The sequence below is a fragment of the Halomonas cibimaris genome (assembly GCF_039537045.1).
Classification (GTDB): Bacteria; Pseudomonadota; Gammaproteobacteria; order Pseudomonadales; family Halomonadaceae; genus Vreelandella; species Vreelandella cibimaris.
Genome location: NZ_BAAAZT010000030.1, coordinates 280,956 through 336,586 on the forward strand (window position 1 = coordinate 280,956; position 55,631 = coordinate 336,586).

At 64.1% G+C, this 55,631-nt stretch carries 51 protein-coding genes and 4 tRNA genes (2 of these 55 cut by a window edge); 24 read left to right on the plus strand and 31 right to left on the minus strand.

The window, feature by feature from the left end:
* The 11 genes from nuoL to ndhC all read right to left on the minus strand — a co-directional run.
* Positions 1-114, minus strand: the 5' end (the start) of a protein-coding gene (gene nuoL, locus ABD654_RS05275) for an NADH-quinone oxidoreductase subunit L (RefSeq protein ID WP_344702970.1). It extends 1,785 nt beyond the left edge of the window; the window shows 114 of its 1,899 coding nt (coding positions 1-114); it begins with the start codon at positions 112-114; its stop codon lies beyond the left edge, outside the window.
* The gene (gene nuoK / locus ABD654_RS05280) at positions 111-419 is read right to left on the minus strand and encodes an NADH-quinone oxidoreductase subunit NuoK (RefSeq protein ID WP_344702972.1); all 309 of its coding nucleotides are present in this window, start codon (positions 417-419) and stop codon (positions 111-113) included. The genes nuoL and nuoK overlap by 4 nt, the downstream gene beginning before the upstream one ends.
* Complete coding sequence (nuoJ, locus tag ABD654_RS05285; RefSeq protein ID WP_344702974.1) at positions 416-979, minus strand: NADH-quinone oxidoreductase subunit J; 564 nt, start codon at positions 977-979, stop codon at positions 416-418. Before nuoJ ends, nuoK begins: the two co-directional genes overlap by 4 nt.
* Before the next feature lie 26 nt (positions 980-1,005).
* Positions 1,006-1,545 (minus strand): NADH-quinone oxidoreductase subunit NuoI, encoded by a 540-nt coding sequence (nuoI, locus tag ABD654_RS05290; protein ID WP_344702977.1) that lies wholly within the window; start codon positions 1,543-1,545, stop codon positions 1,006-1,008.
* A gap of 45 nt (positions 1,546-1,590) precedes the next feature.
* A complete protein-coding gene (nuoH, locus tag ABD654_RS05295; RefSeq protein WP_425552723.1) occupies positions 1,591-2,601 on the minus strand; it encodes an NADH-quinone oxidoreductase subunit NuoH in 1,011 nt (336 codons plus the stop codon).
* Entirely contained in the window at positions 2,601-5,366 is a 2,766-nt protein-coding gene (gene nuoG, locus ABD654_RS05300) for an NADH-quinone oxidoreductase subunit NuoG (protein ID WP_344702979.1), read from the minus strand. Before nuoG ends, nuoH begins: the two co-directional genes overlap by 1 nt.
* Positions 5,366-6,733, minus strand: coding sequence for an NADH-ubiquinone oxidoreductase-F iron-sulfur binding region domain-containing protein (locus tag ABD654_RS05305; protein ID WP_344702981.1), 1,368 nt, complete (start codon positions 6,731-6,733; stop codon positions 5,366-5,368). The genes nuoG and ABD654_RS05305 overlap by 1 nt, the downstream gene beginning before the upstream one ends.
* The gene (gene nuoE / locus ABD654_RS05310; RefSeq protein WP_344702983.1) at positions 6,730-7,260 is read right to left on the minus strand and encodes an NADH-quinone oxidoreductase subunit NuoE; all 531 of its coding nucleotides are present in this window, start codon (positions 7,258-7,260) and stop codon (positions 6,730-6,732) included. The genes ABD654_RS05305 and nuoE overlap by 4 nt, the downstream gene beginning before the upstream one ends.
* Before the next feature lie 16 nt (positions 7,261-7,276).
* Positions 7,277-9,028, minus strand: a complete 1,752-nt coding sequence (gene nuoC, locus ABD654_RS05315) for an NADH-quinone oxidoreductase subunit C/D (protein ID WP_344702985.1) — start codon at positions 9,026-9,028, stop codon at positions 7,277-7,279.
* 22 nt (positions 9,029-9,050) lie between these two features.
* A complete protein-coding gene (locus ABD654_RS05320) occupies positions 9,051-9,731 on the minus strand; it encodes an NADH-quinone oxidoreductase subunit B (RefSeq protein WP_344702987.1) in 681 nt (226 codons plus the stop codon).
* Positions 9,732-9,800: 69 nt separating this feature from the next.
* Entirely contained in the window at positions 9,801-10,226 is a 426-nt protein-coding gene (gene ndhC, locus ABD654_RS05325) for an NADH-quinone oxidoreductase subunit A (protein WP_344702989.1), read from the minus strand.
* A gap of 454 nt (positions 10,227-10,680) precedes the next feature.
* Here ndhC and ABD654_RS05330 point away from each other — a divergent pair, with 454 nt between their 5' ends.
* Genes ABD654_RS05330 through trpC form a run of 3 tightly spaced genes read left to right on the plus strand, consistent with a single transcriptional unit; the run spans position 10,681 to position 13,155 of the window.
* On the plus strand, positions 10,681-11,277 hold the full coding sequence (locus ABD654_RS05330) for an anthranilate synthase component II (RefSeq protein ID WP_344702991.1): 597 nt from the start codon (positions 10,681-10,683) through the stop codon (positions 11,275-11,277).
* A gap of 34 nt (positions 11,278-11,311) precedes the next feature.
* A complete protein-coding gene (gene trpD / locus ABD654_RS05335; RefSeq protein ID WP_344702993.1) occupies positions 11,312-12,343 on the plus strand; it encodes an anthranilate phosphoribosyltransferase in 1,032 nt (343 codons plus the stop codon).
* A gap of 8 nt (positions 12,344-12,351) precedes the next feature.
* A complete protein-coding gene (gene trpC, locus ABD654_RS05340; protein ID WP_344702995.1) occupies positions 12,352-13,155 on the plus strand; it encodes an indole-3-glycerol phosphate synthase TrpC in 804 nt (267 codons plus the stop codon).
* A gap of 99 nt (positions 13,156-13,254) precedes the next feature.
* Here the strand turns inward: trpC and ABD654_RS05345 are convergent, their stop codons facing one another.
* The 4 genes from ABD654_RS05345 to ABD654_RS05360 all read right to left on the minus strand — a co-directional run bounded on the left by ABD654_RS05345 (position 13,255) and on the right by ABD654_RS05360 (position 20,223).
* Complete coding sequence (locus tag ABD654_RS05345) at positions 13,255-14,697, minus strand: NAD(P)(+) transhydrogenase (Re/Si-specific) subunit beta (protein ID WP_344702997.1); 1,443 nt, start codon at positions 14,695-14,697, stop codon at positions 13,255-13,257.
* A 16-nt stretch (positions 14,698-14,713) separates the two neighbouring features.
* Positions 14,714-16,285 carry a Re/Si-specific NAD(P)(+) transhydrogenase subunit alpha gene (locus ABD654_RS05350; RefSeq protein WP_344702999.1) on the minus strand — a complete coding sequence of 524 codons (1,572 nt, stop codon included), beginning with the start codon at positions 16,283-16,285 and terminating at the stop codon, positions 14,714-14,716.
* Positions 16,286-16,419: 134 nt separating this feature from the next.
* Positions 16,420-19,521 (minus strand): D-2-hydroxyglutarate dehydrogenase YdiJ, encoded by a 3,102-nt coding sequence (gene ydiJ / locus ABD654_RS05355; protein WP_344703001.1) that lies wholly within the window; start codon positions 19,519-19,521, stop codon positions 16,420-16,422.
* Between the two features lie 99 nt (positions 19,522-19,620).
* Entirely contained in the window at positions 19,621-20,223 is a 603-nt protein-coding gene (locus ABD654_RS05360) for a DUF4202 domain-containing protein (protein ID WP_344703003.1), read from the minus strand.
* A gap of 151 nt (positions 20,224-20,374) precedes the next feature.
* Between ABD654_RS05360 and serS the strand changes: the two genes are divergently transcribed.
* The gene (gene serS / locus ABD654_RS05365; protein ID WP_344703005.1) at positions 20,375-21,652 is read left to right on the plus strand and encodes a serine--tRNA ligase; all 1,278 of its coding nucleotides are present in this window, start codon (positions 20,375-20,377) and stop codon (positions 21,650-21,652) included.
* On the opposite strand, the gene ABD654_RS05370 is transcribed toward serS, so the two are convergent.
* A complete protein-coding gene (locus tag ABD654_RS05370; protein WP_344703007.1) occupies positions 21,642-22,475 on the minus strand; it encodes an SIMPL domain-containing protein in 834 nt (277 codons plus the stop codon). The genes serS and ABD654_RS05370 overlap by 11 nt on opposite strands.
* Positions 22,476-22,709: 234 nt before the next feature.
* On the opposite strand from ABD654_RS05370, the gene ABD654_RS05375 reads away from it, so the two are divergent.
* Positions 22,710-23,834 (plus strand): AI-2E family transporter, encoded by a 1,125-nt coding sequence (locus tag ABD654_RS05375; RefSeq protein WP_344703009.1) that lies wholly within the window; start codon positions 22,710-22,712, stop codon positions 23,832-23,834.
* A gap of 49 nt (positions 23,835-23,883) precedes the next feature.
* Here the strand turns inward: ABD654_RS05375 and trxA are convergent, their stop codons facing one another.
* Positions 23,884-24,204 (minus strand): thioredoxin, encoded by a 321-nt coding sequence (gene trxA, locus ABD654_RS05380; RefSeq protein ID WP_344703011.1) that lies wholly within the window; start codon positions 24,202-24,204, stop codon positions 23,884-23,886.
* A gap of 311 nt (positions 24,205-24,515) precedes the next feature.
* Between trxA and cysB the strand changes: the two genes are divergently transcribed.
* The gene (gene cysB / locus ABD654_RS05385; protein ID WP_344703013.1) at positions 24,516-25,490 is read left to right on the plus strand and encodes an HTH-type transcriptional regulator CysB; all 975 of its coding nucleotides are present in this window, start codon (positions 24,516-24,518) and stop codon (positions 25,488-25,490) included.
* A gap of 24 nt (positions 25,491-25,514) precedes the next feature.
* Here the strand turns inward: cysB and pabB are convergent, their stop codons facing one another.
* Positions 25,515-26,891: an aminodeoxychorismate synthase component I gene (gene pabB / locus ABD654_RS05390; protein WP_344703015.1), complete on the minus strand. Its 1,377-nt coding sequence runs from the start codon at positions 26,889-26,891 to the stop codon at positions 25,515-25,517.
* Positions 26,892-27,082: 191 nt separating this feature from the next.
* Between pabB and prpB the strand changes: the two genes are divergently transcribed.
* The 3 genes from prpB to ABD654_RS05405 all read left to right on the plus strand — a co-directional run bounded on the left by prpB (position 27,083) and on the right by ABD654_RS05405 (position 30,722).
* Positions 27,083-27,973 carry a methylisocitrate lyase gene (gene prpB / locus ABD654_RS05395; protein ID WP_344703017.1) on the plus strand — a complete coding sequence of 297 codons (891 nt, stop codon included), beginning with the start codon at positions 27,083-27,085 and terminating at the stop codon, positions 27,971-27,973.
* Positions 27,974-28,035: 62 nt separating this feature from the next.
* On the plus strand, positions 28,036-29,166 hold the full coding sequence (prpC, locus tag ABD654_RS05400; RefSeq protein ID WP_344703019.1) for a bifunctional 2-methylcitrate synthase/citrate synthase: 1,131 nt from the start codon (positions 28,036-28,038) through the stop codon (positions 29,164-29,166).
* An 80-nt stretch (positions 29,167-29,246) separates the two neighbouring features.
* The gene (locus tag ABD654_RS05405) at positions 29,247-30,722 is read left to right on the plus strand and encodes a bifunctional 2-methylcitrate dehydratase/aconitate hydratase (protein WP_344703021.1); all 1,476 of its coding nucleotides are present in this window, start codon (positions 29,247-29,249) and stop codon (positions 30,720-30,722) included.
* 6 nt (positions 30,723-30,728) lie between these two features.
* Here ABD654_RS05405 and ABD654_RS05410 read toward each other — a convergent pair whose 3' ends face one another.
* Positions 30,729-31,007 carry a ComEA family DNA-binding protein gene (locus ABD654_RS05410; RefSeq protein WP_344703099.1) on the minus strand — a complete coding sequence of 93 codons (279 nt, stop codon included), beginning with the start codon at positions 31,005-31,007 and terminating at the stop codon, positions 30,729-30,731.
* A gap of 223 nt (positions 31,008-31,230) precedes the next feature.
* Here ABD654_RS05410 and pyrF point away from each other — a divergent pair, with 223 nt between their 5' ends.
* A complete protein-coding gene (pyrF, locus tag ABD654_RS05415) occupies positions 31,231-31,929 on the plus strand; it encodes an orotidine-5'-phosphate decarboxylase (protein WP_344703023.1) in 699 nt (232 codons plus the stop codon).
* A gap of 15 nt (positions 31,930-31,944) precedes the next feature.
* Here pyrF and lapB read toward each other — a convergent pair whose 3' ends face one another.
* The 3 genes from lapB to ABD654_RS05430 form a co-directional block, all read right to left on the minus strand.
* Positions 31,945-33,144, minus strand: coding sequence for a lipopolysaccharide assembly protein LapB (gene lapB, locus ABD654_RS05420; RefSeq protein ID WP_344703025.1), 1,200 nt, complete (start codon positions 33,142-33,144; stop codon positions 31,945-31,947).
* Positions 33,145-33,162: 18 nt separating this feature from the next.
* Positions 33,163-33,468 (minus strand): lipopolysaccharide assembly protein LapA domain-containing protein, encoded by a 306-nt coding sequence (locus tag ABD654_RS05425; RefSeq protein WP_344703027.1) that lies wholly within the window; start codon positions 33,466-33,468, stop codon positions 33,163-33,165.
* Positions 33,469-33,570: 102 nt separating this feature from the next.
* Complete coding sequence (locus ABD654_RS05430) at positions 33,571-33,867, minus strand: integration host factor subunit beta (RefSeq protein ID WP_344703029.1); 297 nt, start codon at positions 33,865-33,867, stop codon at positions 33,571-33,573.
* Between the two features lie 240 nt (positions 33,868-34,107).
* On the opposite strand from ABD654_RS05430, the gene ABD654_RS05435 reads away from it, so the two are divergent.
* Both ABD654_RS05435 and ABD654_RS05440 read left to right on the plus strand, forming a co-directional pair.
* Complete coding sequence (locus ABD654_RS05435; protein ID WP_344703031.1) at positions 34,108-34,401, plus strand: FAD assembly factor SdhE; 294 nt, start codon at positions 34,108-34,110, stop codon at positions 34,399-34,401.
* A complete protein-coding gene (locus ABD654_RS05440) occupies positions 34,361-34,783 on the plus strand; it encodes a hypothetical protein (RefSeq protein ID WP_344703033.1) in 423 nt (140 codons plus the stop codon). The genes ABD654_RS05435 and ABD654_RS05440 overlap by 41 nt, the downstream gene beginning before the upstream one ends.
* A 5-nt stretch (positions 34,784-34,788) precedes the next feature.
* On the opposite strand, the gene nadB is transcribed toward ABD654_RS05440, so the two are convergent.
* From nadB to ABD654_RS05475, 7 genes are all read right to left on the minus strand, one after another.
* The gene (gene nadB / locus ABD654_RS05445; RefSeq protein ID WP_344703035.1) at positions 34,789-36,387 is read right to left on the minus strand and encodes an L-aspartate oxidase; all 1,599 of its coding nucleotides are present in this window, start codon (positions 36,385-36,387) and stop codon (positions 34,789-34,791) included.
* Positions 36,388-36,491: 104 nt separating this feature from the next.
* A tRNA-Leu gene (locus ABD654_RS05450) sits at positions 36,492-36,576 on the minus strand.
* Positions 36,577-36,611: 35 nt separating this feature from the next.
* Positions 36,612-36,685, minus strand: a tRNA-Cys gene (locus ABD654_RS05455).
* Between the two features lie 9 nt (positions 36,686-36,694).
* Positions 36,695-36,769 (minus strand) — tRNA-Gly (locus ABD654_RS05460).
* Between the two features lie 67 nt (positions 36,770-36,836).
* Positions 36,837-37,385 (minus strand): CDP-diacylglycerol--glycerol-3-phosphate 3-phosphatidyltransferase, encoded by a 549-nt coding sequence (gene pgsA, locus ABD654_RS05465; protein WP_344703037.1) that lies wholly within the window; start codon positions 37,383-37,385, stop codon positions 36,837-36,839.
* 106 nt (positions 37,386-37,491) lie between these two features.
* Positions 37,492-39,306, minus strand: coding sequence for an excinuclease ABC subunit UvrC (gene uvrC / locus ABD654_RS05470; RefSeq protein ID WP_344703040.1), 1,815 nt, complete (start codon positions 39,304-39,306; stop codon positions 37,492-37,494).
* A gap of 71 nt (positions 39,307-39,377) precedes the next feature.
* Positions 39,378-40,028, minus strand: a complete 651-nt coding sequence (locus ABD654_RS05475; protein WP_344703041.1) for a response regulator — start codon at positions 40,026-40,028, stop codon at positions 39,378-39,380.
* A 169-nt stretch (positions 40,029-40,197) separates the two neighbouring features.
* Here ABD654_RS05475 and ABD654_RS05480 point away from each other — a divergent pair.
* Positions 40,198-40,273: transfer RNA gene (locus ABD654_RS05480), tRNA-Ala, on the plus strand.
* A gap of 220 nt (positions 40,274-40,493) precedes the next feature.
* Here the strand turns inward: ABD654_RS05480 and argF are convergent.
* On the minus strand, positions 40,494-41,408 hold the full coding sequence (gene argF / locus ABD654_RS05485; RefSeq protein WP_344703043.1) for an ornithine carbamoyltransferase: 915 nt from the start codon (positions 41,406-41,408) through the stop codon (positions 40,494-40,496).
* A gap of 217 nt (positions 41,409-41,625) precedes the next feature.
* Between argF and grxD the strand changes: the two genes are divergently transcribed.
* The 7 genes from grxD to ABD654_RS05520 all read left to right on the plus strand — a co-directional run bounded on the left by grxD (position 41,626) and on the right by ABD654_RS05520 (position 46,807).
* Positions 41,626-41,976 (plus strand): Grx4 family monothiol glutaredoxin, encoded by a 351-nt coding sequence (gene grxD / locus ABD654_RS05490; RefSeq protein WP_344703045.1) that lies wholly within the window; start codon positions 41,626-41,628, stop codon positions 41,974-41,976.
* Positions 41,977-42,080: 104 nt separating this feature from the next.
* The gene (dnaX, locus tag ABD654_RS05495) at positions 42,081-43,865 is read left to right on the plus strand and encodes a DNA polymerase III subunit gamma/tau (RefSeq protein WP_344703047.1); all 1,785 of its coding nucleotides are present in this window, start codon (positions 42,081-42,083) and stop codon (positions 43,863-43,865) included.
* A gap of 22 nt (positions 43,866-43,887) precedes the next feature.
* The gene (locus ABD654_RS05500; protein ID WP_344703049.1) at positions 43,888-44,214 is read left to right on the plus strand and encodes a YbaB/EbfC family nucleoid-associated protein; all 327 of its coding nucleotides are present in this window, start codon (positions 43,888-43,890) and stop codon (positions 44,212-44,214) included.
* A 3-nt stretch (positions 44,215-44,217) separates the two neighbouring features.
* On the plus strand, positions 44,218-44,823 hold the full coding sequence (recR, locus tag ABD654_RS05505) for a recombination mediator RecR (protein WP_344703052.1): 606 nt from the start codon (positions 44,218-44,220) through the stop codon (positions 44,821-44,823).
* Positions 44,824-44,908: 85 nt separating this feature from the next.
* Entirely contained in the window at positions 44,909-46,039 is a 1,131-nt protein-coding gene (gene rnd, locus ABD654_RS05510; protein WP_344703054.1) for a ribonuclease D, read from the plus strand.
* Positions 46,036-46,350 (plus strand): YcgL domain-containing protein, encoded by a 315-nt coding sequence (locus tag ABD654_RS05515; RefSeq protein ID WP_344703056.1) that lies wholly within the window; start codon positions 46,036-46,038, stop codon positions 46,348-46,350. The genes rnd and ABD654_RS05515 overlap by 4 nt, the downstream gene beginning before the upstream one ends.
* A 1-nt stretch (position 46,351) precedes the next feature.
* A complete protein-coding gene (locus ABD654_RS05520) occupies positions 46,352-46,807 on the plus strand; it encodes a YcgN family cysteine cluster protein (RefSeq protein ID WP_344703058.1) in 456 nt (151 codons plus the stop codon).
* Here ABD654_RS05520 and ABD654_RS05525 read toward each other — a convergent pair.
* A complete protein-coding gene (locus tag ABD654_RS05525; RefSeq protein WP_344703060.1) occupies positions 46,785-48,941 on the minus strand; it encodes a S9 family peptidase in 2,157 nt (718 codons plus the stop codon). The genes ABD654_RS05520 and ABD654_RS05525 overlap by 23 nt on opposite strands.
* Before the next feature lie 64 nt (positions 48,942-49,005).
* Between ABD654_RS05525 and ABD654_RS05530 the strand changes: the two genes are divergently transcribed.
* The 4 genes from ABD654_RS05530 to hrpA form a co-directional block, all read left to right on the plus strand.
* Positions 49,006-49,455, plus strand: coding sequence for a hypothetical protein (locus ABD654_RS05530; protein ID WP_344703062.1), 450 nt, complete (start codon positions 49,006-49,008; stop codon positions 49,453-49,455).
* Between the two features lie 30 nt (positions 49,456-49,485).
* Positions 49,486-50,289, plus strand: a complete 804-nt coding sequence (locus ABD654_RS05535) for a class II glutamine amidotransferase (RefSeq protein ID WP_344703064.1) — start codon at positions 49,486-49,488, stop codon at positions 50,287-50,289.
* A gap of 77 nt (positions 50,290-50,366) precedes the next feature.
* The gene (locus tag ABD654_RS05540) at positions 50,367-52,046 is read left to right on the plus strand and encodes an AMP-binding protein (protein WP_344703066.1); all 1,680 of its coding nucleotides are present in this window, start codon (positions 50,367-50,369) and stop codon (positions 52,044-52,046) included.
* A 197-nt stretch (positions 52,047-52,243) separates the two neighbouring features.
* On the plus strand, positions 52,244-55,631 hold the 5' portion of the coding sequence (gene hrpA / locus ABD654_RS05545; RefSeq protein WP_344703102.1) for an ATP-dependent RNA helicase HrpA. Its footprint extends 608 nt past the window's final position; 3,388 of the gene's 3,996 nt are visible here — the first part of the coding sequence; the start codon lies at positions 52,244-52,246; its stop codon lies off the right edge, out of view.

Here is a 55,631-nt window from a genome sequence, read left to right on the forward strand (position 1 = left end):
CCGCCCCCGGGAGAACGCCAGAATCAGCGTGCCCGCAAGGGGCAGCAAAAACGTCAGCGGCAAAAGCATCGCCGTCGGCTGGACGGTTGAGATATCAGTCAAGGGTTCCATCATCCGCGCATCCTGCTGGCCACGTCGAGGTTGAGAGTCTTGAAGCGGTGATACAGCTGAATCAGCAGGGCAAGGCCTACGCTTGCCTCGGCTGCCGCCAGGGTAATGACCAGCAGAAACATGACCTGACCTTCCGGCTGCTGCCAGCCGGTGCCGGCCACGATAAACGCAAGCCCCGCGGCGTTGAGCATCACTTCCAGGCTCATCAGCACAAAGATCATGTTGCGGCGAAACATCAGCCCGCCAAGCCCGAGGGTAAACAGCACACCGGCCAGCACCAGGCCGTGTTCCATGGGGATACCGTTCATGTGTCCTCCCTGGGTGTGCCGGTTGCTGAAGTGGGCCTGTCACGCGGTGCCGGAGACGGCGCGGCCACCGGGCTTAGCCGCCCGACGTGAGACGCTGTGACCAGCGCGGCAAGCAGCAGCAGCGCGCCGAGCTCCACCAGCAAAAGCCAGGGCCCGTAGAGCAGCGTGCCCGCACCCTTGGCGGTGAGCCCGCCGCCGGTGATGACAGCCTGCGTATCGCCTTGCCATAAAAGGCTGACCAGGGTGAACAGCAGCACGGCTGCCAGCACTGACGGCCCCAGCCAAGTGCGCGGCTTGAGCCATTCACGTTCCTGTTCGATGCCGGCATGGCCCAGATTGAGCATCATCACCACGAAAACAAACAGCACCATGATCGCCCCGGCGTAGACGATGATTTCAAGCGCCCCGGCAAAGGGCGCGCCGAGGGCGAAAAACACCAGTGCCACGGCAAGCAGCGATACCACCAGATACAGTACGGCATGTACCGGGTTGGGGTTGACAATAACGCCCAGCGTTGCAAGCACGGCTGCTAATGCGCTGAGATAAAAGGCAAGCTCCATGATTTCTCCCCTTGATACCGGTGCCTTCAGGGCAGCAGCGTGGTGACCTTGATGGGTTCGGCCTCGTCTTTGCCCTGGCCTTTGTCCTTGCCGCCCACGGCAAGCCCGGCCACTTTATAGAAGTGGTAGTCGTGATCCTTGCCGGGGCCGTTGATCAGCAGGTCCTCTTTTTCGTACACCAGCTCCTGGCGGCGGTATTCTGCCATCTCAAAGTCCGGCGTGAGCTGAATCGCCGAGGTCGGGCAGGCCTCTTCGCACATGCCGCAGTAAATGCACCGGGAAAAGTTGATGCGGAAAAATTCCGGATACCAGCGGCCGTCGTCTTTCTCGCCCTTTTGCAGCGAAATGCAGTCTACCGGGCAGGCCACGGCGCACAGATTGCAGGCCACGCAGCGCTCCTCGCCGTTCGGGTCGCGGGTCAGCACGATACGCCCGCGATAGCGCGGCGCAAGATAGGGCTTTTCTTCCGGATAGCTAAGCGTTTCGCGCTTGCGAAACGCGTGCATGAAGATCAGCCCCAGGGTGCGCAGCTGAGACCCGGTGCCGTGCAACAGTTTTTTATACATGGCGTTCTCCTTGCGTTGACGCGTCGCGGCACGCCTGCCTGCGGCCTATGCCGGGGTTGCGAGCAGAATAATCGCGCCGGTCACCAGCAGGTTGAGCAGCGTAAGCGGCAGGCAGACGATCCAGCCAAAGGTCATCACGCGGTCGTAGCGGGGCCGGGGCAGGGCGGCCCGGGCCAGAATGAACAGCAGCAAAAACACGCCGGTTTTTAACGCAAACCAAACAATGGGGGGAAGCCACGGCCCGTGCCAGCCGCCGAAAAACAGCGTCACGGTCAGCGCTGAAATCAGCAGCATACCCACGTATTCGCCGATGAAAAACATGCCGAATTTCATGCTGGAATACTCGATGTGATAGCCGTCGGCCAGCTCCTGCTCGGCTTCGGGCTGGTCGAACGGGTGGCGGTGGGTGACCGCAAAGCCGGCGATGAGAAAAGTGCAAAAGCCCAGAAACTGCGGAATAACAAACCACAGGCCTGCCTGGGCGGCCACGATCTCGCGCAGGTTAAACGAGCCGGCCGTGGCTACAACCCCCATCAGCGAAAGGCCCATGAACACTTCATACGAGATCGTCTGGGCCGAGGAGCGCATGGAGCCGATCAGCGCATATTTGTTGGCGCTGGACCAGCCGCCCAGCAGCACCGAGTAGACGTTGATGCCGCCCATGGCGAGGAAAAACAAAAGACCGATATTCCAGTCCGCCACGCCAAGGGTCGGCGTGATGGGAATAATCACAAACGACAGCAATAGCGAGGCCATGGCAATGCCCGGGGCCAGCACAAAAATCGTGCGGTCGGCAAAGGGCGGAATCCAGTCTTCCTTGAAAAAGATCTTGAGCATATCGGCGATCAGCTGCAGCGAGCCGAACGGCCCCACGCGGTTGGGCCCGTAGCGGTCCTGCCACAGGCCCAGCATCCGCCGCTCCACCACGGTCATCACCGCGCTGACCAGCACGGCGACCAGCAGAATCGCCACCGCTTCGAGCATGGCGATAACGCTTGCCAGCAGCGTCGGGTTCAGCCACGCCGGGCGTAGAGAATCCAGCATTGCCCAGTCCATCAGCGCTCCTCCTTGCCTGCGGGGTTGGCTAGAGTGACCCATTCACCGTTGGGCGCGCCGGGCAGCACGCCGGCAGGCAGCGTCACCAGCCCGTCGGGCAGCTCAGCTTCGACGTGCAGCGCAAGCGACAGGCGCGTTTCCCCCACGATCAGGGTCAGCGTGTCGCCGCTCTGGGCGTCAAGCGCTCGGGCGTCGGCTGCGCTCAGGCGCAGGCTCGGTGCCGGCGTGCGCTCCGCGATCGCCTCGGCGCGGGACGACGTGGCCTCGCCGCCGAACAGCCGCGGCAGCACCCACAGCTGAAAGCGGCCTTCGCGGGGGGTAAAGGCGGCCGGGATGGCCTCGGCGGCGGGATAGCCGCGCTGGGCGCTACCCGCCGCGCCGGCCACGCGAACGCCCGGGTCGCCGCCGGCCAGGTGGCCGCCCACGCTGTCGGTGAACTTGTTCCACGCCTGGGGCGAGTTCCACCCCGGTGCCCAGGCGAAGGGCACCTGCCGGCGCGGGCGGTCAAAGCCGCTGTAGCCCTCCATGGAAAACTCGAACGGCGTGTCCGGGTCTTGGGGCATGCGCGGCTCGCTGACCGCGATGTCAGCGCGCATGGAGGTGCGCCCGCTGTAGCGGTGCGGCGAGCGGGCCAGCTTGAGCGCGCCGGGCAGCTCGGCGTGGCCGCCGGCGTCTTCCATGCCGGCCAGCGCCGGGTGGGCCCGGGCGCAGTCGGCTACGGCGCGGGCAAAGGTCAGCGGCTCGCCGGCGCTGCGGCCAAGGCTTGCGCGCAGCGCGTCCAGCCAGCGCCAGCCGGCGTGAAGGCGGGATTCCGGGCGCAGATGGCGCGGGTCGTACACCTGATAAAAGCGCTGGGCGCGGCCTTCGAGGTTGACCACGGTGCCGTCGGCCTCAACAAAGCTTGCCGCCGGCAGCCCCAGATGGGCGCGCTGCCAGGTGGGCGTTCGCTGGTGATCAATGACGATAATGCCTTCTGCCCGGCTCAGCGCATCGCTGACCGCGGCATCGGGCAGGCGCTCAAAGAGGTCGTTTTCCAGCACGATCAGCGCGTCGGCGTGGCCAAGCGAGACGCGTTCCAGAGCGCGCTCCAGGGGCTGGCCGCCCATCAGGGCAAGCCCGGCGCTGTTGGCTTCGCGGCGCACAAGCATCAGCCCGCCGCGCTTTTCCCGGCGGTTGACTTCTTTGCGCCCCAGCGCCCGAGCGATGCTTTCGGCGGCGTCGATAATCGCGGTGGATTCAAGCGAGCCGCCGCTGAGGACCAGCGGGCGCTCGGCGGCGAGCAGGGCCTGGGCGATTTCACGCGCCTGTGTTTGCGTGGCCTCATCGAGATCCGCGACCGCCGGGGCCTCGGCATCCAGCTCGTGAGCGATGGCGTAGCCCAGCCGGGCGATGTCGTCGGGCGCCAGCCGCAGCGAGGCGGCGCTGATAGCGTCAAGCTCGGTGGCCGCGGGGTAGGCGATGTAGAGCGGGTGGCGGCTGTCCTGAGCCAGGGTTTTCACCGCCTCGGCGTTCCACTGGGGAATGCCGCGCTCCTCGGCCAGCGCCTCGCGGATGCCCAGCACCGCCTGGCGCACGCTGAGCGCAAGCCTTGCCGCACTGTGCATCAGGTCTTCACCCAGCACCAGCACGGCGTCGTGACGCTCTACCTCACGCGGCGTCGGGGTGGTAAGCATGCCCTCGGCGTCGACTTCGGCCATGCGCGCAAGGCAGGCCTGCTCGGCGGCGGCAATGCCGGTGGAGAAGTTGTCCTCGCCCACCAGCGTTTTTAGCTGATGGTTGCTCTCGAGGCTGGCCCGGGGCGAGCCAATGCCGATCACGCGGTCCGCCCGGCGCAGCAGGTCGGCGCCGCGATCAAGGGCGGGGTCCACGTCGAGCTCGGTGATGCGGGTGGCGCTATCGCGCTGCTCGCTGCGCCACTCCGGCCGGCGCGGGCGGTCGTCGCGGTTGACGTAGTCGTAGCCGAAGCGGCCGCGGTCGCAGAGGAAAAAGCCGTTGAGCTCGCCGTTATAGCGGTTTTCGATGCGCCGCACGCTGCCGTAGCGCTCGCCGGGGCTTGTGTTGCAGCCTACCGCGCACTGGTGGCAGACGCTGGGGGCGTACTGCAGGTCCCACTTGCGGGTGTAGTGGCGGGTGTGGGTTTTATCGGTGAATACGCCGGTGGGGCAGACCTCGGTGAGGTTGCCGGCAAAGGGGCTTTCCAGCGTGCCTTCTTCGTGGCGGCCGAAGTAGAGGTTGTTGTGCATGCCGAACACGCCCAGATCGGTGCCGCCGGCGTAGTCGTTGTAAAAGCGCACGCAGCGATAGCAGTTGATGCAGCGGTTCATCTCGTGGGCGATAAACGGCCCCAGATACTGGTTGCGGTGGGTGCGCTTGGCAAAGCGATAGCGGCGCTGGCTGTGGCCGGTCATCACCGTCATGTCCTGCAGGTGGCAGTGGCCGCCTTCTGCGCACACCGGGCAGTCGTGGGGGTGGTAGGTCATCAGCCATTCCACTACCCGGGCGCGGAAGTCACGGGCATCTTCGTCGTCGATGGCGATCCAGCTGTTGTCGGCGGCCGGCGTCATGCACGACATGACGATCTTGCCCTGGGTGTCGTTTTCGTCCTTGTACTGTTTGACCGCACACTGGCGGCAGGCGCCGACGCTGCCCATGGCCGGATGCCAGCAGAAATACGGAATATCCAGCCCCAGCGACAGGCAGGCGTGCAGCAGGTTATCGCTTCCGTCTACCTCGTAGGCGTTGCCGTCCACGTGAATGGTTGCCATCAGCTTACCTCCTGATCCGGGGTGGCGGCAGCGCTGCCGTGGGTTGCAATGCCTGCCTCGAAATCGGCACGGAAATGGCGAATCGCCGACTCCAGCGGCATGGCCGCCCCCGGGGCGTGGGCGCAAAACGTAAGGCCCGGGCCGATGTGGGTGGCGTGCTCCTGCAAAAGCTCGATATCGCCGGGGCGGCCTTCGCCGTGTTCCAGCGCCTGCAGTATCTTGGCCGCCCAGGGCAGGCCGTCCCGGCAGGGCGTACACCAGCCGCAGGATTCCCGAGCGAAGAACTGCTCCAGGTTGCGCAGCAGCGCCACCAGGCTCTGGCGCTGGCTGACCACGGTTAAAAGCCCGGTGCCCAGCCGGCTGCCGTACTGGCCGACGGTGTCAAAATCCAGCGGCAGCTCCAGATGCTCGGGGAGCAGAAAGCCGGTGCTGGCGCCGCCGGGCAGCCAGGTTTTCAGCGTGTGGCCTTCGCGCATGCCGCCGGCGCGTTCTAGGATGTCAAAGCCTGTGGTGCCGATGGGCAGCTCCCACAGGCCGGGCTTGTTGACCAGCCCGGAGACGCCGTAGAGCTTGGTGCCGCCGTCGTCGCTGAGCCCGCCGGAAAGTTCCTGATACCAGTCGGCGCCGTGCTGCATCATCGCCGGGGCGTTGCACAGGGTTTCGACGTTGTTGACCACGGTGGGCTTGCCCCAGGCGCCGGACTGGCCGGGAAACGGCGGCTTGGCCCGGGGGTTGGCGCGCTTGCCTTCCAGCGAATTGATCAGCGCGGTTTCTTCGCCGCAGATATAGCGCCCGGCGCCGGTGTGCAGGGCAATGTCGAAGTCAAATCCGCTGCCGGCGACGTTATCGCCCAAAAGCCCGGCATCGCGGGCTTCCTCGATGGCCAGGGCAAGCGAGCGGGCGGCGTCGACGTACTCGCCGCGCAAAAAGATATAGCCGTACTTCGAGCGGTTGGCGTGGCCGGCGATGATCATGCCTTCCAGCAGCAGGTGCGGCTGCTGCTCCATGAGCAGGCGATCCTTGAAGGTGCCGGGCTCCATTTCGTCGGCGTTTGCGACCATGTAGCCCCGGGGCAGATGATCGCCGACCTGAGTCAGGCTCCACTTAACGCCGGCGGAGAAGCCGCCGCCGCCGCGCCCGCGCACGTTGGCGGTTTTCATCGCCTCGATGACGTCGGCGGGGTCTGTGGCCAGCGCTTTTTGTGCGCCGACGTAGCCGTTTTTCCGGCGGTATTCGTCAAGCCCGATGCGCGAGCCGTCGTCGTTGAGCCGCCAGGTCAGCGGGTGCGTATGCTCGCGGCGCTCATCGGCCGACTGGCGCAGCTGGCTTTTATAGCGCAGCCGGGAATTGGGCGGTATTGCGTTCATGGGTACGCCTCCAGAAGCTCGGGCAGATCATCCGGCGCAATCGGGCCAAAGGTGTCGTCATTGATCATCATCGCCGGGCCGCGATCGCAGGCGCCCAAACAGCAGGTGGGCAGCAGGGTGAAGCGGTTGTCCTTGGTGGTTTCGCCAAAGCCGATGCCCAGCCGCTGGCGCAGCGCTTCGCTTAGCTCGTCATAGCCGGTTAAAAAGCACGCGCTGCTGTCGCAGACGAGTATGACGTGGCGGCCTACGGGCTGGCGGAAAATCAGGTTATAAAACGTCGCCACGCCCTCTACCTCGCCGACGCCGACGCCGAGCGTTTCGGCAACGGCGGCGATGGCGCCGTCGGGCACCCAGCCGTGGCGTTTCTGGATGATTTTCAGCGCCTCGATGCACGCCGCCTGGGGCTGCTCGTAGTGTGCGCGTTCGGCCAGTATCGCCCGGCGGTCGTCGTCGCCGAGCGTAAAGCCGTCGCCGTCGGTGGCAATGGGGGCTGTGGTGCCGGCGACATCGTAAAAGCGGTCAGACATTGCTCACACTCCCGGGTTAGCGGTCCACGTCGGCCATAACGAAATCAATGCTGCCCAGATGCGCAATCAAATCCGGCACAAAGCCGCCGCGCATCAGGGCGGGAATCTGCTGCAGGTGCGGAAAGCTCGGCGTGCGAATGCGCGTGCGGTAGCTCATGGTGCTGCCGTCGCTGGTCAGGTAGTAGCTGTTGATGCCTTTGGTGGCCTCGACCATTTGCAAGGATTCGTTGGCGGGCAGCACCGGCCCCCAGGACACCTGCAGAAAATGGGTGATCAGCGTTTCGATGTGTTCGAGCATACGCTCCCGGGGCGGCGGCGTGGTCAAGGGGTGATCGGCCTTGAAGTCGCCGGCGGGCATGTGGTCGATGCACTGCTGGATAATGCGCAGGCTCTGGCGCATTTCGTCGATACGCAGCTGGCCGCGGTCGAAGGCGTCGCCGTTATGGCCCAGGGGGACTTCGAACTCGAAGTTTTCATAGCCGGAGTAGGGGCGTTTTTTGCGCAGGTCAAAATCGCAGCCGGTGGCGCGCAGGTTGGGGCCGGTGACGCCCCAGTCGAAGGCGTTTTGCGCATCAAAGGCGGCTACATGGCGGGTGCGATCGCGCACCATGGCGTTTTCCATCATGGTGCGCTCGTATTCTTTCAACCGCGCCGGCATCCAGTTGACGAAGTCCTGCATCAGCCGGTCCCAGCCTTTGGGCAGGTCCTGCATCAGCCCGCCGATGCGAAACCACGCCGGGTGCATGCGAAAGCCGGTAATCGCCTCGATAACGTGGTAGGCCTTCTGGCGGTCGGTGAAGGTGAAAAACACCGGCGACATCGCGCCCAGATCCTGCAGGTAAGTGCCCAGAAACAACAGGTGGCTGGAGATGCGAAAAAGCTCCGCCATCATCACCCGCACCGTGGCGGCGCGCTCGGTGACCTGAATGCCGGCGAGCTTTTCCACCGCCAGCACGTAGGGCAGGTTGTTCATCACCCCGCCGGTATAGTCGATGCGGTCGGTATAGGGGATAAAGCTGTGCCAGGACTGGCGCTCGGCCATTTTCTCCGCGCCGCGGTGGTGATAGCCGATGTCCGGCACGCAGTCGATGACTTCTTCGCCGTCGAGCTGCAGCACCACGCGAAACGCGCCGTGGGCGGAGGGGTGGTTGGGGCCGAGGTTCAAAAACATGAACTCGGCGCCGTCACGCTCGCGCTGCATGCCCCAGTCTTCGGGCACGAACTGCAGCGCGCTCTGCTCTTTGTCCTGGCCTTCCACGGTCAGCGTGTAGGGGTCAAACTCGGTGGCCCGGGCGTGATGGTCCTTGCGCAGCGGATGGCCGTGCCAGGTCGGCGGCATGAGGATGCGCTTGAGGTTGGGGTGGCCGGCAAAGCGGATGCCGAACATGTCCCACACTTCGCGTTCGTACCAGTCGGCGTTGGGATATACCGAAATCACCGTAGGCAGGGAAAGGTCGTCTTCGCCAAGGCCCACCTTGAGCACAATATCGCGGTTGCCGGAAACCGAAAGCAGCTGGTAGACCACGGTAAAGTCGGCCGCGGGCAGCCCGTCTCGGTGGCTGCGCATGCGCTCGTCCACGGCGGTGAGGTCGTAGAGCATCTCAAACGGCTGGGGCATGCTGCGCAGCGCTTTGAGCACCTCAGTGATGGCCTCGCGGCGCACCCAGATGACCGGCATGCCGGTCAGCGTGGGCTGCTCGCAGTGAATCTGCGGGCCGAAGCGCTCGCGTAGCGTGTGGACGATGGCGGCGGAGGAATCGGTGCTCATGGTGGTCTCGGCTCTCCCTTGGCTAAATGCTGTCCGGGGTGCGCAGCTCGGTGGCCTGAATGCGCCGGTCGCGGTGCTTTTCCCGCTGGGAGGGCATTTCAGCGCGGTAGACGCCCTGGTCGCCGACGACCCAGGAAAGCGGGCGGCGCTCTTCCTGAATGGAATCCTGCAAAAGCTGCAGCCCTTGCAAAAAGGCTTCCGGGCGGGGCGGGCAGCCGGGCACGTACACGTCTACGGGCAAAAATTTATCCACCCCCTGCACCACCGAATAGATGTCGTACATGCCGCCGGAGTTGGCGCAGGAGCCCATGGAAATCACCCACTTGGGTTCGAGCATCTGGTCGTAGAGCTGCTGGATGACCGGGGCCATTTTTACAAAGCAGGTGCCGGCAACGACCATGAAATCGGCCTGGCGCGGGGAGGCGCGGATCACCTCGGCGCCAAAACGGGCGATGTCGTGGGGCGCGGTAAACGCCGTGGTCATCTCCACATAGCAGCAGGAAAGACCAAAGTTGTACGGCCACAGCGAATTCTTGCGGCCCCAGTTCACCGCCGAGTTCAGCACGTCTTCGAGCTTGCCGGTGAAGACACTGCGGTGTACCTGCTGCTTCATCGGGTCGTCAACGCGCTGGCGCTCGCCCAGCGGATAGCGGTCGTTTTGCTGCGCTATTGCGTCGTTGGCCCGGGTCAGGGTGTATGCCATGTCATGCCTCCCGCCTGAAATCTCTGGGTGCTCGATTGAGACGCTGAGCTAGCCGTCAGCGCCCGCCGCTCAGCCGCGCCGGGCGCTGCCCCGGTGCATCCGTTCGCTTCCGCCCGGGGCCCAGTTCAGCGCACCGGAGCGGTAGTCGTAGACCAGCCCGGCCAGCAGAATAAAAATGAAGGTGGCCGCTCCCAGAAAGCCGGGCCAGCCGGCTTCACGCACGGAAATGGCCCAGGCAAACAGGAAAACGGCTTCAATATCGAAGATCACAAACAGCATCGCGACCAGATAAAACTGGATGGAAAATCGCTGGCGGGCGCTTCCCGCGCCGATGATGCCGCCTTCGAAAGGGATGGGTTTGCTGCGCCCCCGGCTGCGCCCGCCCAGCAGCGCGGATGCCCCGATCATGAAGGTACACAGCAGCAAAACGGCCAGCACAAAAAGCCCGGTGGCCCAGTACTCGGCGATCAGCGCGTTGGCATTATCAAGCGGCATAAGGCATCCCCGTCATGGTTTCCCGGAAGGCGCTGTCTAGCGGCCCGAGCTTTGTGGCGGTAGGTACTCAGCCTGACGGGTGCTAAACGATGCGACGCGGCGCGGCAAGTCTTTAAGGCCCCCAGCTAAGCATCAAAACGGCCGGTAGTTCAAGGGAGGCTAAAAAAAGTTCAAGAGAGGCTAAAAAAGATTGTTCGCCGATCAATGTGAAAGCCGTGCGATGCCGGCGCTGGGCGATTGGGCCTTCCCGGCGGGCAAAACCGGGCAATCATCAGCCGCTGGCCTGTAAAGGCGCACTGTAAAGGCAGGCGTAGCGCTTGTCGCACGCACTGTGCACCCGAGTGGCCGGTTGCGTTACACTCGGCAAGGCGCCCAGGCATAGCCAACGGGCAGCACACATCGCGACATGCCCGCGCACTCAATGCCCGCGCATCTCAACAGCAGGATTTTTCTGATGGCCAAAGCGGCAAAGATCGCAATGATCGATAACTACGACAGCTTCACCTATAACATCGTCCAGTATTTGGGCGAGCTGGGGGCGGAGGTGTTGACCTGGCGCAATGATGACATTGATCTTGCCGGTATCGAGGCTCAAACACCCAGTCATCTGGTGATTTCCCCGGGGCCGTGCACGCCCACCGAGGCGGGGATTTCGCTGGATGCGATCCGCCATTTTGCCGGCAAGCTGCCGATTCTGGGCGTGTGCCTGGGCCATCAGGCCATCGGCCAGGCGTACGGTGGCCGGGTGGTGCGCGCCCCGCAGGTGATGCACGGCAAGACATCGATGATCGACCACGGCGGCCAGGGCGTATTTGCCGGATTGGACAACCCGCTGGAAGTGACCCGCTACCACTCGCTGACGGTTGAACGCGAAAGCCTGCCCGACTGTTTGGAAGTCACCGCCTGGACGCCCGCCGACGACGTAACGCCCGGGCTGGTTATGGGGCTGCGCCATCGCGCGCTTGACGTGGAAGGCGTACAGTTTCATCCCGAGTCGATTCTGACCCGCCAGGGCCACGCGCTTTTGGCGAACTTTTTGCAACGCGCTTGAACCGGCGCATCACCAGCACGAGGCCCACGTTTTCATGCAGATGCGAGACGCAATCAATGCGCTGATGCGCCGTGACGACCTGACATTTGACCAGATGCACGCGCTGATGCGCCAGATCATGCTGGGGGTCGCCAGCGACGCCCAGGTAGGGGCGCTGTTGATGGGGCTGGCCATGAAAGGCGAGACCGCCACGGAAATCAGCGCCGCCGCCCAGGTCATGCGCGAGCTGATGAACCGCGTGACCCCGAACGCGGGCGCTGACGTGGTGGATATCGTCGGCACCGGCGGCGACGGGGCGGATCTGTTCAACGTCTCCACCGCCTCAAGCTTTGTCGCCGCCGCGGCCGGGGCCAACGTGGCCAAGCACGGCGGGCGCAGCGTTTCGTCGTCTTCCGGCAGCGCGGATCTGTTTGACGTGGCGGGGATTTTTCTCAACCTGAACCCGGAACAGGTGGCGCGCTGTATCGACGAGGTCGGCGTGGGCTTCATGTTTGCCCCCAACCATCATCCGGCCATGCGCCACGCCGTGAGCCCGCGCCGGGAAATGGGCGTGCGCACGCTGTTCAACATTCTCGGCCCGCTGACCAACCCGGCCGGCGCGCCCAACCAGCTTTTGGGCGTATACGACCCGTCGCTGGTGGTGCTTCTGGCCGAGGTGCTGAAAAAGCTCGGCAGCCGCCACGTAATGGTGGTGCACTCTGACGACGGGCTGGACGAAATTTCGCTTGCCGCCCCCACGCTTGTCGCCGAGCTGAAAGACGGCGAAATTACCCAGTACCGCATTACCCCCGAAGCGCTCGGCGTGGAGCGACAGAGCCTGGCCGCACTCAAAGCTGACGGCGTGGAAGACAGCCTGCGGCTGGTGAAAATGGCCCTGCGCGGTGAAGGCGCGCCGGCGGGGATTGTCTCGCTTAACGCCGGTGCCGCGCTTTACTGCGCCGGCGTGGCCGATACCCTGCAGGAAGGCGTGCGCCTGGCGCGCAACGCTCAGGAAGACGGCCTGCCGCTGGAAAAAATGGCCGAGCTTTCGCGCTTTACCACCCAGTTCAAATCCCAATCTCAGTGAGACGCACCATGACCGATCAGGCCACGCCCACCGTGTTAACCCGCATTCTGGCGCGCAAGGACGAAGAAGTGGCCGAACGCCGCCAGGCCGTGCCGGAGGCCGACCTGCTGGCGCTGGCGGGCAAGCAGAGCGCCCCGCGCGGCTTTATCCGCGCGCTCAACGCTCGCATCGCGGCGGGGGACGCCGCGGTGATCGCCGAGATTAAAAAGGCCTCGCCGTCCAGGGGCGTGATCCGCGAAGACTTCGCCCCGGCAGACATCGCCCAAAGCTACGCCGAGGGCGGCGCGGCGTGCCTTTCGGTACTCACCGACGCGGATTTTTTTCAGGGCCACGAGGATTTTCTTATTGCCGCCCGGGACGCCTGCGACCTGCCGGTGATCCGCAAGGATTTCATCACCCACGGCTATCAGGTTACCGAGGCCCGGGCCCTCGGCGCGGACTGCATTTTGCTGATCGTCGCCGCCCTTGACGACGAGCGGCTGGCCGATCTCAATCAGAAAGCCCACCAGCTGGGCATGGACGTGCTGGTGGAAGTCCACAGCGCCGAAGAGCTTGAGCGCGCCTTGAAGCTTGATCTTGAACTTGTCGGCATCAACAACCGCAACCTGCACACCTTCGAGACGACGCTTGATACCACCCTCGACCTGCTGGAAAAAGTGCCCGAAGGTGTCACGGTGATCACCGAATCCGGCATTCACACCCGGGAAGACGTGGCGAAAATGCGCGAGCATCGCGTGAACGGCTTTCTGGTGGGCGAGGCTTTCATGCGCCAGGCAGAGCCCGGCAAAGCGCTTGCTGAGATGTTTCGCTGAAACCGGTCGGTTCGCTGGCTGCGAACGTCGCGTGGCTCACGACGGCGGAAAAAGCCCGAACCGCTGTCCGGCCCGGGCCCAAGCGGTTAGCGGAGCGTGCTAGTCGATCAGCGGCAGCAGCGAATCCACGCTGCCCTTGGCATCGCCGTAGAACATTCGCGTGTTGTCCTTGAAAAACAGCGGATTGTCGATGCCCGAATAGCCGGTGCCCTGGCCACGCTTGCTGACGAACACCTGCCTGGCCTCCCAGACCTTGAGAACCGGCATGCCGGCGATGGGGCTGTTGGGATCTTCTTCGGCAGCCGGGTTGACGATATCGTTGGAGCCTATGACGATCACCACGTCGGTCGAGGCGAAGTCATCGTTGATCTCGTCCATTTCCAGCACGATATCGTAGGGCACCTTGGCTTCGGCCAGCAGCACGTTCATGTGGCCGGGCAGGCGTCCTGCCACCGGATGGATGCCGAAGCGTACCTCTTTACCGGCGGCGCGCAGCTTGCGCACCAGCTCGCTGACCGAACTCTGCGCCTGGGCGACCGCCATGCCGTAGCCCGGCACGATGATCACGTTTTCCGCGTCGTTGAGCGCACTGGCCACGCCGTCGGCGTCGATGGCCACCTGCTCGCCCTCGATGTCGGCGGCCGGGCCTTGGCGACCGCCGAAGCCACCCAGAATCACACTGACAAAGTTACGGTTCATCGCCTTGCACATGATGTAGGAGAGGATGGCGCCGGATGACCCCACCAGCGCACCGGTCACGATCAGCAGGTCGTTGGACAGGGTAAAGCCGATCGCCGCGGCCGCCCAGCCGGAGTAGCTGTTGAGCATCGACACCACCACCGGCATGTCGGCACCGCCGATTCCCATGATCAGGTGGTAGCCGATAAACAGTGCCAGCAGCGCCAGCGCCAGCACGGTCCAGATGCCGGCGCCGTTGACGTAGAAAATTGCCAGCAGCAGCGCCAGAACGGCCGCCCCCGCGTTGAGCATGTGCCCGCCCGGCAGCTGCCGGGGTTTGCCGTCGATCTTGCCGGCCAGCTTGCCGAAGGCGATTACCGAGCCGGTGAAGGTGACCGCGCCGATGAACACGCCCAGCACCACCTCTATCTGCAGAAAGGTCAGCTCGGCGGGCGTTTTGGTGGCTACCAGCGCGGCGAAGGCCGAAAAGTTCTCCTCGGCACTGCCGGCCAGCTGGGAGGCTAGCACTCGACGGCGTTCCAGGTCGGCATTAATGCCGACAAATACGGCCGCCAGGCCGACGAAGCTGTGCAGCGCTGCGACCATCTGCGGCATTTCGGTCATGCCGACCCTTTTGGCCACATACACGCCGATCACCGCGCCGATGACGATCATCGGAATCATCCAGCCGTAGCCGCCAATGCCCGAGGCAAAGGCTGTGAAGCCTACCGCGATGGCCATACCAGTGATGCCGTACCATACCGCCCGCTTGGCTTTTTCCTGGTTACTCAGCCCGCCCAGGGAGAGAATGAACAACACGCTTGCCGCGATTGATGCGGCAGATACGAATTCTTGACTCAGCATCTTGTCTCTCCGCCGCTCAGGATTTCTGGAACATGGCGAGCATCCGGCGAGTCACCAGAAAGCCCCCCACGATGTTAATGGTCGCGATCAGTACCGAAATGCCGGCCAGCAGTGCCACCAGCCCGCTGCCCGACCCTATCTGCAGTACGGCCCCCAGCACGATAATGCCGCTGATGGCGTTGGTTACCGCCATCAGCGGCGTATGCAGCGCGTGGCTGACGTTCCAGATCACCTGAAAGCCGATGAAGCAGGCCAGCGCGAAAACGATGAAGTGCTGCATGAACGACGCCGGCGCCACCTGGCCGAGCAGCAGCATCACGGCGCCGCCCGCCGCCAGCAGCGTTACCTGGCGTTTGCTCTGAGCTTTGAAGGCGGCAAGTTCGGCGGCTTTCTGCTCTTCGCGGGTGGGCTCGGGCTCCTTGGGCTTAGCCTTGGCCGCGGCGATTGCCTTCACTTTCGGCGGCGGCGGGGGGAAGGTGATTTCACCCTGGTGGGTCACCGTCGCGCCGCGGATGACATCGTCTTCCATGTCGTGCACCACCTTGCCGTCCTTTTCAGGCGTCAGGTCGGTGAGCATGTGGCGGACGTTGTTGGCGTAGAGCAGCGAGGCCTGGGTGGCCATACGCGACGGAAAATCGGTGAAGCCGGTGACGATCACGCCGTTATCGCTGACGATTCGCTGGTCGGGCACGGTAAGGTCGCAGTTGCCGCCGCGTTCGGCGGCGAGGTCAACCACTACCGAGCCCGGCTTCATCGCCGCCACCATGTCTTCAAGCCAAAGCTTGGGAGCCGGTTTGCCGGGAATCAGCGCCGTGGTAATGACGATATCCACGTCGGGGGCCTGCTCGCGAAACAGCTCAAGCTGCTTTTCGCGAAACTCGAGGCTTGAAGGTTCGGCATAGCCGCCGCTCTCCGAGCCGTCCTTGCCGTCGTCGAAATCGAGAAAGAGAAATTCAGCGCCCATGGATTCGATCTGCTCGGCCACTTCGGGGCGCACGTCAAAGGCACGCACCACCGCGCCCAGGCTGGTGGCGGTACCGATGGCCGCCAGACCGGCGACCCCGGCGCCGACAACCAGCACCCTGGCCGGCGGTATCTTGCCGGCAGCGGTCACCTGACCGGCAAAAAAGCGGCCGAACTGATGGCCGGCCTCGATGACCGCGCGGTAGCCGACGATATTGGCCGTGGACGATAGAGCGTCCATTTTCTGCGCTCGCGAAATGCGCGGCACCATGTCCATGGCCACCACGCTTGCTTCGGCCGCTTTGCAGCGCGCCAGCATGTCCTTGTTCTGAGCCGGCCAGAAAAACGAGATCAGCGTCTGGCCCTTGCGCAGATAGCCCGCCTCATCCGCGCTGGGTTCGCGGACCTTGGTGACAATGTCGACGAGCTGCCATAGCGCTTCAGCGCTTTCGACAAGAGTAACGCCGGCTTCGCGATAGGCCTCGTCGGAAAAGCCTGCTTGCGCACCGGCCCCCGTTTCCAGGTAGCACTCGTGGCCAAGTTTATGTATCTGAAGCGCACTGTCCGGTGTCAGCGCAACGCGCGCCTCGCCGGCTGCGCGCTCTTTGGGTGTACCAATTTTCACGGTGGGTATCCCCCGTTCAGGATAGGTTTTGCAGACAAGCCTGGTTGACTAGCAATACCTTACTCGGAGGCCGTGCACAATTCGCCGAAGAGCATAAAGCCCTGCGTCTATCGTCGAAGTGCCGCTGTTGCAGCCTAGCGGCTGTGTTTGATGGCCGCCAGCAGCGCCTGCAGCGGGTGGGGCAGGGCAGCGTTTGAAAAGCGGCCGGCCTGGCTGCGACAGGAGTAGCCGGTGGCGAGCAGCCCGCCCGGGCTTTCTTCGGCCTCGACCACGGGCTGCCAGGACTGGGCGTAGACGGTTTTCGACGTCTCGACGTTGCGGGTTTCGTGGCCGTAGGTGCCGGACATGCCGCAGCAGCCGCTGGCAAGCGTCTCAAGCTCCAGGCCGAAGGCGGCGAATACCTGCTGCCAGGCCTTGGGAGCCTGGGGCTCGCTGGTTTTTTCGGTGCAGTGGGACAGCAGCCGGTAGCCGCCTTCAACGCCGTCAAGCGGCGTAGCGGGCAGGCTGTGCAGGCGCTCGGCCAGCCACTCCTGCAATAGCGCCACCGGCGGCACGGCGTCGTCGCCCAGCGCCTTGACGTATTCCTGGCGGTAGCAAAGCGTCATCGCCGGGTCGATACCTACCAGCGGCACGCCGAAGCGGGCCAGGGCGCGCAGGCGAGCGGCCTGCTTTTCTGCGGTACGGTGGAACGCGCCCAAAAAGCCCTGCACGTTGAGCGGCTTGCCGTTGGCGGCGTAGGGCATGACAAACACCCGCAGGTTGAGCCTTGAGAGCAGCTCGACCACGTCCATCACCAGCTTGGCCTCAAAGTGGGTGGTAAAGGCGTCCTGGACGATAATTACGCTTTCGGCGCGCTGCTGCTCGGTGAGCAGGCCAAGGGCGGTGGGCGTGGCCGGGCTTACGCCCCAGGCCTTGAGCTGCTTCTTCACGCTGGCGCGCGCTATCGCCGGCGAGTCGCTCATGCCCAGCCTCCGGCGCATCAGCGCATCCACCAGGCGGTTTTGCATCAGGCCGTTGTACAGCGGGGCGACTTTGGCCAGCGTCGGCAGCAAAAACTCGGTGGTGCCGATCAGGTAGTCCCGCAGCGGGCGCAGGTAGCGGCCGTGGTAGACCTCAAGAAACTGCGAACGAAACTGCGGCACATCGACCTTCACCGGGCACTGGCTGGCGCAGGACTTGCACGCCAAACAGCCCGCCATGGCCTCGTAGACCTCGTGGGAGTAGTCGTCGCGCCCGCGGCGGCTCAGGGTGTTGTAGGTACGCAGCGGCAGGTGGGCGATAAAGCCCCACACGCCTTCGGTTTTTTTCCTGCGCGACTCTTCCACCACGTCCACGCCGGCTTCGGTTTGCAGCCGCAGCCATTCGCGTATCAGGCTGGCGCGGCCCTTGGGCGAGTGAATGCGCTGGCGGGTGGCTTTCCACGACGGGCACATGGGGTCGTCCACGTCGTAGTTGTAGCAGGCGCCGTTGCCGTTGCAGTACACCGCCGCGTCGTAGGACTGCCAGGCGCGCTCGTCGATGGTGCGGTCGAGCTCGCCCCGGGTGGTCACGCCGTCCACGGCCAGCAGCGCGGGGTCGCTTTCCCGGGCGATCAGCCCGCCTTCGTGGCGCGGCGAGGCGATTTTGCCCGGGTTGAGCTGGTTGTGGGGGTCAAAGGCCGCTTTGACCCGCTGCAGGCTGGGGTACAGCTCGCCGAAGAACTTGGGCGCGTATTCCGAGCGAATGCCCTTGCCGTGCTCGCCCCACAAAAGGCCGTGGTAGCGGTGGGTCAGCTCGGCCACCTCGTCGGAAATCTCGCGGATTAAAAGCGCCTGGGCCGGGTCTTTCATGTCGATGGCCGGGCGCACGTGGAGCACGCCGGCATCCACGTGGCCGAACATGCCGTATTTGAGCTCGTGACGGTCGAGCACGGCGCGAAAGTCGGCGATGTAGTCGGCCAGATGTTCCGGCGGTACGGCGGTGTCTTCGACAAACGGAATCGGGCGTTTTTCGCCCTTGGCGTTGCCCAAAAGCCCCACCGCGCGCTTGCGCATGGCGTAGACCCGCTGAATCGCGCCGCGGCCTTCGGCCAGGGTGTAGCCCAGCCGCTCGACGCTGTCATCATCGCCCAGGTGGCGGGTAAACGCCGCCACGCGCTGGGCAAGTCTCGCCGGGTTGTCGTCGTTGAACTCCACCAGGTTAATGCCGCGAATCGGCGTGTCGCCGGCGGGGAAGAACTCGGCCACGCCGTCCCAGACGAAGTCGTCCATGGCCAGCAGCAGCACGCTGTCGTCGATGGTCTCGATCGAGGTCGGAGCGGCGTCGCTGGCCATCAGCGCCTTGGCGTCGCGCAGCGCGTCCATAAAGCCCGCGTAGCGCACGTTGACCAGCGTCGAGTGCTTGGGGATGGGCAGCACGTTGAGCACCGCCTCGTTCAAAAAGCCCAGCGAGCCCTCCGAGCCGCACAGCAGGCTGTTGAGGTTCAGGCGGCGCTCAGCGTCGCGCAGGTGGGCCAGGTCGTAGCCGGTGAGGCAGCGGTTGAGCGGCGGAAACTTCTCGGCGATCAGCTCGCCCTTTCGGTCGATAATATCCGCGGCGGTGCGGTGAACATCGCCGATCATGCCGCCTTTGTCGCTTTGCTCGCGTTCCTCAACCGGCGTCAGGGCGCGGCTTGTCAGGCGCTTGCCGCCCAGCAGTACGGTATCCAGCTCCAGCACGTGATCCCGGGTCTTGCCGTATTCGCAGCTGCCCTGGCCGCTGGCGTCGGTGGAAATCATGCCGCCGACGGTGGCGCGGTTGGAGGTGGACAGGTCCGGGGCGAAAAACAGCCCGTGGGGCTTGAGCGCGGCGTTGAGCTGGTCTTTCACCACGCCGGCCTGCACCCGCACCCGGCGGTTTTCCACGTCGATCTCAAGGATCTGATTCATGTGCTTTGATACATCCACCACCAGCCCGTCGGTGAGCGACTGGCCGTTGGTGCCGGTGCCGCCGCCGCGCGGGGTGAGGACGATATCGCGGTTGGGTACTTCGCCGGCAAGCTTGGCGATGCGCTCCAGGTCCTCGGCGTGGCGGGGGTAAAGCACCGCTTGGGGCAGGCGCTGATAAATCGAGTTGTCCGTGGCCAGCACGGTGCGGCTGGCGTAGTCCGGGGCGATCTCACCGTCAAAGCCGCTGGCCTTGAGCGCTTCGAGAAAGCGCACGTAGTCGGCCGTTGGCCGCTCAAGAAAAACCGTCTGCCGGGTCAAGGATGCAATCATGATATATCAGCGCCGCCGCCGGAAAGCCAGAGTCGAAAATACAGAGCAGCGCCAGTTTAACCCAGCCGCCCGCCCGCTGCACACGCGCACCGGCCACGCTCAGCCATCGGCCAGCGCCTCGCCGACGATGACGGCAGAGCGCTCGCTCATGGGCAGGGTGAGCGCCAGCTCCCGGGCGCGGGGCGACATCTTGCCCCAGGTTTTCTGCACAATGCGGATCATGTGGTCGCGCGCCAGGGTGCGCGAAAAATCGGCAAAGTAGTTTTCCAGAAAACTCAGACAGGCGCAGTCTTCAAGGGTTTGCACCTCGGCGTCGCGCTTGAGCCCTTTTTTGCTGATGATGTCGGCGGTGCGCGCAGCGTCGGCCTCGCTGTAGCCGGCATTGCGCATCAGCCGGGCCGCTGTTTCTCCGGCTCGGCGGCTCTGGTCGCGGCGCCAGGTCAAATAGCCCACCCGGCCTTCGGGGTAGTCGGCGCGCGGCACCTGCCAGCGCTGGAGATGCTGGGCGCGCACGGCCAGGCGCAAACACTCCGAGGCGTCGGCGTCGAGGCGCTCAAGCCAGGCGCTCATGCGTCGGGCATAGACCTGCTCGGCCGGCTCGGCGGCGCCGTTGATGTCAACGGTTTGCGGGTCATCCATGTGCAAACTGTCCAGGGCGTTGAACACGGCGGTAAACGGTGTGGTGTCAAAAGCGCGGGTCATGGCGGCTCGCTGTTGGCAGGAAAAGTGAAGGTAAGGGTCAGCAACGTCGGTGCCTAACCATAGCTCCACGGCGGCCTTTTGCCTACAATGGCGGCCTTCGTCACGGGCGTTTTACGTCGCGTGTCTTGACTTTCAGCTCGGAGGATAACGCATGCTCGACCCGAAACTGCTGCGCGGTGATCTGGAAACGCTGGCCCGGCGGCTGGCCCGCCGCGGATACACGCTGGACGTTGACGGGCTCGCTGAGCTGGAATCGCGCCGCCGCGAGCTGCAAACCCGCACCGAGCAGCTGCAAAACGAGCGCAACACGCGCTCCAAGATGATCGGCAAGGCCAAGGCCAGCGGCCAGGACATTCAGCCGCTGCTGGACGAAGTGAGCGATCTGGGCGAGCGGCTGGACGCGGCCAAGCAGGCGCTGGCCGATGTGCAGGAAGAGTGGGACGATGCGGTCAGCGGGATTCCCAACCTGCCCCACGAAAGCGTGCCCGAAGGCCGAAACGAGGACGATAACGTCGAGCTGCACCGCGTGGGCACGCCGCGCCGCTTTGATTTCGAGGTGCTCGACCACGTGGATCTGGGCAAGAAGTCGGGCTATCTGGATTTTGATCTGGCCGCAAAGCTGACCGGCGCGCGCTTTGCCGTGATGCGCGGGCCGGTGGCGCGCCTGCACCGGGCGCTGGCGCAGTTCATGCTGGATACGCAAACGCTTGAGCACGGCTATGAAGAGTGCTACGTGCCCTACATCGTCAACCGCGATTCCTTGATCGGCACCGGCCAGCTGCCCAAGTTCGGTGAGGACCTGTTCCGCCTGGACGACGAGCGCGAGTTTCACCTGATTCCCACATCCGAAGTGCCGCTGGCCAACTTCGTGCGCGGCGAGATCATCGAGGCCGAGGCGCTGCCCGTAAAGCTCACCGCCCACACGCCGTGCTTTCGCAGCGAGGCGGGCTCCCACGGGCGCGATACCCGGGGCATGATTCGCCAGCACCAGTTCGACAAGGTGGAAATGGTGCAGATCGTCGAGCCTGAGCACAGCTACGCCGCCCTTGAGGACATGCGCGGCCACGCCGAGGCGCTGCTGCAAGCGCTGGATTTGCCGTACCGCACGGTGACGCTGTGCACCGGCGACATGGGCTTTGGCGCGGCCAAAACCTACGATCTGGAAGTGTGGCTGCCCAGCCAGCAGACCTACCGCGAAATTTCCTCGATCTCCAACTGCGAGGACTTTCAGGCGCGGCGTATGCAGGCGCGCTACCGCGCCCCCGAGGCGAAAAAGCCGCGGCTGGTGCATACGCTCAACGGCTCTGGTCTGGCGGTAGGGCGCTGCCTGCTGGCAGTGCTGGAAAACCATCAGCAGGCCGACGGTTCGGTGACCGTTCCGGAGCCGCTGCGCCCCTATATGGGCGGCGCAAAGGCGATCAGTCTGTAGGCTTGCTGGCGTCGGGCGCGGCGCTGAGCGCCCATTTCACGCTGACGCCGGCTTGAATGTCGACGGTGCCGGGGCGGTACGCTGTTTCCGGCATCGCACTTTCGGCCTTGCCGCGCGCCTCGGCGCTTGCGCGCATCGTGCGCGGAGAATAGTTCGGCGAGCGGGTTTCCTGTACGGCCAGCACCGGGCCTAGCCGGATGTCGAGCACATCGGCCATTCGCCTGGCTTTGTGGCGCGCTTTTTCCAGCGCCTTGACCAGCGCTTCGTCGGTGGCGGCCTGGCGGTCTTCAAGGTCAAAGGTAACGCCGTCCAGGCGGTTGACGCCGGCGGTCATCAGCGCATTGAGTACGTCTTCCAGCCGGTCAAGCTCTTTGAGCTCGACGCTTACCGGGCGTTCGAACCGCGTGCGGGTCAGGCGCGGGGCGTCTTTCTGGCGCTCTGCCGGTGCGGTTTCGCGGCGGGGATGAACGCTGAGCGAGCCGGCGCTGACGGCGTCGTGTTCAAGGCCTGCGTTTTCCAGAGCGGTGATCAGCTCGGTCGCGCGCTGTTCCAGCGCCTTGCGGGCTTGCCGGCGTGCGTCTTCGTGCTTTTTGCGCTGTGCCGTTTCGCGCAGGTCAGCCGCCGGCGTCTCTTCCCACAGTCGGGCACGCACGGTGGCGCGATCGGGTGCTATCTTGACGGTGGACTGCGCCTGAACCTGAAGGCCCGGGAGGCTTTCGCCGCCGGCAAGCGCCGGCGAAGCAGCGGCAAGGGCGCTGAAGGCCAGCGAAAAAAGCCAGGGCATACGGTGATTCAAGCGGGGCTTGCGGGGCGTGTGTCGCATAGGTGGCCTGCCTTGGAGTGGGAAATACGCGTCGGGATGCCGGCAGGTACGGGCGGCGGCCGGCAGCGCACGGCTGAGTATGGCACTGATCCGCCAGATCGCACTGCGCTTGCACGATGGTTTCACGTTTAGCGCCGTCTTGCGGCATGCTGGGAGCCTGTGCGCCGGGTATGCGTTTGTACGCGGCCGCAAATCACGCCACCATGTTCGGCTTTATCACAAGAGACAGACTGTATGCGCAACGCATCCGACCAGAGCTATCGTAGCGTGCCGCTACACGCCACCCTGGCGCTGGCCGCGCTGGTGATTATCGTTGCCGGCATGAAACTGGGTGCCAGCCTGCTGGTGCCGCTGCTGCTGGCATTTTTTATCGCGGTGGTGTGCACCGAGCCGGTCCACTGGCTGCACAACCGCGGCCTGCCCATGCGCCTGGCGGTATTGTTGACGCTGCTGGTGCTCATGGGGCTGGTGACGCTGCTGGGGTTTTTGGTGGCGAACAGTTTTACCACCTTCGTTGAGGCGCTGCCGGATATCGAAACGCGGCTGCGCCAGGCCTACTGGCAGATTCTCAACCGCTTGTCGGCTTTCGGGCTTGCGATCAATCCCGAAGAAATCAAGGCGGCGTTTGGCGGTAAAGGGGGCACGACCTGGGTATCCATGCTGCTCAGCGAGCTGGGCAATTTTTTCATGCAAAGCATGGTGGTGTCGCTGCTGGTCGTGTTCATGATGTTTGAGACGCTGCATTTTCGTAAAAAGATATCGCTGGCGCTGGCCAATCCCGCGCCCAGCCTGCAGCGCTTTGCCGAGTTCAGCGTCACGCTGAAGCGCTATCTGGCGGTCAAAACCATCATTAGCCTGACCACGGGGATTCTTGTTTGGCTGGCCTGCCTGCTGGTGGGCGTAAAGTTCGCGCTGCTGTGGGCGGTGCTGGCGTTTGCGCTCAATTTCATTCCCAATATCGGCTCGGCGATTGCCGCGGTGCCGCCGGTTTTGCTGCTGCTGGTCAGCCAGCAGGGCGGGCTGGGAGATGCCTTTTTGCTGTCCCTGGCGTATTTGGGCATCAACTTTGTGCTGGGCAACCTGGTTGAGCCGCGCCTGATGGGGCGGGCGCTGGGGCTTTCCACGCTGGTGGCGTTTGTTTCGCTGGTGGTGTGGGGCTGGATTTTCGGCGTGGCAGGGCTTTTGCTGTCGGTGCTTTTGACCATGACGCTTAAAATCGCGCTGGACAGCCACCCGCAGACCCGCTGGATGGCCCACCTGCTGGGGCCGGGGGCGCACATAGACGGGGACGGAGCGCAAGGGCAGCGTCTGCGCCAGGCAAGGCGCCCGCCTTCACGGCGCCGGCAGAAAGGCGAGTGAAGGCGGCGTTGTTTATTCGGCCGCGCTGCCGGCCGAGCTCAGCGGGCCGTTAGGCGTTTTGATCGAGAAACTGGTTCAGCTGAGACTTGGACTGTGCGCCTACCAGGGAGGCGACCTTGGTGCCGGACTTGAACAGCATCACCGTGGGGACGCCGCGTACGCCCTGCTCGGCGGCAATTTCCGGCGCGTCGTCGACGTTGACGCTGGCGACCTTGACGCTGCCGTCGCGCTCGTCGGCGACTTCGTCCACCACCGGTGCCATCACTTTGCAAGGGCCGCACCAGGGCGCCCAGAATTTCAGCAGTACCGGCTGCTCGGCGTTGAGCACTTCCTGTTCAAAATTGGCGTTGGTGACATCTACGTTGGACATTTTTCTCTCCCGTTTGCGTTGCGTTGGTGTGTCGTTGCCGTATCCAAGGCGACGACTTTCGGCGTATTTGCGACGCTATTCACCGCGCCAAGCCGGCAAATGTTAGCCGCCGCGGGGCAGGCTGGCAAATCATCGCCTGCCCCACGCCGCCGGCGCGCTTTGCAGCGGCGATATCGGCACAGCGCCGCGGCGCTGTTTTCTATAGGGTAAAAGTATTGGCGTAGCGTTTTTTATTCTATTTTATTAGTGTTGGCGCTAACCGTGTCAACGGGTTGCCATCAAGGGAAGCGTCAAAGGGAAGAGTCAGGGCCATGAAGCTACAGCAGCTACGCTATATCTGGGAAGTCAAGCGGCATCGTCTGAACGTATCGGCCACCGCGCAAAGTCTTTTCACCTCCCAGCCGGGGGTCTCCAAGCAGGTGCGCTTGCTGGAAGACGAGCTGGGCGTGGAAATTTTTGCCCGCAGCGGCAAGCATCTGACCCGGGTAACGCCGGCGGGTGAGGCCATTATCGAACTGGCCGGCCAGGTGCTGCGGCTGACGGAAAATATCAAGGACGTAGCCCAGGAGTACAGCAACGAGCGGCGCGGCAGCATGGCCATTGCCACCACGCACACTCAGGCGCGCTACGCGCTGCCGCCGGTGATTGCCGAGTTCACCCGTCAATATCCCGACGTGGCGCTGCATATGCAGCAGGGCACGCCCAAACAGATTGCGCAGATGGTCAGCGAAGGCCAGGCCGACTTTGCCATCGCCACCGAGTCGCTTGAGCTGTTTACCGATTTGATATTGCTGCCGTGCTATCGCTGGAACCGCTGCGTGCTGGTGCCCCGGGGCCACCCGCTGACGCGCCTGGGCGGTGCGCTGACGCTGGAGGCGCTGGCCGACTATGCGCTGGTGACCTACGTTTTTGGCTTTACCGGCCGCTCCCAGCTTGATGATGCCTTCAAGGCCTGCGGGCTTGAGCCCAACGTGGTTCTCACAGCGGCGGATGCCGATGTAATCAAGACCTATGTGCGCCTGGGGATGGGCGTGGGGATCGTGGCCGATATGGCGGTGGATGAAGCCCAGGACGATGACCTGGTAGCGCTCAAGGCCGATCACCTCTTTGAAAGCTCCACCACCAAGATCGGCATTCGCCGCGGCACGTTCATGCGCGGCTATATGTACGACTTTCTCGCCCGCTTTGCTCCGCACCTGGATCGCGATCTGGTGGACGCGGCGCTGGCGGCCGGGCCTCGCCATGAAAAAACGCTGTTTGACGATATTTGCCTGCCGGAATATTGAAGGCAAATCAAAGGCCGGTCGGCGCTATGGCGGCGTATGGTATGCCAGCGCGGCGACCAGGTGGCGAATCTTGTCCAGGGTTTCGGTGTACTCCGCGTGAAGGTCGGAATCGGCCACCAGGCCGCCGCCGCCCCAGACGCTGAGCGTTTCGCCGTCGGCGAGTACCGTGCGGATGGCAATGGAGGTATCCATGTGGCCGCGCGCGTCCACGTAGCCCAGGCTGCCGCAGTAGAGGCTGCGCTGGCAGGGTTCCAGCGCGTCGATGATCTGCATGGCGCGGATTTTCGGCGCGCCGGTAATCGAGCCGCCGGGAAAGGCGGCCTCCAGCAGGGCAAGCGGTGACGCGCCGGCCGCAAGCTCGCCTTGCACCACGCTGACCAGATGATGCACGTTGGGGTAGCTTTCCAGCCCGCAGAGCGCGGGTACGCGTACGCTTCCCGGCCGGCACACCCGGCCCAGATCGTTGCGCAGCAGATCCACAATCATCACGTTTTCGGCGCGGTCTTTCTCGCTTTGCAGCAGCGCCTGCGCCTGGGCGCGATCGTCTTCCGGCGTGGCTCCCCGAGGGCGGGTGCCCTTGATCGGACGGGTTTCCACCTGCCCGTTGCGCACGCGAATAAAGCGCTCGGGAGACAGCGACATCACGGCTTTATCGCCCCAGGCCATAAACGCTGAAAACGGCGTCGGTGTGGCCCGGCGCAGGCGGCAATAGGCGTCCCAGGCGTCGCCTCGGTAGCGGGCGGAAAGCCGCTGGGCGAGGTTGATCTGATAGCAGTCCCCGGCGCGAATGTAGTGCTGCACCCGGGCAAAGCGCTCGGCATAGTCGTCCTGGCTCATGTCGGGACGAAACGGCGCGACAAGGTGGAAATCTTCGCCGGCGCCTGCCGGCTGCTCCAGCCATTGCTGGACCTCCTCGGCGCGTGCCGGGGTGGCGGCAAGCCAGGCTTCGCGCCGCCGGTGATCCAGCACGATGGCCCAGTCGTAAAGCCCCAGGCGCGCGGCGGGGAGCGACGTCGCGGCGGGTTGGGCGCTGGCGATGCCGTGATGTTGGCAGCCCAGGTCATAGCCCCAGTAGCCCATAAGGCCGCCGAGAAAGGGCAGCTCGCTGTCGATATCCGGGGCGGGCAGCTGGGCCAGCAGCCAGGCCTGGGCGGCAAAGGCGTCGGTGAGCCCGTCGGGCAGCGCGGCCAGGGCGCTGTCATGGCGCTGCAGGTGCGGGTGGCCATCGGCGTTTACCTGCAGAGTGCCCAGCGGGTCGCAGCTCATGATGTCGTAGCGGCCGCGGGCCTGGAGGCGGCCGCTGTCGAGCAGTACGGCGCCCGGGCGCTGGCGCAGCCGGGCAAACAGCGCCAGCGGATCGTCGGCGTAAGGCAGCGGGGTCAGTGTCAACGGCGTGGTCATGGGAAAGCGTCGCCTTGCCAAAATGGGAGCGCCTTATTCTAGGGGCGTGCTGCCGGCCTTGCCAGCCGTCCGGCTCGATGTGAGGCGCGCCTCGGCGCCTACGCCTTTAGGGCAAGCGGGGCGCTCGCTGCTGGCTGGCTCGCTGAGTGGTCTGTAGTATCTGGGAGGTCTTTTCAGCGAGGATGACGCTTATGACCGCACCGACTCCCGGCGCTCGCTTTCGCGCAGCGCTTAACCGCAGTCACCCGCTGCCGATCCTCGGCACGATCAACGCCTATACCGCGCTGATGGCCGAGCGCGTCGGCCACCAGGCGATTTATCTGTCCGGCGGCGGGGTGGCCAACGCCTCGTTCGGCCTGCCGGATCTGGGCATAACCACCATGAACGACGTGGTGGAAGACGCCCGCCGTATCTGCGGCGCCACCGACCTGCCGCTGCTGGTGGACATCGATACCGGCTGGGGCGGCGCGTTCAACATCGCCCGCAGCGTCAAGGAGCTGCAGCGTGCCGGCGCGGCCGCTGTGCACCTGGAAGACCAGGTAGCGCAGAAACGCTGCGGCCACCGGCCCAACAAGGCGATCGTGTCCCAGGCGGAAATGGTCGACCGCATCAAGGCCGCCGCTGACGCGCGGCTCGATCCGGATTTTTTCCTTATTGCGCGCACCGACGCCTTTCAAAAAGAAGGGCGAGACGCCGCCATTGAACGTGCCAACGCCTGTGTGGCGGCCGGCGCGGACGCCATTTTTGCCGAGGCGGTACATACCCTTGACGACTATCGCGCCTTCTGCGAGCGCGTTGACGCGCCGATTTTGGCCAACATCACCGAGTTTGGCGCCACGCCGCTGTTTACCCAGGCCGAGCTGGGCGATGCGGGCTGCGCTATGGTGCTGTATCCGCTGTCGGCGTTTCGTGCGATGAACGCAGCGGCGCTCAACGTCTATCAAAGCATCATGGACAACGGCCACCAGCAAAACGTGGTGGCGAGCATGCAGACTCGCGACGAGCTTTACGACATGCTTGGCTATCACGCCTTTGAGCAAAAGCTCGATGCGCTGTTTGCCGGGCATGACGACAGGGACTGACGCGCACTTTTCGCGCTTTCTCAGCCTTGTTCCCCAACGTCGCTACTAGCAGGAGTACCATCATGGCAGAGCAAAAACTCAGCGGTGCCGGCCTGCGCGGCCAGAGTGCCGGCGAAACCGCGCTTTGCACCGTGGGCAAGTCCGGCTCGGGATTGACCTACCGCGGCTTTGACATTCAGACGCTGGCAGAGCATGCCCGTTTTGAAGAAGTCGCCTATCTGCTGCTCAAGGGCAAACTGCCCAGCCGCGCCGAGCTCGACGCCTACATCGCGCGGTTGAAAAGCCTGCGCGGGCTGCCCGATGCGCTGAAAACCGTACTTGAACAGATTCCCGCCGATGCCCATCCGATGGAGGTGATGCGTACCGGCGCCTCGATGCTGGGCAATCTGGAAACCGAGGAAAGTTTTGACGCCCAGCAGAACGTCGCGGATCGTCTTGTCGCCGCGCTGCCGTCGATCATTGCCTACTGGTACCGTTTCAGCCACGACGGTCAGCGTATCGATACCGCCACCGACGATGACTCCACCGGGGCACACTTTTTGCACCTGCTCCACGGTGAGGCGCCCAGCCGGCTGCATGCCGATGCCATGAACGTCTCGCTGATCCTCTACGCCGAGCACGAATTCAACGCCTCGACCTTCACCGCCCGGGTGTGCGCCTCGACGCTTTCAGACCTGTATTCCTGCGTTACCGGCGCCATCGGCAGCCTGCGCGGCCCGCTGCACGGCGGCGCCAACGAGGCCGCCATGGAAATGATCGAAGGCTTTGCCTCGCCCGACGACGCCGAGCGCGGCATGCTCGACAAGCTCGCGCGCAAGGAAAAGATCATGGGCTTTGGCCACGCCATCTACCGCGAGTCCGACCCGCGCAACGCTATCATCAAGCAGTGGGCAGAAAGGCTGGCCGACGACGTAGGCGACCGCGTGCTCTATCCCGTGTCGGTGCGCTGCGAAGAAGTCATGTGGCGGGAAAAAAAGCTGTTTTGCAACGCCGACTTTTTCCACGCCAGCGCCTATCACTTCATGGGGATTCCCACCAAGCTGTTCACGCCCATTTTTGTCATGGCCCGGGTGACCGGCTGGTGCGCTCACGTGTTTGAGCAGCGCGCTAACAACCGCATTATCCGTCCCAGCGCCGACTACACAGGCCCTGAGCACTGCGACTGGGTGCCCATCGATCAGCGCAACGGATAGCGCCCGTTTTCTCACCGGCCTGCGCTGCGCAGACACCCCGCAGCGCAGGGCCGGTTTGTTGAAGTACCAAGGAGATTTGCATGTCCGACGACAATCAGCGCCCCGACTATGATGCCGAACTGCAACGCATTGCCGACTACGTGCTGAGCGCACCGACGCCTTCAGCCGAGGCGTGGGAAACCGCCCGCTACTGCCTGATGGATACGCTGGGCTGCGGGCTTTTGGCGCTGCGCTTTCCGGAATGCACCAAGCATCTGGGCCCGCTGGTCCCCGGCACGCAGGTGCCCCACGGGGCCCGAGTACCGGGCACGCCGTTTTGCCTGGACCCGGTCAAGGCCGCGTTTGATATCGGCACGGCCGTTCGCTGGCTGGACTACAACGACACCTGGCTTGCCGCCGAGTGGGGCCACCCGTCGGACAACCTGGGGGCGATTCTCGCCGTGGCCGACCACCTGTCCCAGCAGCGCACGGCCCGGGGCGAGGCGCCGCTGACCATGGACGCGGTGCTGCAGGCGATGATCATGGCCCATGAAATCCAGGGCGTGCTGGCGCTGGACAACAGCTTCAACCGCGTGGGGCTGGATCACGTGGTGCTGGTCAAGGTGGCCTCAACGGCGGTTTCGGCATGGCTGATGGGCGCGGACCGCGAGCAGCTGCTTTCCGCGCTGTCCCACGCCTTTGTCGACGGCCAGAGCCTGCGCACCTACCGGCATGCACCCAACGCCGGTTCGCGCAAGAGCTGGGCGGCGGGGGATGCTGCCTCTCGGGGCGTGCGCCTGGCGGATATGGCCCTGCGCGGCGAGATGGGCATTCCCGGCGCGCTGAGCGCACCGCAGTGGGGCTTTTACGACGTAGCGTTCAGCCATACCAACCGGGATTTGGCCACCAAGCCGGAAGGCGAGCGTCGCTTCAGCTTCCAGCGCGAGCTTGGCTGCCATGTGATGGAAAACGTGCTGTTCAAGATTGCCTTTCCCGCCGAGTTTCACGCCCAGACCGCCTGTGAGGCGGCCATGACGCTGCACCCGGACGTTGCCGGCCGGCTCGACGAGATCGAACGCATCGAGCTTGTCACCCACGAGTCGGCCGTTCGCATCATTGCCAAGAGCGGGCCTTTGGCCAACCCCGCCGACCGCGACCACTGCCTGCAGTACATGGTGGCCGTGCCGCTGATTTTCGGCGCGCTTGAGGCCGAGCACTACGAAGACGACTTTCACGCCGCCCATCCGGAAATTGACCGGCTGCGCGAGCGCATGCAGGTGGTCGAGGAGCCGCGCTATTCCGCGGACTATCTTGATCCCGACAAGCGCTCCATCGCCAACGCCGTTCAGGTGTTTTTCACCGACGGCAGCCGTAGCGAAAAAGTTGAGGTGGAATATCCCGTCGGCCATCGCCGCCGGCGAGAAGAGGGCATTCCTTTGCTGGTCGAAAAATTCACTCGCCATCTGGCCACGCGCTTTCCGCCTCGTCAGGCAGACGCCATTTTGGCCCAGTGCGAAAGCACCGGCGCGCTGGAAGGCACGCCGGTGCATCGGTTCATGGATCAGTGGCGGATATAAAGGAAGTTAAAATTCGATTTCGTCGCGAATCTTGTCCACTGTGACAGCGCCGATGCCGCTGACGCGCGTCAGGTCGTCGGCGCTTTCAAAATCACCGTTGGCCTCGCGTTCCTTGATCAGCGCTTCGGCGCGGCTGGGGCCGATACCCGGCAGCTCGCCGAGCAGCGCAGCGTCGGCGGTGTTGACGTTAATCGGCGCGACCTGCTGTGCGACGGCGCCGCCGGAAAGGCCAAGCGTGCAGCTGAGCAGCAGGGCAGCGGTGAGTCCTTTAAGCGTCATGTTGATCCTCCATGAAAAGCGATGCGAGCGGCGTGCCGGGCAAAAAAAGCACCGGCTTCTATAAGCTAGTCGGTTGTTGGCCGGCGGGTGTACGTAATGCTTGCCTTTTTTGTACGACATCCGCTACAGGTATTGTTCGTTATGGCATACAGGCTTTTTCGGCCGATCGGGGCTGATATACTGGCGAACACGCCGACACTCTTTTTCGGGATTTTTCGGGAGCTACCACGTGACCACGTCATCCCCGCTGATTATCGCTCTGGACTACCCCTCGCTGGATGCCGCGCTGTGCATGGCCGATCAGCTCGATCCTGCTCGCTGTCGGCTAAAAGTCGGTAAAGAGCTTTTCACTCGCAGCGGTCCGGCCGTGCTGGAAGCGCTGCACGGGCGAGGCTTCGAGGTGTTTCTGGATCTTAAATTTCACGATATTCCCAACACTGTAGCCGGCGCGGTGCAGGCGGCGGCGGAGCAGGGCGTATGGATGGTCAACGTGCATGCCGGCGGCGGGCGTCGGATGATGCAAGCCGCCGCCGAGCGCCTGGCTGCTCATCGCCTGGCAACACGCTTGATTGCAGTTACGGTGCTGACCAGTATGGACGCCGCCGATCTGGCCGAGACGGGCATTAAAGTGCCGCTCGATGAGCAGGTGCAGCGGCTGGCCCGGCTGGCCCGTGACAGCGGCATGAGCGGGGTGGTGTGCTCGGCACGGGAAGCCGGCATGCTCGCTGCCAGCTGCGGGGCAGATTTCATGAAGGTAACCCCGGGCATTCGGCCACGCTTCGCGGCTGCCGACGATCAGCAGCGCATCATGACGCCGCGCGCTGCCCTTCAGGCGGGCAGTACGCACCTGGTGGTGGGGCGTCCGGTGACCCAGGCGGCAGATCCCATGGGCGCGCTTGACGCCATCGAGGCGGAGCTTTCGGTATAGCAACGGCGCGATCCGCTATTCCCCGTCAACGCCAATAATCGGCTTGACGCTGCCCCACTGGCGGCAGCTGGGGCACTGCCAGATGAGCATGTCACCGCTAAAGCCGCAGCGCTGGCAGCGATAGCGCGGGCGGTTTTCCAGCAGTGCGCGGGTGTGTCGCTTGAGTAGAAACAGCCGCGAATCCGGCGTTTGCCGTTGGCTTTGGCGCTGGCTTTCCATGTAAAGATCCAGCAGATAATCCAGCCCGCCAAGGCTTGGAGATGCCTCCAGGCGCTCGCCGGTCTGTTCGATGGCGCGCTCTACCCCGTCATGCCGGTGGGTCATTTCGCCCAGGCGGACAATTACGCTGGTGTAGGGTGCATCCGGCAAGAGCTCAAGGAGGTGGCGGGTAAAGCCGGCGTCGTCGCCGGCGTAGCGGTAGGCCCGCTGCAGCGCCGGTAGCATGGTGGGAATGTGGGCCTGGTCCTGCTCGGCGATCCGACCCAGCCGGGCAATAGCGTTGGCATAGCGGCCGTTGTCCATTGCCAGCTCGGCAAGCATCAAATTGGCGCGCACGCACTGCGGGTCCAGCTGCAGGGCTTTTTTGAGCCGGCGCTTGGCCAGCGAACGGCTGGCCTGAGTCATATCGTCAGCGGCCAGTTCGCACTGCCAGTGAGCGGCGGCGACCTGAATATCGGCTTGCTGCTCCAGCAGCGGCTGGATGATATCCAGCGCGCTTTGCCAGTCTTTTTCGCGCTCGAACAGGTCAATCAGCAGGCGCCTGGCCGCCATTCGGTGCGTCTGGTGCTGGCTATCGGCATCGGTTTGCTGCAATAGCCGCTGAGCGCGGTCGTGCAGGCCCAGCGCCATGAAATCCTGTGCCAGCTCCAGCTGCACCTGTTCGTTCTGCCATGCCGAAAGCGACGGGCGGGCGAGCAGGTTTTGATGAATATTAACGGCTTTATCGGCTTCGCCGCGGGTGCGAAAGAGCTTGCCCAGGGTGATGTGGGTGTCAACGGTATCGCTGTTGACCTCCAGGGCGTGAATGAAGGTGTTGATGGCTTTGTCGGGCTTTTCATCCAGTAGATAGTTGAGCCCGACGAAATAGTCACGCGAAAGCGATCTTGAAGGAGGCGCCGGGGAAGGGGTAATGCGGCGTGACGCCTGGCGATACCCCAGCCCGAAGCCGATGGCAATGGCGGCTACCAGCACGCCCAGCAGCACGGCATCCAGCATTCAGGTCGCATCCGTCATTCAGGCGAGTTCCTTCATCTCCCCGGTGCGCAGGCGGTCGAGCTCCTTGCGCTGCTGTTTATTGTGGCGCTGGGCGCCGGCCAGCCGAGCCTTGAGCCGCACGTAGACGCCAAGCATGGCCAGCATGCCGATGACCACGCCGGCGGTAAGCGTTGCCAGCAGCCAGACCGAAAGCGACACGGGCGGCAGCTCTAGCCAGATAAGGTTGAGTGCTACGGTTTGTTGGTTGTTGACGGCGAAAAGAATGCCGACCAGCAATACCACCAGCAGAATGGCAGCAAGCAAAAGCCCTTTGATCCAGCGCATGATGAGTGTCCTGATTGGTAGCGTATCCAGTGCCCTATTGTGTATGAGTCTGGGCGCTGCGTCACCCCGCAAACGGCTGTTATGTGTCCGCGTTGTCGGGGGTCAATAGCCTTGGGTGCGGCTTGCGTCGACCTGTTCGCGCAGCTCCTTGCCGGGCTTGAAGTGCGGTACGTACTTGCCGTTGAGCTCTACCGGATCGCCGGTTTTGGGATTGCGGCCGGTGCGCGGCTCACGATAGTGCAGCGAGAAGCTGCCAAAGCCGCGTATTTCCACGCGGCTGCCGCTGGCCAGGGTGTCGGTAATATCGTCCATTATCAAACGCACGGCCGTTTCTGCCTCCTTGAGCGACAGCTCTGGCTTGCGCATTGCAATCTGTTCGATCAGCTCTGATTTTGTCATTGATGGGCTCCATGCAGCGACGAACAAAGCGCCGGCGATAAACGCAGAAGCCGGCCGCCGCGGCGCCTTGGTGTAGGGCAGGGTTCAGCATACTGCGACACTGTGGAGAAAACAATTCAGCGAAAACAAGCGACTAGCCTGTAGCGTCAACGGCTGCAGCATAGCCGGGACGCAACACTATCGCGAACCTGTGTGTGCGCTATACTGCGGTTTCCTTTCATCGACGCAAAGAGGCTAACGTTGAACGACGATACTTCCCCCGAGGCTATCCAGCGCAAACGCCTGTATTGGCACTCTCGCCGCGGCATGTGGGAGCTGGACCTGCTGCTGATTCCGTTTCTGGAGCGGTGCTACGACACGCTGAGCCCCGACGATCAGGCCGCTTACCGGCAGCTGATCACCGAAGAGGATCAGGATCTGTTTGGTTGGCTGATGCGCCGGGAGTGGCCGGAAGATGCCGCGCGTCGGCGTATTGTCAAAATGATTGTAGCGCATGCAGAAAGCCTCGATAACGCTGCCTATCGCGGCCTCTAATGCGGGCTGCGTTGCGCATGCGCTGCTGGCGGGCGTGGCGGGCTGGCTTTTCGGTGTGAGCGTGGGGCTGGCAGCGGCAGGGCTTTGGTGCGCGCTTAGCGGCATCTGGCTGTGGCGCGCGCGCCGGCAAGCGCCTCGGGGAGCGCTGGAAGTCAGCGTTGACGAGGCGGGAATTATGGGGCGCTTTCTGCCCGAACCCGGCAGCAGCGAGGCCGCCTCGGCCGGTCTGTCTGACGCCTGGGTGCCGCTTCACTGTGACTATCTGGGGCCGTGGCTTGCCGGCCTTTGGCTGGGTGGCAAAAGGCTTTGGCTATGGCCGGACAGCGCGCCTGCCGAGGCGCGGCGCCGGCTGCGCTGCACGTTTCACCGGCCGGGCCGCTAGGCCGGTTAGCGGCGAGGCTGGCCGGCGCTCAGATCGGCCAAAGTGAGCGTTGAAGGCGTCGCGGTTGAGGCGTGTTCGGGCCAGTCGGTGCTGAAATGCAGGCCGCGCGATTCGCGGCGTTGCCCGGCAGCATGGACGGTCAGCTGTGCCAGGCTCAGCGCCTGCCACAGCCGTCGGCTTGCAGGGTGATCAAGGGCAGGGCTGTGCTTTTGCAGCTCGGCCTGCGCTTCGCCAAGGGTCGCAGCCGCGCGGCTGAGCCCGGCTTGGCTGCGCACAATTGATACGTCTTGGCTCATGGCCCGGCGCATGGTGTTGCGCAGCCGATTCAGTGCCGGTAGGTCAACGTCGGCCTTCGGGTTGAGCGCTGAGAAATCGCTCATTGTGGCAGGTGGAGGCAGCGGCGTTGATACAATGCGTCGGGCGCAGCTGCGGGCAAATACCAGGCATTCCAGCAGAGAGTTGCTGGCCATACGGTTGGCGCCGTGAAGGCCGGTGCAGGCCGTCTCCCCCACGGCGTACAGGCCGGTAACGCCGGTCGCGCCGGCCAGGTCAGTGGCAACGCCGCCGCAGCTGTAATGGGCTGCCGGCACCACGGGAATTGGCCGGCGAATGACGTCAATGCCTCGCTGGCGGCAGTGGGCCACGATAGTGGGGAAATGCCGGCGAACGGCATCGGCGCCGAGGTGGCCAACGTCCAGCCAGACATGGCCGCTTGTGCCGCGCTGTATTTCGGCGTCGATGGCACGGGCAACCACGTCTCGGGGAGCAAGCTCTGCGCGCGAATCCACGGCGGGCATGAAGCGCTCGCCGGCCTCGTTTAACAGCCGGCCGCCTTCGCCGCGTACGGCTTCGCTGATCAGAAACGCCGGGCCGTCGGGATCGTAAAGGCCGGTCGGGTGAAACTGCTGGAATTCCAGATTGGACAGGCGTGCGCCCAGCGTAGCGGCCATCATCATGCCGTGACCGCTGGCCGGATCGGGCGCGGTAGTATGGGCGTAGAGTCCGCTGGCGCCGCCGGTCGCCAGAACCGTATGCGGGGCCATGATGCGCTGTACGCGGCCCGCATCGTCGATGCCCCAGGCTCCCTGGCAGGCGCCGTCACGGCTTTGAATCAGATCCGTGACGCGAACGTCGGTCAGCACTCGAATGCCGGTGTGCCGGGCGATGCGGCCGTTGAGGGCCTCAACAACGGCACGCCCGGTGGCGTCGTCGGCATGAATGATGCGGCGAGCGCTGTGCCCGCCTTCCCGGGTAAGGTGGTAGGGGTAGCGCGCGCCGGGGCTGCTGTCCGGGGTGAACGCTACGCCGCATTCCAATAGCCAGTCGATGGCGCGCGGGCCGTTTTCCACGGTAAAGCGCACGGCCGCGGGGTCGCACAGACCGTCCCCTGCGGCCAGGGTGTCGTTGATGTGGGCGGCAAAATCGTCATCCGGTGCCAAAACGGCGGCGATGCCTCCCTGGGCCCAGCGGCTGGCGCCGGCAGCGGGTTTGATCAGCGTAACGTCGCAGTGATCCGCCAGCTGCAGGGCCAGCGTCAGCCCGGCGACGCCGCCGCCAATAATCAGCGCGTCGGTGGATGCGGTCGTTGAATGGGGTGCGTTCATGGGCGGTTCCTTCTTCAACAACCGGCCGTTGTCAGGGCTGTGACGCAAAAGGCAACGTCTATGCCGGCGTCGGGATGCCGCGGAAGAGGGAATACGCTGTGAACTGGTGCCCGGAGCCGGACTTGAACCGGCACGCCATTAGGCAAGCGATTTTAAGTCGCTAGTGTCTACCCATTCCACCATCCGGGCGTGATATAGCAAATACGGGGGAGATTACAAAGGAGTGGAGGCTGGAGTCGGAATCGAACCGGCGTTAACGGAGTTGCAGTCCGCTGCATCACCACTCTGCCATCCAGCCTCAAGTCGTTGGAGCGGGAAAGGAGATTCGAACTCCCGACCCTCGCCTTGGCAAGGCGATGCTCTACCGCTGAGCTATTCCCGCTCGACTCGCTGGCGAATTATACGCAGGATTTTAGCCGTGTCAACGACTAGCGTTGCTATCTTGTGTTTTACATGGACCGGCGCAGGTGCGGCCAGGCGGCCTTGAGGTACTGCATCATGGACCACAGCGTCAGCAAGGCGGCGCTATACAGCGTGAGAATGCCCAGCGTTGCCATCAGGTGGCCGGTGGGAAAGCCCAGCAGTATGAGAATGGCGATCATCTGCAGCGTGGTTTTCAGCTTGCCGACCCAGGACACGGCCACCGCGCCGCGTTTGCCCATTTCTGCCATCCATTCGCGCAGAGCGGATATCACGATTTCGCGGCCGATAATGACCAGCGCGGGCAGGGTAAGCGCCCAGGTATCAAAGCGTTCGATCAGCAGCGCCAGTGCAACCGCCACCATCAGTTTGTCAGCGACCGGATCAAGAAAAGCGCCGAAAGGGGTCGACTGGTTCCAGCGGCGAGCCAGGTAGCCGTCCAGCCAGTCGGTAACGGCGGCCAGCGCAAAGAAGGCCGCAGCGGCGGGCATGCTCCACTCAAACGGCAGATAGAACAGCACAACCAGTAGCGGAATGAAAACGATGCGGGCGAGCGTAAGAATGTTGGGTATGTTCATCGCGGAGTGCGATCCTTGCCGGAAAAACGAGAGAAAGCGGTTAAGCATTGTAAATGCCCGGCCTATTCTATCCCTCTTGTCGGGCGGCATCCATGCTCGCTGTGCTTTATCCGTGGAGTGCTTGATAAATCACATCGGCCAGCGCTTCGCTGATGCCGGGCACCCGGGCAAGCTCGGCACGTCCGGCCTTGCGCACGCCTTGCAGGCCGCCGAAAAAGCGCAAAAGTTCCCGGCGGCGTTTGGGGCCGATGCCGGGAATATCCTGCAGCGTGGAGGTGCGCCGGGTCTTGTCTCGGGCGGCGCGGTGGCCGGCAATGGCAAAGCGGTGGGACTCGTCGCGGATGTGCTGGATCAGGTGCAGTGCCGGCGAGGTGGCCTCCAGGTCCAGCGGCTGCTCGGGGGTTTCAAGAAACAGCGTTTCCAGTCCGGCCTTGCGGGTGCTGCCCTTGGCTACGCCGAGCAGAATAATGTGGTCGATGCCGAGCGTTTTCAGCACCTCGCGGGCCATGTTGAGCTGGCCTTTGCCGCCGTCTACGATCAGCACGTCAGGGGCGACACCGGTGCTGTCAGTCACACGCTTGAGCCGCCGGGTCAGGGCCTGCTGCATGGCGGCATAGTCGTCGCCGGCGGCAATGCCTTTGATGTTGAAGCGGCGGTAGTCGCTTTTGCGCGGCCCGCCGGTATCAAACACCACGCAGGAGGCGACGGTAGCCTCGCCGTGGCTGTGGCTGATGTCAAAACACTCCAGCCGTTCGGGCATGCCGGTAAGCCCCAGGGCGTTTTGCAGCGCGGCCAGGCGCGCGGTCATTTGCTGCTGGTCGGCAAGGGCGGTGGCCAGGTGCTGTTCGGCGTTGGCGACGGCTAGATCCTGCCACTGGGCGCGGTGGCCGCGCACGTGATGCGCCAAGCGAACGCGTTTGCCGGCGTGCTGGGAGAGTGCGCTTTGCAACAGCGCAGCGTCGTCCAGCCCGTGGGAGGTAATGATCTCGGCGGGCACGTCGTGCGGCTGGGCCAAATAGTACTGGCCGACGACGTTGGCCAGCAGTGCGGCGGGGTCCAGATCCAGATCGTTGGGCGGGGTATGGTGGCGCGCGCCGAGCAGGCGGCCGTCGCGCACGCTGAGTATTGCCACGCTCAGGCCCCCGGGGCGCTGGGCCAGGGCAAAGACGTCGGCATCGCCGTTTTGGGTGTCGACGAACTGGCGCTGCTGCAGTGCTCTGAGCTGCTGGATCTGGTCACGCAGCCGTGCGGCTTGCTCAAAGTCCAGTGCCTGGCTGGCCTGCTCCATGGCGTCGGTCAGCGTCTGGGTGACGTGTTCGCTTTTGCCCTCCAGGCACATGACGGCGTGTTCCAGATCCTGGCGGTAGTCGGCTTCGCTGATGTAGTCCACGCAAGGGGCGCTGCAGCGCTCTATCTGATACTGCAGGCACGGGCGCGAGCGGTGGGCGAAAACGCTGTCTTCGCAGCTGCGGATGCGGAAAATTTTCTGCATCAGCGCGAGGCTTTCGCGCACCGCACTGCTGCTGGGATACGGGCCCAGGTAGCGGCCGTCGCCGCGACGCTGGCGCACGCGTTTGTACTCCAGCGCTGGAAACGGGTGGCGGTCGGTGACGAAAATAAACGGGTAGGACTTGTCGTCGCGCAGCAGAATATTATAGGGCGGGCGCAGCGATTTGATCAGGTTTTGCTCCAGCAGCAAGGCTTCGATCTCGCTGCGGGTAACGGTGACCTGGATATCGGCAATGCGCCCGACCATCGCCTGGGTCTTGGCGTTCAGGCGGCCGCGAAAATAGCTGGACAGGCGGGCATTGAGCCGTTTGGCCTTGCCCACGTACAGGGTGTTGCCCTGAGCGTCGAGCATGCGATATACGCCCGGCGAGGCGCCGACGGTGCTGAGAAACTGCTTGTGATCAAAGCTCATGCGCCGAGTTTAGCACGATGATCAGACCGGTCTGTTAGCGGGCTGGCGTCGCACAGCCGCAAAGCCGGGCATCAAGCGTTGATGGCGTCAAAGCCGTCTACCAGGCCGTGGTGCAAGGCCAGGTGCGTCAGCTTGACGTCGGAGTCGATATCGAGCTTTGCAAACACGCGGTAGCGGTAGGCGTTGATCGTTTTGCTGCTCAGGTGAAGGTGCTCGGCAATGTCACAAACGCGCTGGCCGTTGACCACCATCAGCGCTATCTGCAGCTCGCGCCGGGAAAGTTGGTTGAAGCGGTTGGCCTCTCCGGCTACGTGGGTCAGCGCCAGACGCTGCGCTACGCTGTGTCCGATATAGCGTCGGCCGTGGAAAACATGGCGAATGGCATCCAGCATTTCGTGGTGATAGGCGCTTTTGCTTAAAAAGCCGGCGGCTCCCGCTTCGATGATGTGCCGGGCCAGGCTGCCTTCAATATGGGCGGTCAATACCAGCACTTTGATATCGGACATGCCGCGACAGATTCGCCGGATGGCTTCCAGCCCGCCAATGCCGGGCATGTGCGTATCCATCAGTACGATATCGGGGCGTTGCCCGCGGCATTGGGCGACTGCGCTTTCGCCGTCGGCGGCTTCACCGATAATGGTCATATCGCACTCCTGATTGATCAGGTGAGCGATGCTGGTTCTGACGAGATGGTGGTCGTCGGCTATCAGTAGTTTGATCACACGGCAGCCTCCTGAAGGGGAAGGGTTGGCTAAGCCTGTCAGCCGGCCAGTGGTTTAATGTTGCCATACTAATTTATTAAGTCGAATTAGCATTACGTCTATTTCTTATCACGCCTTGACTTGGCTCAATTCTGCCGTTAAGATTCGCCCCGCTGCTGCAGGCAGCACTGGGGCCTTAGCTCAGCTGGGAGAGCGCAACACTGGCAGTGTTGAGGTCAGCGGTTCGATCCCGCTAGGCTCCACCAGATAAAAAAACCGCCCGATGGCCTAAGCCGTCGGGCGGTTGTGCATGCGAGCGACCTTCTGTGCGCAAGCCGCCTTACATTTTTAGCCAGGCCCAGGCGCAAAGGACTGTCTTGCAAAAAACTGTTTTGCAAGACAGCTCTTTTACAAGACAGTTTTTTTTGCAAGGGTGCGCCATCCCCGGTGTGGCCGTGGCGATGGCGAAGAGAATGGCGTAGGCGCCTAGCGGATCTGTCCCAGCAGCAAAAATTCGATGAGCGCCTTCTGCGCGTGGAGGCGGTTGCCGGCTTCCTGCCAGACGGCGGCGCGCGGGTCGTCGAGCAGCGTAGTGCTGATTTCTTCGCCCCGGTGGGCGGGCAGGCAGTGGAGAAACAGAGCGTCGTGCTTGGCGCGATCAAGCAGCGCTTCGGTGACCTGAAAGCCGGCGAAGTCGGCTTCGCGTCTGGCCTGCTCTTCCTCCTGACCCATGGAGGTCCAGACATCGGTCGTCACCAGGTCCACGCTGTCGACCGCTTGTTGCGGGTCGTAAACGATGCTGACGCGATCTCCCGCCGCGGCGACGATATCGGCCCGGGGTTCATAGCCTTTGGGGCAGCAGACGCGCAGATTGAAGTCGAACTGACGGGCGGCGTTGATCCAGGAGTGGCACATGTTGTTGCCGTCGCCGATCCACACCGCCGTGCGGCCTTTTACGCTGCCGCGAAGCTCTATCCAGGTCATCACGTCGGCGAGCAGCTGGCAGGGGTGGTAGTCGTCGGTGAGCGCATTGATCACTGGCACGTTGCTTGCCGCTGCGTACTCGGCCAGCCCCTCGTGGGAAAAGGTACGAATCATTACCGCATCGACCATTTCGGCCAGTACCCGGGCGGTATCGCCAACGGGCTCGCCGCGGCCCAGCTGGGTATCGCGCGGGGAAAGAAACAGGGCGTGGCCGCCAAAGTGTGCCATGGCGGTTTCAAACGACACGCGGGTGCGCGTGGACGATTTTTCGAAAATCATCGCCAGCGTACGGTTGGGCAGCGGCGTGTAGTTCGGGCCCTGAGCCTTGAGATTGCTCTTGATCGTGATGGCCCGCTGAATGAGATAGTGCAGCTCGTCTGCGGACAGATCCAACAGGGTGAGAAAATGGCGCGCCATGAGGCTCTCCGTACAAAAAGACCATCCTAGCCCCGCGGCGGGGGATGCGCAACGCGGTCGGCATTGGGTAGGATGGCGCCAGGCGACAAGGCCTAGTAGCATGGTCAGGTATTGGCAGGGTCAAGCATTGCCAGCAGTGAGCGCTGGTTTGGCCATGCATTGTTGTAACGTCGGTGAAGGGGATAAGGCCTTTACCGCTCATCTCCAGGAGTCCCCCATGAGCACAACTGTAGAAAACATTCAGCAGCAGATCAGCGAAAACCAGATCCTTCTGTACATGAAAGGCACGCCGCAGCTGCCTCAGTGCGGTTTTTCGGCGCAGACCGTGCAGGCGCTGATGAGCTGCGGCGAACGCTTTGCTTTCGTGAACATATTGGATAATCCCGATATCCGTGCCGAGCTGCCCAAGGTTGCCGACTGGCCGACGTTCCCCCAGCTGTGGGTAGAAGGCGAGCTGGTCGGCGGCTGTGATATCGTCATGGACATGCACCAAAGCGGCGAGCTGGAAAAGCTGGTCAAGGCCGCGGCGCAGCGTGCCGGCGCGGCTGAACAGGGCGATAACGCCTGACGCATCGTTGCCGCCGTATGGCGGCGGCGGTTGGCGGGCACCAAGGCAGCCGCTAGAATGGCGCCTTTCTCTGTTTCTTTGCCCGCCGAAGGATATACTGCCCCATGAGCTATCAGGTTCTGGCCCGCAAATGGCGGCCGCGCACATTCCACGAACTCGTGGGGCAGACGCACGTGCAGCGCGCGCTCATCAACGCCCTCGATCAGGGTCGGCTGCACCACGCCTATCTGTTTACCGGCACCCGCGGCGTGGGTAAAACCACGCTGGCGCGCATTCTGGCCAAATGTCTTAACTGCACGGCGGGCGGCCGGGGCGAAGAAGGCGTTACCTCCACGCCCTGCGGGCAGTGCGATAGCTGCCGCAGCATTGATGAAGGCCGCTTTGTCGACCTGATCGAGGTGGACGCCGCCTCGCGCACCAAGGTGGAAGACACCCGCGAGCTTTTGGACAACGTCCAGTACGCGCCCACTCAGGGGCGCTACAAGGTGTATCTCATTGACGAGGTGCACATGCTCTCGACCAGCAGCTTCAACGCGCTGCTGAAAACTCTTGAAGAGCCGCCGCCCCACGTCAAGTTCCTGCTGGCCACCACCGATCCGCATAAGCTGCCGCCCACGGTACTGTCGCGCTGTTTGCAGTTTACCCTCAAGCACTTGCCGCCGGAGCGCGTGGTCGAATATCTAACGCACGTGCTGACAGAAGAAGGCGTGGCGTTTGAACAAAGCGCGCTGTGGCTGCTGGGCAAGGCGGCCGAAGGCTCCATGCGCGATGCCATGAGCCTCACCGATCAGGCCATCGCCTTCGGGCAGGGCGCGGTACATCACGCCGACGTGGCCGCCATGCTGGGCACGCTGGATCATCGCCACGTTTTGGCGCTGGTCGAGGCGCTGGCCGACATTGACGTGGCAGGCCTGCTTGATGAAGTAGCCCGTCTGGCCGAGCAGGGGCCGGATTTTGCCGCGGTGCTTGATGACGTTGCCAACGTGTTGCACCGCCTGGCGATAGCGCAGATGGTGCCCGACGCGGTAGATAACAGCCACGGCGACCGCCAGGAAGTGCTGGCGTTGGCGGCGCGCTTTACCGCAGAAGACGTGCAGCTTTATTACCAGATCGGTATTCAGGGGCGCGGCGATATGGCGTATGCCCCGGATCTGCGCGGCGCGCTGGAAATGACGCTGATGCGTATGCTGGCGTTTCGCCCCCAGGGCGTGCCCAAGCCGCCGACTCACGCGCTGCCGCTTGCACCCGAACGCTCAAAGCCGGAGACGGCGCCGGCCGAGCCGGAAACGACGCCGAGTTTGCCGCCCTGGGGCGTTGATGCCACACCGTCATCGGCGCCGGAAGTGCGACCGCCTGACCCAAAGGTTGAGCCGGTTTTGGATCCCGCGTCTGCCGTCGACCCAAAGCCGGAAACCGAGCCGGGCTGGCAACCGGCATCGCCGCCGGACGATGAGACACCGCGAGAACACGCCCCGCCCGGGCGGCTGGACCATGCCGGCTGGCTGGACGGCTTCGCCTCGCTGGGGCTTGGCGGACTGACGCGCAATCTGGCCGCGCACTGCCAGCTAAAGCACGACGACGGCACGACCCTTGAGCTCAGGCTGGATCCGGATCAGGCCGCCATGCAGGCAGAAATACACCAAACCCGGATTGCCAAGGCGCTTGCCGCCCAGGGTACGCAGCGCCGGGTCGTTTTTATCCCGGAGCCGCTGGACCCGACGCTGGAAACCCCGCAGCAGCGTGAAACCCGGCGCGTCCAGGCGCGCCACGCTCAGGCGCTTGATACGCTCAATCGTGACCCCCATGTTCAACGGCTGAAAGAGACCCTCGGCGCCACCTTTATGAAAAACGGCGTAACGCCCGTTCAGCGCACCGACAGCGACACGTAATTGACCTACCCGGAGAGAGACCATGATGAAAGGCGGAATGGGCAACATGATGAAGCAGGCCCAGGAAATGCAGGAAAAGATGCAGAAGGCCCAGGAAGAAGTGGCCAAGGCAGAAGTGCACGGCGAGGCCGGTGCCGGCATGGTCAAGATCACCATGAACGGCCGCCACGACGTGAGCAAGGTCGACATCGACCCAAGCGTCATGGATGAAGATAAAGAGCTTTTGGAAGACCTGCTGGCCGCGGCGGTCAACGACGCCGTGCGCAAGGTGGAAGCCCGCTCCAAGGAAATGATGGAAGAAGCCACTGCCGGTCTGAACCTGCCGCCCGGCTTCAAAATGCCGTTTTAAGCGATGCGCTTTTCCCCGCTTGTTGAACAGCTGATGGAGGCGTTCCGGGTGCTGCCGGGCGTGGGGCCGAAAACCGCCCAGCGCATGGCCATGCACGTGCTGGAGCGCGAGCGTGAAGGCGGCAAGCGCCTGTCGGCCACGCTCGCCGAGGCGGTGGACGCTGTGGGCTACTGCCGGCGCTGCCGCACGCTCACCGAGGCCGAGCTGTGCGCGCTGTGCCAAAGCTCGCGCCGCGACGATGCCCTGCTGTGCGTGGTGGAATCTCCGGCCGATCAGCTGGCCATCGAAGAGGCCGGCGGCTTTGGCGGGCGCTACTTTGTGCTTCACGGGCACCTGTCGCCGATTGACGGCATCGGCCCGGACGCCATCGGCCTGGATCAGCTGGAGCAGCGGGTGGCGGAAGGGGCCGTGCGCGAAATAGTCCTGGCCACCAACCCAACGGTCGAAGGCGAGGCCACCGCGCACTACATTGCCACGCAGCTTGGCGCATACGGCGTGACGTTTTCGCGCCTGGCCTACGGCGTGCCCATGGGCGGCGAACTGGAGTACGTTGACGGCGGCACGCTCAGCCGGGCGTTCAACGGCCGCCTGCCGTTTTCCAGCGAATAAGCCCTTTTGCCCGTAAACCGGCTTTCTGCCCGTGGCCCCACTTTGCCGCACGCCTTTCGTGTGCGCCTTTTCGAGAACTGTGCTTTTGTCCTTGATTGACTCACCAACGTATCAGTGGATTGCCACGCCCGAGGCGCTGGATGCCGCCTGTGCCCGTATGGCCGGTGCCGATGTCATCGCGCTGGATACCGAATTTTTCCGCGAAAAAACCTTCTACCCTGTTCCCGCGCTGTTTCAGTTCGCCGTTGACGGCGCAACCTATCTGGTAGACCCGCTGCGGGTAGCATGCACGGCGGCATGTCAGACGCTTTTGCAAGGCGATGCGCTGAAACTGATTCATGCCTGCAGCGAAGACCTGGAAGTGTTCCAGCGCTGGGCCGGCACGCTGCCCGCGCCGCTGATGGATACCCAAGTCGCTCAAGGGTTTCTGGGCGATGTGCCCGGCATGGGGTTTCAAAAGCTGGTAGCGCACTGGCTTAATGAGGCCCTGCCCAAGGAGGAAACCCGGTCTGACTGGCTCAAGCGCCCGTTAAGCCAGGCGCAGTGCGACTACGCCGCCCTTGATGTGATCTGTCTGCTGGCGGTCTGGAAGCACCAGGCGCGCGCCCTGGCGCAGCGCGGGCGCATGGGCTGGGCGCTGGCCCAGTGTCAAACCCTGGTGGACCAGGCCGGGCGCAGCAGTGCCCAGGACGCGAGGTGGTTTACCCGCCAGCGTCAGCTGTGGCGGCTAACCCCGCGCCAGATTGAGGCTTATCGGCTGATGACCGCTTGGCGCGAAGGCGAAATTCGCCGGCGCGACCTGCCGCGCAACTGGCTGGCAAGCGACAAGATGCTGTTTGCCGTGGCCTGCGCGATGCCCAAAAATCGCTTCGAGCTGGCCGAGGTGGAAGACGTCAAACCGTCGCTGGTGAAAAAAGAGGGCGACACCTTGCTGGCTATGGTCAAAACCGCGCAGCAGCGCAGCGTCGAGGCGCTGCCTGCCGCCTGGCCGGACCCAGCACGCCCGCCGTTCAAGCCTTTGTTCAAGGCGCTGAAAAAAGCCGTCAGCCAGCGCGCCGAAGCGCTGGGCATGGCCCCTGAAATGCTGATGCGCCGCCGCGATATCGAAGCCGTTGCCATGCAGGCGCTGGCCGGTGAAACGCCCCGGCTGCCCGGCGGCTGGCGCGGCGAGTGTTTGAACGAATCGTTGACGCAAGCGCTCAAGGAGGCGCTATGACCGCTGTGCCATCTACCGCTGCAGATCGCATCGTGTGCGAAGTTTTCAAAAGCTCGCGCAAGGAAGAAACCTACCTCTACGTGGACAAGCGCCAGGGGCTGGCTGATGTGCCCGAGGCGCTGCTGGAACACTTCGGCAAGCCGGTGCCGGCGTTGACCCTGCTGCTGAGCGCCGACAAGCCGCTGGCCCGGGCCAACGCCGCCGAGGTTCTCGCCGCCATTGCCGAGCAGGGCTACTATTTTCAGATGCCGCCGGCAAAGGATGAGTACCTGCTGGATCTGTATCGAGCCCCTACCCGGGCGGTTTACTGATATGGGTGCGGCGATGCGCGAACGCTTTTGGGAGCGTTTTGCCCTGGAAGCGCTCAACGACGCCGAGTGGGAAGCCCTGTGCGACGGCTGCGGGCAGTGCTGCCTGCTCAAGCTCCACGATGAAGACACCGCAGAAGTCGCGGTGCTCAACGTGGCCTGCCGGCTTTTGGACACCCACAGCTGCCAGTGCAGCGACTACCTCAACCGCTTTGACAGCGTGCCGGACTGCACCCAGCTGACCCCCGCGCGGGTGCGCGAATTTACCTGGCTGCCGCACACCTGCGGCTACCGGCGCGTAGCCGAAGGCCGCAAGCTGGCCGGCTGGCACCCGCTGCTGAGCAACGACGCCGAGCGCGTCCACCGCAAGGGGGTCAGCGTGCGCGGCTTCGCCGTCTCCCAGGACGATGTGCCCGAAGATCGCCTGGAAGAGCATATTATTGCCGTGCTGCCGATGTAGGCGGCGCGCTTTTGCCCGCGCTTTGTACTTCGGGGCCTTCGGCAAGCCCCAGCGCCCAGAGAATAAACGCATCCTGGCGGGCGGCGTCGCGCCAGGCCTTGAACCGGCCCGAGGCGCCGCCGTGGCCGCTTTGCATGTCGGTATACAGTAGCACCGGCGCGTCGCCCTGCTGGTGCTGCTTGACCTTGGCATAGTATTTTGCCGGCTCCCAGTAGGCCACGCGGGTATCAAACCAGCTGCCCTCGATCCACAGCGCCGGGTAGACCTGAGATGTGACGGTATCCACCGGCGAGTAGCCGCCGATGCGCGCGGCGACCTCGGGCTCGTCGGGGTTGCCCCACTCGCTGTACTCGGCGGTGGTCAGCGGAAGCTCGGGGTTTTGCATGGTGCGCAGCACGTCGACAAAGGGTACGTCCAGCACCGCGGCACAGAAGGCCTCGGGGGCGCGATTGACGCAGGTGCCTACCAGCATGCCGCCGGCGCTGGCGCCGTAGGCAACGATGTTTTTGGGCCGGCTGAGGCCTTGCGCCACCAATGCGTCACGTGCGGCGAGAAAGTCGGCAAAGCTGTTTTCCTTGTGTGCCATCTTGCCGTGCAAATACCACGGCTCGCCGCGCTCGCCGCCGCCGCGCACGTGGGCCACGGCAAAGGCCACGCCGCGCTGTAAAAGCTCTAGCCGGGTGATGGAAAACCACGGGTCCTGCGGATCGCCGTAGGCGCCGTAGCCGTAGAGCAGAGTCGGCAGCGGCCGGTCGGCCAGATCGGCGCGCATGACCACCGATACCGGCACGCTTTCACCGTCGGCGCTTTGCGCCCAGATACGCCGGCTTGCAAGCTGCGCGGGCTGCAGGTCGCCGTAAAGCGGCAGCGTCTTGATCACCCGGCGCGTGCCGCTGGCAAGATCCAGTTCCACCCAGCGCGGCGGGCGGATAAACGACTCCTCGCGCAGGGTCAGCGTTTTGGCGTCAAAGTGCGGGGCGTCTTCCAGAAGCTGGGAGCAGGGCGTTTCCGGCAGCGCCAGGGTTTCATCGAGGATCGCGGCGTGGGCGCGGTCAAGCACCAGCCGGCGCAGGGTCACCTGGGCCCGGTCGTGGTCGCGCTCGGCAAGCATCAGCCCCCAGGCAAAGGCGTCCACGCCTTCAAGCGTCGCGTTCTCCCGGTGGGATACGAGCGGCCGCCAGTCGGCCGGCGCACTGCTTCTAGCGGCGGCCAGCGCGCAGCCTTCGTCGATCACATCGAGCTGAAAGTGCGCGCCGGCGCGGTTGTGTAGGCAGTAGAAAAAGCCCGGGCGGTGATCGAGGCTGGCCTCTACGCCGGCCTTGCGGCGGTGTAGGCAGATAGGGCTTGTGGCAGGGTCGCCGGCAGGGACGAGCCAGGTTTCGCTGGTGTCTTTGGAGGCGCTTTCCAGCATAAGCCAGCGCCGGGAGCGGGTCTTGTCCATGCCGATCCAGAATTCGGGGTCGCTTTCCTGCCAGACAAGCCGCGCTGCGCCGTCCTTTGCCCCTTCGCCCAGTGCCACCGGCAGATGCCAGACGCTGTCCGGGCGCTGGGTGGCGTCAAAGCGGGTAAACAGCAGGGTGGCGCTCTGCGCGGTCTGATCTTCGGCCCAGCAAAGCGCCGGGCCGATGTCATCCAGCAGCGCCCGGGGCTTGCCGTCGGGCAGGCGCTTGAGCCACAGCGCATAGCGCTCATCGCCCCGGGTGTCTTCGGTCCAGGCAAGCCAGCGCTCGTCCGGGGTCAGCGCCATGTCGCCGATATCGAAAAAGTCACGGCCGGCAGCGCGAGCCGGCAGGTCAAAAAAGCACTCCCGGGCGTCGGGTTTGCCGTTGGGGTAGCGCCAGAAACGGGGGTAGTCGGCGTCGGCCTCGACGGTGGTGTAGAACGTAAAGTGGTCCAGCGCGGTCTCAATGCCGGTCGAGGCCAGCTCACGCCGGGCCAGATGGCCCTGATAGAGCGATTCTGCCAGCGGTGCGAGCGGGGCAAACCAGGCGGCATGTTCCGCGTTGGCCGCTTCGAGAAAGTCACGGGTCGCGGGGCTGGCGCTGTCTTCGAGCCAGTGCCAGTCAGGGGCATCGGGGCGAAAATAGCGCGCTGCCGGGGAGGCATCGGTAGGTTCTGGCTGTGCTTTATTCAATGGACGAGTACCATAACGAAAAATGTCGTGCGGATACCGAGATCCACAAAAGAAGAGGGGTATTATGCTGTTTGCCGAATCAATGTCACAGCTTTGGCTGACGTACTATGGCATTTCCATTCTGGTGCTGGGGGCGGTGTATCTGGCCTTTGCCTTTTTGCCGCGCCTGGTGCGGCTGCCGTTGACCTGGGCGATTGGCGGTGCCATGTGGATGCCGGCAAGTTTTACGCTGCCGCTTGTCGAAAAAGGCGAAGCGTACGCCGGCTGGGCCCCGTCGGCCATGGTGGCCGCGGTGGGCTTTCTGGAGCAGGATTCAGCGGCGTTCGGCGCGGGGCTTGCGTGGCTGCTGAGCGGGGTCGTGCTGGGCGCGTTTGTAGGTATTGCACTGTGGTGGCGGCGGCGCCCTGAAGGCGGACGCGAGGACAGGCGCACCCCGCCTGACGCCGGCCGGCCGGCGGCGACCCCCAAAGCCGCTGAATCGGATACCCGGCGCCGTGAGCCGGTGATCGGCTAAGGCCGCGCCGTTGACGACAAGGAGTTTGTGATGTGCGAGCTGCTGGGCATGAGTGCCAATGTGCCCACCGATATCTGTTTCAGTTTTGCCGGATTTTTGCACCGCGGCGGCGGCACCGGCCCGCACCGCGACGGCTGGGGTATTGCGTTTTACGAGCAGGGCGGCTACCGCGAATTTCGCGACCCGCACCCCTCGGTGGATTCGCCCATCGCCCGGCTGATCTGCGACTACCCGATCAAGTCCCACGTGGTCATCAGCCATATCCGCCAGGCCAACGTGGGGGAGGTGACGCTGGCCAACACCCACCCCTTCACCCGGGAGATGTGGGGCCGGCCCTGGTGCTATGCGCACAACGGCCAGCTGGCCGGCTGGCAGGATTTGCCGCTGGGCACCTACACGCCGGTGGGCCGCACCGACAGCGAGCACGCCTGCTGCTTTTTGCTCGGCGAGATTCGCCGGGCGTTTCCCCGCCCGCCGGACGCCCCCGAGCGGCTGTGGCAGTACCTGCATACGCTGTGCGAGCGGCTGCGCGGGCTTGGCGTGTTCAATCTACTGCTTTCCGACGGCGACTATCTATACACCTACTGCTCCACAAAGCTTGCCCACATTACCCGGCGTGCGCCCTTTGGCGAGGCTGAACTTGCCGATGCTGACATGACGGTCAACTTCGCTGAGCATACGACATCCGACGATGTGGTCTCTGTAATTGCCACCGAGCCTTTGACCCATAACGAAAAGTGGCAGCGCATGGTGCCCGGAGAGCTGCTAGTGTGGAAAGACGGTGAGATACAGGCGCGCTATACGACCGATGCGCCGATCGTCAGCAGCGCCTGAGGCGCTTCACCCAAAGGACCAGCGACGCCACAACAATAACGTCGGTGATAGGCCGACACGGATAGCGGAGACTGCCGATGAGCGACAACGCTGATGCCTCGGCGCCGGGGCGCGACCCGATGCTTCACGGGCCGGCACTGGAAGGGCTTGAACAGTACGGCTCGATTACCGATGTGCTGTACAGAGCGGTTGAGCGCTTTGGCGATAAACCGGCCTTTACCTGTATGGGGCAGACGATTAGCTTTCAGGCGCTGGATCGCCTTTCGGCTGCTTTTGCCGCCTGGCTCACCTGCGAAACCGACCTTGAGCCCGGCGATGCCGTCGCCATTCAGCTGCCCAACGTGCTGCAGTTTCCCGTTGCCGTTTTTGGCGCGCTGCGCGCCGGCATGGTGGTGGTCAACACCAACCCGCTGTACACCGAGCGTGAAATGGCCTATCAGTTCAAGGACGCCGGTGCCAAGGCTATCGTTATTCTGGCCAACATGGCCGGCAAGCTCGAGCAGGTGCTGGATAAAACCGTCATACGCCATGTAGTGGTGACCGAGCTTGCCGACCTGCACGTCGCACCCAAGCGCTGGGTGATCAACGCCGCGGTCAAGTACGTCAAGAAAATGGTGCCGGCGTATTCTCTGCCCGGCGCCACGCCGCTGCGCCAGGCGCTGAGCCGGGGCAAACGCCTTGAGCAAAAGGACGCGACTCGGGAGCTCGACGACGTCGCCGCACTGCAGTACACCGGCGGCACTACCGGCAAGCCCAAGGGCGCAATGCTGACCCACCGCAACCTGGTGGCCAACATGGTGCAGGCGCGCATGGCGATCGGTGAGGGTATCGGAGAAGGCACCGAGCGGGTGATGGCACCGCTGCCGGTCTATCACATCTATACCTTTACCGTGAACTGCCTGTTTTTAGTGGATACCGGCAACCATTCGGTGCTGATCCCCAACCCGCGGGACCTGGATGCCTTTGTCAAAACCCTGGCACAGGCGCCGTTCACCGGCTTTATCGGGCTGAATACGCTGTTCAACGCGCTGTGCCGCCGCGACGACTTCAAGCGGCTGGATTTTTCTCGCCTGCATCTGACCATATCCGGCGGCATGGCGCTGACCCATGCGGCGGCCGAGCGCTGGGAAGCCGTGACCGGCTGCCCAGTGGCCGAAGGCTACGGGCTCACCGAAACCTCGCCGATTGTGACCTTCAACCCCAGCGATGCCATTCAGCTGGGCACCATCGGTAAGCCGGTCGCGGGTACGGCGGTGAAGGCGGTGGATGCAGAAGGCAACGCCGTGCCCCTGGGCGAGCCGGGAGAGCTGTGGGTGAAAGGCCCCCAGGTGATGAAAGGCTACTGGGGCATGGAAAGCATAACGCACCAAACGTTTAACGACGGCTGGTTTGCTACCGGAGACATCGCCGTGCTGCAGCAAGACGGCTACGTGCGCATCGTCGACCGCAAGAAAGACATGATTCTGGTGTCGGGCTTCAACGTCTACCCCAACGAAATCGAAGACGTGGTCACCGCCCACCCCGACGTGCGCGAAGCCGCCGCCGTGGGCGCGCCCGACGACGACAGCGGCGAGGCGATCAAGCTGTTTGTCGTCACCGACAGCGCCGAGCTTGATGCCGACACCCTGCGCCGCTGGTGCAAAAAGCAGCTTGCCGGCTACAAGGTGCCCAAACACATTGAGTTTCGCGATGAGCTGCCCAAAACCAACGTGGGTAAAGTGCTGCGCCGGGAGCTGCGTGATGACCAGGGCAGCTAGCCTTCGGGACGGGCCTTGTCAGCACCGGCGTGGAAAGATAGCAGGCGGGCAAGAGGCTGCCCGAAGCGGGATTGATACCCCGGGGTAGGTGGCGCCTGCCTGAAAGCGTTATACTCGCCGGTCCGCTTTTCGCCATCCCCGCAACCGCCGATGAAGTTGAGTCGCCCGTGACTGCTGATACCCCCGATGCTTCTGCCATGACGCCGCCTGCCACACAGGCTGATGCCGGCCAAAGCCCCGCCGAGCAGCTGCGCGCCCTGAAACAGGCCGCCGGTACGCTGGTGCTCAAGGACAGCCAGCGCTTGGAGCGCCGGCTGGCCGGCCTTGAGCGTCGCCTGCGCGAAGGCAAGCCCGTGGACCGGGGGCTTAACGAGATCCGCCGGGAAGTCGAACGCGCGGGCCGGATCATCAACGCCCGCCGCGGGCAGCAGGTGAGCCTTGACTACCCGCCGGAGCTGCCGGTGGTGGAGCGCCGGGAGGATATTCTCAAGGCGCTGGACGAGCATCAGGTGGTCATCGTCGCCGGGGAAACCGGCTCGGGCAAGACCACCCAGCTGCCCAAGCTGTGCCTGGAACTGGGCCGTGGCCGGCGCGGGCTTGTCGGCCATACCCAGCCCCGGCGGCTGGCGGCGAGAAGCGTGGCCACCCGGCTGGCCGAGGAGCTTGATACCCCGCTGGGCGAGCAGGTGGGCTATCAGGTGCGCTTCACCGACCAGAGCCGCGATACCACCCTGGTCAAGCTGATGACCGACGGTATTCTGCTGGCCGAAACCCGCAACGACCCGCTGCTGCTGCGCTACGACACCATCATTATTGACGAAGCCCACGAGCGCAGCCTCAACATCGACTTTCTTTTGGGCTATCTCAAGCGGCTGCTGCCCAAGCGCCCGGATCTCAAGGTGATTATCACCTCAGCCACCATTGACGTGGAGCGCTTTGCCGCGCACTTCGGCACGGAAAAGGCGCCGGCGCCGGTGGTGGAAGTCACCGGGCGCACCTACCCGGTGGAGGTGCGCTACCGCCCGCTGGTCCGCGAGGCCGACGACGAGGACGACCTTTCCCTGCAGGAAGGCATCGTCCAGGCGGTGGAAGAAATCGAACGCATCGAGCGCGAAAAGGGCTGGCAAAACGGCCCTCGGGACGTGCTGGTATTTCTCCCCGGCGAGCGCGAAATCCGCGAGGCCGCCGATACCCTGCGCCGCGCCGATCTGCGCGGCACCGAGATATTGCCGCTGTACGCCCGGCTGTCCAACGCCGAGCAGAACCGCGTGTTTACCTCCCACCGCGGGCGGCGCATCGTGCTGGCCACCAACGTCGCGGAAACCTCGCTCACCGTGCCCGGCATCCGCTACGTGATCGACCCGGGGCTGGTGCGCCTGAGCCGCTACAGCTACCGCGCCAAGATCCAGCGCCTGCCGGTGGAGCCGGTCAGCCAGGCCAGCGCCAACCAGCGCAAGGGCCGCTGCGGGCGGATCGCCGAAGGGGTGTGCATTCGCCTGTACGACGAGGAGGATTTTCTCGCCCGGCCCGAGTTTACCGACCCCGAGATCCGCCGCACCAATCTGGCCTCGGTGATTCTGTCCATGCTGTCGTTGAAGCTGGGCAGCATCGAGGCGTTTCCGTTTGTCGACCCGCCGGACCCGCGCTTTGTAAAAGACGGCTTCCGGCTGCTGTACGAGCTGGGCGCGGTCGGTGACAAAAACGCCCTGACCAAGCTGGGCCGGCAGATTTCACGGCTGCCCATTGACCCGCGCCTGGCGCGGATGGTGCTGGCCGGCGCCGATCGCGGCAGCCTGCGCGAGGTGCTGATTGTGGTATCGGCGCTTTCCATTCAGGACCCACGCGACCGCCCGGCGGATAAGCGCCAGGCGGCGGACGACGCCCACCACCGCTGGCACTCGCCGGAGTCCGACTTCGTCGCGCTGGTAAACCTCTGGCACGGCATCGAAAACGCCCGGGAGGCGCTGTCCGGCAACCAGCTCAGGCGCTGGTGCCGCGAGCGCTTTATCAACTACCTGCGCGTGCGCGAATGGCACGACACCTTCCGCCAGCTGCGTCAGCTGCTGCGGGATATGGACATCGACGTGCCGCCGGCGCCGCCGGGCGACCCCGAGCAGAGCGAAGAAGAGGCCCGCCAGGCCCGGCGCAAAACGTCGGGCAAGCTGCACCAGGCGCTGCTTTCGGGGCTTTTGTCCAACTTGGGGATGCTCACCGAAGATCGCGACTACCTCGGCGCGCGCAACCGCAAGTTTGTGATTCACCCGAGCTCGGGGCTGGCCAAAAAGACGCCCAAGTGGGTGATGGCCTTTGAGCTGATCGAAACCTCGCGGCTGTTTGCCCGCACCGTGGCCAAAATCGATCCGGCGTGGATCGAGCCCCAGGCCGAGCATCTGGTCAAGCGCAGCTACAGCGACCCGCACTGGGAGATGAAGCGCGCCCAGGTGGTGGCCAAGGAACAGGTCACGCTGTTCGGCCTGCCCATCGTCAGCGGCCGTAAGGTCAACTACGGTGCCATCGCCCCGGAAGAGTCCCGGGAGCTGTTTATCCGCCGGGCGCTGGTGGAAGGTGAATTTCGCACCCAGGGCGAGTTTTTTGCCCACAACCGTGCCCTGATGGACGAAGTTGAAGCCCTTGAAGACCGCGCCCGGCGCCGGGACATTCTGGTGGACGAAGACACGCTGTTTGCGTTTTACGACGCGCTGATTCCGGCGGATATCGTCAACGGCAAGGGCTTTGAAAGCTGGCGCAAAAAGGCCGAGCAGGACAATCCCGATCTGCTCAAGTTTGATCTGGACGCGCTGAAGGCCCGGGACGCCGAGGAAGTTACCCGAGGCCAGTACCCCGATCACCTGACGCTGGGCGGGGTGAGCTACCCGGTGAGCTACCATTTTGCCCCGGGCGCGGAAGACGACGGCGTAACGCTGACCGTACCCGCCGCCATGCTGCCCCAGCTGCCGGTGCACGCCCTTGAGTGGCTGGTACCGGGGCTTTTGCGCGATAAATGCATTGCGCTGCTGAAGTCGCTGCCCAAAAGCCTGCGTCGCCAGATCGTGCCGATTCCCGACTGGGTGGACGCCGCGCTTCAAACCCTGGTGCCTGACAACCGCCCGCTCACCGAAGCGCTGGGCGAGTTTATCCGCCGGCGTACCGGCACCCGGGTAAGCTCCGACGACTGGCGACTGGAGCAGCTTGAGCCGCACCTGATCATGAACGTGCGCGTGGTGGGCCACGACGGCCAAACCCTGGGCCAGGGCCGCGACGTGCGCGCGCTGGAAAAGCGTTTTGAAGACGCTGCCCGTCAGGGCGCCCAGGCGCTTGCCGCCAAGGCAAGCGATACGCCGGCGGTAGACGGCCTGCCGGAAAAGCCGCTGCCGGCGTCGCGGGTGACCGAGCAGGCAGGCATTCGCGTGGAGGCCTACCCGGCGCTGGTCAAGGACGGCAAGGCGTTCAACGTGACGCTTTATGACCACCCGGCCAAGGCCGAAGCGGCCCACCGCGAAGGCGTGGCAAGGCTTGCCATGGCTAGCCGGCCGGAGTGGGTCAAAGAGATCCGCCGGCTCAAGGGCGTGGAAACCTGCGCGCTGC

What these genes read in the sequence shown, in the direction of transcription:
- serS (WP_344703005.1), top strand. Translation starts at nt 20,375, where the DNA reads ATGCTCGACCCGAAACTGCTGCGCGGTGATCTGGAAACGCTGGCCCGG.
- trpC (WP_344702995.1), top strand. Translation starts at nt 12,352, where the DNA reads ATGACCGATCAGGCCACGCCCACCGTGTTAACCCGCATTCTGGCGCGC.
- nuoC (WP_344702985.1), bottom strand. Translation starts at nt 9,028, where the DNA reads ATGAGCACCGATTCCTCCGCCGCCATCGTCCACACGCTACGCGAGCGC.
- ABD654_RS05320 (WP_344702987.1), bottom strand. Translation starts at nt 9,731, where the DNA reads ATGGCATACACCCTGACCCGGGCCAACGACGCAATAGCGCAGCAAAAC.
- ndhC (WP_344702989.1), bottom strand. Translation starts at nt 10,226, where the DNA reads ATGCCGCTTGATAATGCCAACGCGCTGATCGCCGAGTACTGGGCCACC.
- nuoJ (WP_344702974.1), bottom strand. Translation starts at nt 979, where the DNA reads ATGGAGCTTGCCTTTTATCTCAGCGCATTAGCAGCCGTGCTTGCAACG.
- pgsA (WP_344703037.1), bottom strand. Translation starts at nt 37,385, where the DNA reads ATGAACATACCCAACATTCTTACGCTCGCCCGCATCGTTTTCATTCCG.
- ABD654_RS05535 (WP_344703064.1), top strand. Translation starts at nt 49,486, where the DNA reads ATGTGCGAGCTGCTGGGCATGAGTGCCAATGTGCCCACCGATATCTGT.
- nuoK (WP_344702972.1), bottom strand. Translation starts at nt 419, where the DNA reads ATGAACGGTATCCCCATGGAACACGGCCTGGTGCTGGCCGGTGTGCTG.
- ABD654_RS05375 (WP_344703009.1), top strand. Translation starts at nt 22,710, where the DNA reads ATGCGCAACGCATCCGACCAGAGCTATCGTAGCGTGCCGCTACACGCC.
- ABD654_RS05520 (WP_344703058.1), top strand. Translation starts at nt 46,352, where the DNA reads ATGGGTGCGGCGATGCGCGAACGCTTTTGGGAGCGTTTTGCCCTGGAA.
- cysB (WP_344703013.1), top strand. Translation starts at nt 24,516, where the DNA reads ATGAAGCTACAGCAGCTACGCTATATCTGGGAAGTCAAGCGGCATCGT.
- ABD654_RS05530 (WP_344703062.1), top strand. Translation starts at nt 49,006, where the DNA reads ATGCTGTTTGCCGAATCAATGTCACAGCTTTGGCTGACGTACTATGGC.
- ABD654_RS05345 (WP_344702997.1), bottom strand. Translation starts at nt 14,697, where the DNA reads ATGCTGAGTCAAGAATTCGTATCTGCCGCATCAATCGCGGCAAGCGTG.
- prpB (WP_344703017.1), top strand. Translation starts at nt 27,083, where the DNA reads ATGACCGCACCGACTCCCGGCGCTCGCTTTCGCGCAGCGCTTAACCGC.
- ABD654_RS05515 (WP_344703056.1), top strand. Translation starts at nt 46,036, where the DNA reads ATGACCGCTGTGCCATCTACCGCTGCAGATCGCATCGTGTGCGAAGTT.
- nuoH (WP_425552723.1), bottom strand. Translation starts at nt 2,601, where the DNA reads ATGGACTGGGCAATGCTGGATTCTCTACGCCCGGCGTGGCTGAACCCG.
- pabB (WP_344703015.1), bottom strand. Translation starts at nt 26,891, where the DNA reads ATGACCACGCCGTTGACACTGACCCCGCTGCCTTACGCCGACGATCCG.
- argF (WP_344703043.1), bottom strand. Translation starts at nt 41,408, where the DNA reads ATGGCGCGCCATTTTCTCACCCTGTTGGATCTGTCCGCAGACGAGCTG.
- dnaX (WP_344703047.1), top strand. Translation starts at nt 42,081, where the DNA reads ATGAGCTATCAGGTTCTGGCCCGCAAATGGCGGCCGCGCACATTCCAC.
- trxA (WP_344703011.1), bottom strand. Translation starts at nt 24,204, where the DNA reads ATGTCCAACGTAGATGTCACCAACGCCAATTTTGAACAGGAAGTGCTC.
- trpD (WP_344702993.1), top strand. Translation starts at nt 11,312, where the DNA reads ATGCAGATGCGAGACGCAATCAATGCGCTGATGCGCCGTGACGACCTG.
- nuoE (WP_344702983.1), bottom strand. Translation starts at nt 7,260, where the DNA reads ATGTCTGACCGCTTTTACGATGTCGCCGGCACCACAGCCCCCATTGCC.
- uvrC (WP_344703040.1), bottom strand. Translation starts at nt 39,306, where the DNA reads ATGAGCTTTGATCACAAGCAGTTTCTCAGCACCGTCGGCGCCTCGCCG.
- recR (WP_344703052.1), top strand. Translation starts at nt 44,218, where the DNA reads ATGCGCTTTTCCCCGCTTGTTGAACAGCTGATGGAGGCGTTCCGGGTG.
- nadB (WP_344703035.1), bottom strand. Translation starts at nt 36,387, where the DNA reads ATGAACGCACCCCATTCAACGACCGCATCCACCGACGCGCTGATTATT.
- ABD654_RS05405 (WP_344703021.1), top strand. Translation starts at nt 29,247, where the DNA reads ATGTCCGACGACAATCAGCGCCCCGACTATGATGCCGAACTGCAACGC.
- ydiJ (WP_344703001.1), bottom strand. Translation starts at nt 19,521, where the DNA reads ATGATTGCATCCTTGACCCGGCAGACGGTTTTTCTTGAGCGGCCAACG.
- grxD (WP_344703045.1), top strand. Translation starts at nt 41,626, where the DNA reads ATGAGCACAACTGTAGAAAACATTCAGCAGCAGATCAGCGAAAACCAG.
- lapB (WP_344703025.1), bottom strand. Translation starts at nt 33,144, where the DNA reads ATGCTGGATGCCGTGCTGCTGGGCGTGCTGGTAGCCGCCATTGCCATC.
- ABD654_RS05330 (WP_344702991.1), top strand. Translation starts at nt 10,681, where the DNA reads ATGGCCAAAGCGGCAAAGATCGCAATGATCGATAACTACGACAGCTTC.
- ABD654_RS05425 (WP_344703027.1), bottom strand. Translation starts at nt 33,468, where the DNA reads ATGCGCTGGATCAAAGGGCTTTTGCTTGCTGCCATTCTGCTGGTGGTA.
- ABD654_RS05370 (WP_344703007.1), bottom strand. Translation starts at nt 22,475, where the DNA reads ATGCGACACACGCCCCGCAAGCCCCGCTTGAATCACCGTATGCCCTGG.
- ABD654_RS05430 (WP_344703029.1), bottom strand. Translation starts at nt 33,867, where the DNA reads ATGACAAAATCAGAGCTGATCGAACAGATTGCAATGCGCAAGCCAGAG.
- ABD654_RS05305 (WP_344702981.1), bottom strand. Translation starts at nt 6,733, where the DNA reads ATGAACGCAATACCGCCCAATTCCCGGCTGCGCTATAAAAGCCAGCTG.
- ABD654_RS05540 (WP_344703066.1), top strand. Translation starts at nt 50,367, where the DNA reads ATGAGCGACAACGCTGATGCCTCGGCGCCGGGGCGCGACCCGATGCTT.
- ABD654_RS05360 (WP_344703003.1), bottom strand. Translation starts at nt 20,223, where the DNA reads ATGACCCGCGCTTTTGACACCACACCGTTTACCGCCGTGTTCAACGCC.
- nuoG (WP_344702979.1), bottom strand. Translation starts at nt 5,366, where the DNA reads ATGGCAACCATTCACGTGGACGGCAACGCCTACGAGGTAGACGGAAGC.
- prpC (WP_344703019.1), top strand. Translation starts at nt 28,036, where the DNA reads ATGGCAGAGCAAAAACTCAGCGGTGCCGGCCTGCGCGGCCAGAGTGCC.
- ABD654_RS05500 (WP_344703049.1), top strand. Translation starts at nt 43,888, where the DNA reads ATGATGAAAGGCGGAATGGGCAACATGATGAAGCAGGCCCAGGAAATG.
- nuoI (WP_344702977.1), bottom strand. Translation starts at nt 1,545, where the DNA reads ATGTATAAAAAACTGTTGCACGGCACCGGGTCTCAGCTGCGCACCCTG.
- ABD654_RS05440 (WP_344703033.1), top strand. Translation starts at nt 34,361, where the DNA reads ATGCAGAAAGCCTCGATAACGCTGCCTATCGCGGCCTCTAATGCGGGC.